This is a genomic window from Kitasatospora sp. GAS1066B, from assembly GCF_041262605.1.
Taxonomy (GTDB): domain Bacteria; phylum Actinomycetota; class Actinomycetes; order Streptomycetales; family Streptomycetaceae; genus Kitasatospora.
In genome coordinates this window covers 170,071-226,137 of sequence record NZ_JBGCCO010000010.1, presented here as the reverse complement: position 1 = coordinate 226,137, position 56,067 = coordinate 170,071, and the positions used below count along the sequence as shown (strand labels likewise).

Here is a 56,067-nt window from a genome sequence, read left to right as displayed (position 1 = left end):
AACAGGGCGGCGACGTGCTCGGCGATGTCCACCGCGCTGCGCGCCGGGTCCTCCCACTGCTGCTCGGAATCGCTCCACATCTGTGTACTCACCCTGGTCTCCAATTCTCGTACCGTGCTGACTGGTTGACGGATTTCGCCCCGAATGCCGACATTCCCCGCCTCCGGAGGTCGGCACCCGGGGAATGGGTGGTGCCACCGATCGACCTGCGTGGGACGCGCAGTGTCCGGCCAGCGGCGCTGCCGCGCCCGTTGTGGCCACTCATCTGGACCGAGCGCGGCGGCTCTTCGATTGGGGCCCGCCACCGCGTGCGGGTAGCCGGGCGGGGCGGGCTCGTGGGTGGCCACTGGGGGCGCGAGGGGGGACGCGCGCGCCGGGCCTCGGGTGGCCGGCGCGGTGAGTCTCGCTCTAGGCGGCCAGGCTGGGTCTGCCTCGGCCGTGCAGTATGCGGCGGCCGGCACGGAGGGCAGCGGCGAGGTTATGAGGGTGGGTGAGGGTGCCGGTTCCGTCCGGCTCGATCAGCCAGCGGCGCCCCTTCACCGGGCCCTTGCCCGGCGGCGGGCAGCGCAGGACGGGGGTGTGCTTGACGTTCTCGTTGCCGCGGAGGAACTGCGTCTCGTTCATGTCCCACAGGGCGGTGGAGGAGTAGGGGATCAGGAACTCCACGCACCGCAGGGCGTCGTTGAAGATGACGGGGCCGACCGGCCCGACCGCGTCTGCGACTTGCTGCAACTGGCCGAGGGCGGCGGTGCCGAGGCGGTGGTTGGTGACGCGCACCGCGTTGAATCGCACGCCCAGTCGGATGTCGACCAGCTCGTTGCGGGTCCAGCCGAGCAGCACCGCCTTGTGGTCGCGGTTGGCGCGGGCGAGCCAGTGGGCACCGAGGACGTACGGCGGGGGAGCGCCGCGCCTCACGAGCCTTTGTGTCGGGCTGCTCGCGCTCGCGGCTCTGGCCTGGGCCATCTTCCCCGCTCCTCCCATCCGTACGTCCCCGGCGCCGTCCCCCGTGAGGTGGGTGGCCGCACCGGTTCGGCCACCCACCCCGGCACCTGCGCCGCCCCGGTCAAGGAGCGCTGAGCGAGGCGCCTGGGTGCCCGCCGGACCCGCGTTCGCTGTCCATCTGGTTGCGAGACCGGCGGTCTGTGCTCGGGTCGCACGCCGTTGTGCGACCCGCTGGCACCTCACCCCCCTCCGTCAGCCCGATTTCACGGAAGGGGCCGGAGCGTTGCCGGAGGCGAAGGTGCCGGGGCCCGCCCCCACGGGATCGGGAAGGGCGGGGTGGTGCCCGGCGGCCCCCTGCCCGTAGCGCAGGGGTGCCGCCGGAGTCTTAGGCGGCTATCGACCTGGGGCCGATGGTGCCGACGACCGGGGCCGGGCGGGCGTGCCGGATGCGGCTGGCGAGCGCGGCGCTGTGAGGCGACGCGGCGGTGGGTGCCGAACCCGGTGCAGCCTTGGCCGTGCTGGCAGTCACGGTGGTCTCCTCCTTCTCGACCGGCTTAATGGAGGCGACCTCCATCTCGAACCAGCTGATCCGGGTGCCGGCCTTCCGGTCGCGCCTGCTTCCGTGATTCACCGCGAGCTTGGTGATGATGAGCAGCCCCCGGCCGCCGTCGTACCCGCCCCTTCTGCGCTGCGTCCGCGTCGCCGGAACCCTCGGGACGGCCGGGTCCGTCACCTCCACCCGCAGCCGCCCTTCCTCCGTCTGGTGCGCCCGGAAGCCGAGCTGCCCCTTCTTCTTGCCGCAGCCGTGGAGCCAGCCGTTGGTCAGCAGCTCGGAGGCCATCAGCGCCAGGTCCTCGGCCTCGCTGTCGGTGAGGCCGAGGGCGGCCTTAATCTGCGGCACGAACTTCCGCCGGATCTTCCCAACTACCTCGGGGGAAGCGGCAGTTACGAACTCAACCAGGGGCATGACAGTTCCTCCGGGGGCGTGCCGCTACGGACGGCATTGGGGGGTGTTTCCGGGGAAGCGGCCGTTGTGGTCGCGCTCGTCAGGGCCGGGCCGAGGGCATCCTGACCTGGTCATCTGACGATCAATCAAGATCACTTGAAGCTGGCAATGCTGGCGAACTGCCTTCGCAACTACCAACTCATTGCGTGCAGTTCGCTACGCACAGCATGGACCCTAGTGCAGATCTACGCAACCACTTCTACCAACTGTGCAAGCTTGCAGAGTCGCACGCAATGTCGAGTCATATGCCACTCGGAGCCGGTAGCGCGCACTCCCTGCGGGGAGGCACACTGTGCTGACGATCGACATAGGAGGGGCAAGGGGTGGCATTCCAGCAGACCGTGAGGCGCATCCAGCTGGGAGGGGAGCTGCGCCGCCTCCGCGAGGCGCTCAGCCTCTCGCCTGAAGACGTGGCCAAGGCGCTGCCGAACTGGAGCGTCTACAAGATCAGCCGAGCGGAAACCGCGAAGGGTGCCGTCAAGGTCGACGACGTTGCAGAACTCCTCGAATTCCTTAAGGTCAGCGCTGACCTCAAGGCCGGCCTCCTTGACGTCGCCAAGAACGCCGCCAAGCAGGGCTGGTGGGTCAGCTACGCCGGCGCCGTGAACGACCAGACCGTCAACCTGGCGTCCCTGGAAGCCGAGGCATCAGCGGTAAAGACCTACCAGCCGTCGTTCATCCCGGGGTTGTTCCAAACCCCCGACTACTCGCGCGCAATCTTCACCGAGCTGGGTGGGTTCTCGGAGGACGAAGCCGAGGCGAAAGTCGACGTACGGATGGCCCGCCAATCCGTCCTGACGCGACCGAAGCCGCCGGAGGTCTGGGCGGTGATCCACGAGGCGGCCCTGAGCGTCAAGGGTGGAGGTCCGGGGATCATGCGAGCCCAGCTGGAGCAGTTGATACAGGCCACCCGCCGCCCCAACGTCAATATCCAGATCATGCCTGCGGATTGCGCGCTGAATCCCGGAATGAACGGTGCATTGACCATCCTCGGTTTCCCCTACCGGCCCGCGCTTGACATCGCCCTGGTCACGGCCCAGAAGACCGAACTGTGGATCGAGGATCGGGAATCGGTAGAGGAGTTCCACGCGACTTTCCAAAAGATCACAGCCGAGGCCCTGCCTCTGGACAAGTCGCTCGCATTCATCACCGAAAAGAGAGACCAGATCAAGTGAGCAACTACTACCCGAATACTGCCGAACTCGGCGTCGCACTGCGGAAGTCGTCCTACAGCAACGAAAGCGCTGACTGCGTGGGGGCCGCCGGAATCGCCGGGGAGGTGATCGTCTCCGACCTCAAGAATCCGACCGGCCCGGCCCACCGGCACCAGCCCCAAGCATGGACGGCGTTTGCCCAGGCTGTTGGCTCCGGCACCCTGGCGCCCGTAGCGGTCTGACCTAGTTCCGGCACTTCCGTAGCGTGCCGGCCGGCCAGGCTCGGTGGCCCGTCTCCCTCCGTAGGGTGGGTGGGCCACCCCGATCCCAACCGCGCGCCTGCGGCCCTGACACCTCCGTAGGGTGTCAGGGCCGCAGGCGCGCGGTTGTCGATCGTACGCATCGGCTACGACATGGCGCTACGGATGACCTTGTACGTCTCGTCGTGTTAGCGCACCTAGAGCAGTGGTGAGACTGGTGTTTCTGGTGAGACGGTGTTCACCGGATCGGTCGCGCCGCGGTATGCCAGTTTCTGCGGTCTCGCCGTATCCTGAGGCGCGATCGAGGGCGTCCCTTCTGGTTGTGGCCCTGAGCTCTGCTGCACTCCGGCTCTCGTGAACACCTGCTCGGCGCGGTCCAGGGTGAGCCGCATGGCACCAAATCGCCCCACTGAGTATCCCGCCAGGTAGCCGTGCAGGTGTAGCTGCTCGACCGCTTGGACCCCGGCGTCAACGTCCGGTGTGTCGGCCGGCGGGACCAGAGCATGCAGCTCCTCCTGCCACTCCCATCCGACGTCGCGGAGGACAGTCCGAGCCTCCTCTTGCTCCCAGCCGCTCCGTGCCACCAGGCCGTGACTCGGGTCAAGGTCGAAGACGACGTGAGGGTGCGGCATCATCATTCGGGGCCTCCGGCGGTTGCTGTTAGGTCAACCGCGACAGCGGCAGGTTCGTCGCCCCACGCCGCGATCTGGAATCGTGCGGGGCGGTCCTCGTGCCGCCCGACACGGCACTCGTCGCCGGCTTTGCCCAGAGCCTTGGTCATCCGGGTCAGGAACCGGTCGTACTGCTCGTGCCAGACGACGGTGGAGCCGGGGTCTGCGTAGGCGTCGCCCCGGGCGAAGGCCAGGGCCGCGATCTCGTACCCCAGGCCCTCGTGCTTCTCCCAGCAGGGTGGGATGACGTCCTGTGGTTGCCAGGCGTACGTCTGGTTCAGCCAGCGGCACACCGAGTTCAGCCACGCGGGCATCGGCTTGGCCAGCTCAGCCGGGAGGGCTCCCAGGTCCCACGGTGGGGGGCCGTCGACCACGGACTCCTCCGCGCTCCGCTCCGCGATGTAGTCCAAGATCAGTGCGGGCGGCTCGGGGAAGGGCTTGAACAGCGAGAGCGGGTTCGTCATGCAGCAGCCCCCTGGACAGCCCAGGCGGCGGCGTGAGCCTTGGCCTGCTGCTTCCTCGACTTGGCCTGTCGAAGTCGCTCTTCCTCGTTCGCGGCCCGCAGTTCGCGGACGTGGCCCTCGATCTCCGGCCACGAGTCCCAGGTCCACATCCCGTCAAGGCGGGTGATCACTGGCGGGAGGTTGTCCGCGAGCACCAGGGCGTGGCCCTCGGGCAGCGACCTGATCTCGTCGCCGCGCAGGACAGGCTCCAGAGCCATGTGCGTTGCGGTCGAGTGGCTGCCGCGGTCCCCGCCGCTAGTGGTCTTCGTGGTGCGCTCCCGTTCGACCTGACCGCACAGGTCGGACATGTCCTTGAGGAAGGCGGGGTCCTTGGCTCCGCCGAAGACGATGACGTGGTTGGTGAAGCTCGCCAGCTCGTTCGCTGTGTCCTCGCCGAATCGGGCGCGGGCCGAAGCCCAGCCCTGGAGGCCGTAGATCACGGTGATGCCCCGGCCCCGGCCGTCAGCAACGCGCTGGCGCAGGGAGGGGATCGGTGCGATGTTCGGCGCCTCGTCCAGCGCGGCCAGGAGGGCTGGGTCGAGCCGCCCGGCCGGAGACGCGATGGCGTGAGCCTCAGCGATGTCGAGCAGGTCCTCCGTGATCGCCGTGGTCAGCGGAGCGACGCTGTTCACCTCCGAGTCCTTGCCGAGCAGGTAGATCGTGCCCTCCGAGTCAAGGAACTCGGTGAAGTCCGTCGGGTCTCCGTCCCCTTGCAGAGCACGCATCACCGACTCGTGCATGAGGGGTTCAAGGGCTGCATCGAGGGTCGAGGCGGTGTTGCCGACGGTGCGGCTGTCGCCCGAGGTGGCGGTCCGGAGCATGTCCGCCCACCCGGGGCCGGCGCCGGGGTGGGCGTTGAGGATGCCGACCGGCGCGGGGTCGGTCAGCTTGCGTGCCCACTTGAGCACCCAATCCAGGCTGGCTCCGTCGAGAGCTGCGGCGTGGAGGTACGCGGCGAGGATCTTGGCCGCTTGGCCCTTGTAGAAAGCGGCGCCCTCGCTGGACTGCGCAGCGCCCCCGGGAGTCCGGGAGCCGGCGACGAACGCTTTGGCCCTCATCATCGCGATCTCTGTCTCGGCGGCGCCCGTGATCGGCGTCCACCGGAACTTCGGGAGAGAGGGGGCGATGCTCTGCGGGTCGAAGACCATGACCGGTCGCCCGTCGCGGCGTCGTGCGTCGAGGGTGAGTTCGACCAGGTCCGGCTTGGTCGAGGTGGCGAGCACTGGGCCAGCCCACTTGCGGATGGTCGGGGCGAAGAAGCGCGTGGTCTTTCCGCTGCCCATGGGGCCGATGACTCGGCATGCCTTGTCGGCGCGGGACCACAGCTCGATGCCTTTCGGGCGTTGCGAGGTCCCCAGCGAGTAGCCGAAGTCGTGTGGATCAAGGTGCTGGTGGCGCATGACGTGCTCCGGAACAGGGGGAGGGGCGGGTCATGAGATGGCGGAACGCTTCTCCGCGAGGCTCACCGCCGCCGTGTGACTCGGGCGTTCCTCACCGCGGATGAGGGAGGGACGGATCTCGGTCGCCTTGAGGACCGCTGCGGCCGACAGCTGGCGCTTGAGCTGTCCCTTGTCGGCGAACCCGGCGTTTCGCCGGGCCCGGTTCGTCACCAGCCAGACAGTGGCCAGGGCTACCGCACACACGGTGGCTACGGCGTACAGGGCCAGCGACGTTCCGTTCGGCAGGAAGTCCACTACGCGGCCTGCCGGGCAGCACGGACGGCGAGGTAGCGCATGCGCCGGCCGCAGAGCCGGGACAGCGCGGTGTCGGGTCCGGCGCAGCGCGGTGGGGCGGTGTGGAACGCCTGGTGGAGGTCTTCCGCTGCCCGCCAGATGTGGGTGACGGCGGTGCGGACACGGCCACCGGCGGCTGAGTACTCGCCGTGGTCGAGGACTGTGGCGAGCGCCTTCGTGCGCCGGGCCAGTTCGAGCGCGTCGGCGTGCAACTGGTCGATCTCCTGCCGTACTGCGCGTTCGTCGGCGAGGGGCGTGGTCTCGACGGTGGGGCTGGTCATGGGGGAGGCGTGCTCCGAGTCTGTGCGGACCTGGTCGACGGCGGCGAGGTGCCGTTGGGCGTTCATGCGGCGTCCGGGTGGGTGCTGGTGAAGTCGGTCATCGAACCGGAGGAGAAGCAGAGGTGCTGCTCGGCTTCGACCAGGAGGTGTTGGACGGCTGGGTAGATGACCTCTCCGACCACCCACAGCGCGATCCCGCGGCGCAGGCGCGTGATGTGATCCGCTGTCCAGGACGGCAGGCCCAGCCGGGCCACCGTCGCTTCCGCCTCAGCCTTCTTCTGGCTGTAGATCACGATGGTGTCGGCCATCTTCAGCGCGGCTTGGGTCTCCGGGCTGTCGTCGATGTCGGACAGGTGGTGGACGAGCCCGACAAAGCTCAGCCCGTAACCGCGGGCGAACTTCAAGAACTTCTCCAGCAGCGCGGCGAGTTGGGGAACTCCAAGGATGTGCCACGCCTCTTCGCAGATGAGGATGCGCTTGCGCTGGGTGTAGCGGCGGCATCCCGACCCGGGGTTCGGCCCGAGCTCCCAGGCACCGGAGCCGGCGTCGACCACCACGCGTTGGTGCCGACTCGGCTCCGCCCCGCACTCGCACAGCGGTCGCAGCCAGACCTCTTCCAAAAACACGGCGACCACCGCGACGAGGATGGTCATGGCGACGCCGCCCGACGGGACTTTCGTCAGGTCGAAGACGATCATGTCGGCGTTGAGGTCCACACCGAGGCTGGTGGGTCCGTCGAGCATCCCGGTCAGGTCGCCGGTCGTGTCATCCTCGCTCCCGCACAGCCGGTCCAGGACGTAGGACGCTTCCAGGCCGTCACCGAGGAGTTCGTCCCGCGTCCGCTGCTTGGCCGAAGCGTCGGACTCCTCCGGCGCCCGGAGCGCTGCGGCAACGTCGGCCAGGACCGGGATTCGGTCCAGGTCACCGGCCCGCTGGTGGGCTCGCCGGATCGCGATGCGCAAGGCGGAGCCGGCGAACTCGTCCAGCGGCCTACCGAGGCCGAGTTCAACGATCGTCCGGACCAGCTCGACCTGCCGCTTGCCCGCGATGGCGGGGTCCATCGGGTTGATGCAGGAGGCGCCCGGCCCGCCGCCGGGGCTGAACTTCACCGGGGACTTGCCGGTCAGCGAGCGGCCGAGCGCGGCCCACTCGCCTTCCTCGCGCTCCTTCTGTTCCTTCGTGTCGAGGATGACCACTTGCCGTCCGAGGCGGATCTGCCGGGCGGCGTAGGTCTTGGCGAACGCGGACTTCCCCCGCCCCGTGTCGCCCATCACGATCATGTTCCCGCCGGGGAGGCCGTCGCCGAACGCGCTGAAAGGGCAGTAGATGAACGCCTTCCCGGAGTAGAGCTCACGGCCGATGATCGCGCCCGCGCTGCCCAGGGTCGGCGGTGCGACAGGCAGATACAGGGCCTGGCTGGTGGTCGTCTCCGTGTATAGCGGTCGGCGGACCGTCTCGTACATCGGGGAGAGGGGGGAGAAGTCGAGCAGGTCAGTCACTTGATGCCTCCGGCGAAGGGCAGGGTCGTGGCGAAGGCACGGGCGTGTTCGAGGTCGAGCCATTCGATCCGCAGGTGAGCGTTGCGGGCACGGGAAGCGGTCGTCCGCTTGGTGCGCTCCAGCTCTTCGGCGCTCCGGGCGGAGATCGTGATGTAGCCGACGACAGCGGCGCCGGCCGCACCCGAGGAGGCCAGGGCCATGCCGCGCGAGCCGGTGGCACTCGCGGCGATCTGGTCGCGAGGATCGATGTTCTTGCCGCGCTGGCGGTCCCGGTTCATCTCCGCCTGGTTGTTTGTGTCCTCCGCGAGCATCCGCTCCACGGCCTTGTCGTTCGGTTCGAGCTGCTGCGTGATGGAGATGGTGCGGATCACATCGGGCATCCCGATCAGCAGGGGCGAGAGGAAGTCCGGGCCGACTGGCGTGGTGGGCCAGGAGACCACGGCGGCCGTGGCGTGGAACCAGCTGGTGGTGGAGCCTGCGGCGCGGGTGGCCACGTGCGCTCCGTGGCGGACGTCGACGTTGCGGGGGAAGGCGTGGGCCTGCTGGATTTCGGTGTCCCAGATGGCGTGGTCAGGGTCGTACGAGTTGCGGATGAAGGCCGTCAGCCGGCCCTCGTCCAGAGGCGCCACCACGGACAGGTCGGCGTCCTCCGCGCGGGACCACAGCTCTTCCAGGTACGCGGCCATCGCAGCGGCCACCCCGTCGTCACCCGATCCGCGGGTGGAGCCCTCGGCGGCCAGGTCCCGGGTGAACTTCGCGTGGATGGTGATGTAGTACCGGTGCTCCTCGGCGCTGGTCGACACCGCGTTGGCCAGCACGTCGTACGAGTCCTTGAGCCACTGCGGGGCGTTGGCCGTCGCTGCCGACTCGTCGCGCTGCGAGACGAACCGCTGGTGGGCGTACGGGTCAGACTTCATCTGCCGGGCGAGGACCTGAACACGCTTCACCGGGTGCTCCTCAACGTTGCCGAAGGCATCCAGCAGCTCACCCCAGCGCTCCAGCGCGACAACCTGCTCAGCTACGTCCTTGCCACCGAGACCGGGTGAGGCGACCTCCAGCGCGGCCGTGACACAGCCGGCCTCCGGCTGGAGAACGACGACGGCCTTCTGCCCGCGGACCGTGACCGGAACCCACGTCATGCCCGCGATGCCCTCGGGCTCCGCCAGGGCGGCATCCGGCGGCGTGCCGTCGCGGCGCACGCCCTCCTCGATGGCAGGTGACACCCAGACGCCGCCTGTACGGGCAAGTGCCTTGCGGTGGTAGCGGTTGATCCGCCACCAGCGGTAGAGGGTCCGCCGCTGGGACGTGCCCTTCGGCCGGTACGGCGCGTACACGATGACCAGGGCGAGCAGGATCGGCAGGACGAGGCCCGTCGCCGCGAGGGCCGTCACCTTGTTGAAGAGGAGGCCGAGAAGGATGCCGGTTCCGGCACCGGCGCCGAGGACGACCTGTTCGCCGAGGTTGCGGCGGCCAACCAGCCCGGTGGGGCGGTGCTTTCCGAACTGATACGTACGAGTCGACATGTGTCACTGGTCCTTGCGGGGGGTCGGTCGACCGGATGTCTGGCCGCCTGTCGGCCGCGCCGGTGGCGTGGGTGTGACGGAGGGACCGGTCCCCGAGGTGGTGCTTGACGGGGGAGGTGAGGAAGGCGCCACGGGACGCGGCATCGGAGACGGTGCCGCCGCGGCGGGAGCCGGCGGCGAGATCGGCCGTGCGGTGCTGGGCGTCGAGCCGGTGGCGGCGGGACGGGCAGGCGCGGCGGTGCTGGGTGTCGAGCCGGTGGCGGCGGGACGGGCAGGCGCGGCGGTGCTGGGTGTCGAGCCGGTGGCGGCGGGACGAGCGGGCGCGGCGGTGCTGTTGGCCAAGGGCCGGTCCGGGGCTGAGCCGACGACTGGGTTGGAGGTCGTTCCCTCCGGGTTGGCCGTGGCCGGAGCGCCGGAAGTGGCGTGGTCGTTGGCCGAGGACCAGTCCGGGGCTGAGCCGACGACTGGGTTGGAGGTCGTTCCCTCCGGGTTGGCCGTGGCCGGAGCGTCCGGGGCTCCGGACTCCTGCTGACCCGGGGTCTGGGCCGAGCTGTCGTTATTCGCGGCGCCAGGTCCCTGCATTCCCGGCGAGCTGGTGGCCTTGTTCTTCGCCATGTCCAGGCCGGCCTTGGCCACGGCCGCCCCAACGGCGACCGGTCCGCCAGCAGCAGCGGTTCCGCCGCCCATCTTGGCTCCGGCCGCCTTGGCGCCTGCGGACTTCCCGCCGCCGACCACGGCGTCCTGCACCCGGGAGTTGATCGCCCGGTTGGCGTGTTGGCCGGGCCCGTCGATCGCGGCTGCCGGCCCCGAGGACTGGGCGGCCTTCCGATCGTGGTGGAGCTGGGCCATCTCGTCGCCGAAGGCGGGCACCCACCTGTAGAGCGTGGCGCTTGCGAAGACGGCAAGCAGGAGGATCAGCGCCCCAACCAGCGTCTTGGAGACCACGTCGGACATGCTGCCCGAGGTGTCGCTGAGGACCGCCCCGCCGAGGCCGAGCAGAGCGAAGAGCACTGGCTTGCTCAGGCCGATGGCGAAGATGCCGCCGAACCACTTCTTGCTCTTGCCCCACAGGTCACGGTCAACGAGCCCCGCGTTCACGAGCGGGCCGAGCGCGACGGCTACGTAGATTGCAGCGCTGCGGATCAGCAACTCGATCCACATCAGCAGCGCGCCGAGCATCATGATGAGGTTGACGACCAGTAGCTGCCCCACGCCCTCCGTGGGGTTCGACGCCATCGCCGTGAGGAGGTTCGCCAGGAACGGCTTGAAGTTCGATGTCGCGTAGGGCTCGAAGATGGCCGTGACTTCGTCGATGGCCTTCATCAGCAGCGCAAGCGCGCCTGGCGTCATCGCATTGACTACGAACTGGAGGAGCAGGAAGCCGACTGCCTCGGAGACCGCTGTGGTCACTGGTACCCCGCGGATAGCTCGCTTGGCGACGGCGATCAACCAGAGCGCGACGGTCAGCAGGCTGCTGGCCGCAAAGATGATCGCGTACTGCTGCAGGAAGCCGGCTGAGGTGAGGTCGAGCTTTGTCGTGTTCTGGATCAGATCCAGCATCTGCTGGAGGAACCAGATGTTGGCCTCGGTCAGCTTCTGGAGCAGGAACCCCAGCGGGTCCTTGACGAAGTCGATCGCGGCCTTCGTCTCGCAGACGAGCGGGATGTAGCAGAAGATGGAGTCCGCGTTCGCGGCCGGGATGAAGAAGAACCCGATGGCCATATTGACCATAGCGATCGTCTGGAGCCGGCGCCGCCAGCGGCTGGGAGCGCTCCGTTCGAGCCTCAGCAGGCCGGGGGCATCGTCACGCAGTCGCAGGCGCATTGCTGGCACCCCCCACGTCCGCGAAGCTGTCGGCGGAGTCCGCCTCCTGCATGACAGGCGGGGACGGCACGAGCGGCCCCGACGGCGTGACGGCCGTCGTCTTCCACGTGCCGTCGACCCAGGCCAGATCCACGGTCATCCGGAGGAAGGCGATCTGCGGGCGCTGGGTCTCGTCCTTGCCCGCGACCCCGCCGACCGACGCCGTCCACAGTTCGATGCTCGCGGCCTGGTCGGAGCAGGAGATGGTGCGGGCTGCCAGGGCCGCCGTCCGCGTGATCAGTTCGCTGCCGTCGGCCGTCTTGCCGTCCGTACCGACCCCTCGGTTGGCCGAGACCAGCCGGGCCGTCGAGTCCGCGTCCGAGGTGACCGAGGCCAGCACGCTCGGTGCAGCCGTTGCCGCCAGCATCCGGTGCCGCCAGTCGGCATCGGTGAAGAACCGCGGGTCGCCGTAGAGCATGACCGCACTGACAGCAGCAGCGCGGGCCCCCTGCTCGCTCCTCTCGTACGGTGCGGGGAAACCGCCCTGCCCGGTGGCGCCGGTCACGACGGGATCTCCCGCAGCGGCCGGCACGTAGTTGACGAAGTCGCCAGGGACGTTGGACGCCTGCCGCACGTCGATCGGGGCGAACAACCCCGAAGTGGTCGAACTGTCGCGGAGCTTCCAGTCGTTGGACTCCCAGACCAGAGTGACCGTCACCGACTGGTACCCAACGCTCGGCGTCGCGTGCCCGGCCGCGCTTCCGCGGACCGTCGTCGTCCACAACCGGACCATGGCCCCCCGGTCGTCGTATCCCAGGACCCGGGCGGACAGAACTCCGGTGCGGGCGATGGCCTGTTCGACGGAAAACGTGGGGTTGTCGCCCTGTAGCGCTCCGATGGCTTGAGCGGCGGACAGGTCGGCCTTCTTCTCCGCCGCGTCGGCGGTGCCCTGAGCAGCCATGGCCGACACGGCCCGGTCCCGGTCGTACGGGTTCGCGAGGAAGTCGGCGCTTCCGCTGACCACGGTGTAGTTCGCCGCTGCTGCCTTCGCGCCGTCCTGGGTGTGCGGGTAGCCCACCGGCACGCCGCTCACCGTCTGACCGCGCTCCGCGCTCGCCCGCAAGGTCGGTCGGGCGGCTGACGCGGCCGAGGCAGAGGGTGCGGAGGGGGAGCCAGTCGCGAGGCTGACGATCACCCCGGCGACGGTGACGGCTGCGGCCCCACCGGCGGCGACGCTCCAGAGCCTCGCGGACGGCCGAGGCGGTCCGGCCGCCGCAGAAGAATCGTTTCGCCTTACGGATCGGGAGGCCATGGGTCACACACCCATGCCGTACGTGATGCCGAAGATGGTGCCGAAGCTGGCGACGAGGAAGACGACGGTCAGGCCGCCGACCATCATGCCCTTGCCGCGCGAGCTTTCCATCGTGCTGTGGCCCTCGCCGAACCAGCCCTTGCTCTTGCCTACACCCGCGAGGAACGCCCCGGCGCCGATGACGAGAACAACAGCGGCAAGCACGCCGAGGATCACCTTGGCCGTACCGCCGAGCTTCGAGAACGGGCCCCAGTCCGGGGTCACCCCGGATACGATGTCAGCACCTCCAGCGAGCAAGGTGTGCAGGGAGGGGTCGGTCGCAGCAGACAGCAGAGTGTGCATTTCAGATCCTTAGTCCGTTAAGAGTTATTTGCGGTGATTTAGCTGATATGCCGCATTGCGACGATGGTGTTGATCGGGCCCGCAGAGCCGGTCCACTGGGCGAGCGGAGTGATCCGTACGACCGCTCCCGTGTGCGGCGCCTCGATGACCTGGCCGTCGCCGATGTACATAGCGACATGCCCAGGAGCCGCAGCGCTGCCGTCCGATCCTGGGGTGAACAGCAGGTCACCCGGGGCGAGTTGAGAGACGCTGGCCACGGCTGTGCCGGAATTGACCTGGTCGTAGGTCGTTCGGGGGAGGTTCACGCCGGCCGAGGCCCAGGCCATCTTGGTGAGTGAGGAGCAGTCGCAGCCGTCCGAACCCGCGTACGGCGAGACGCAGTTGCCGCCCCACTGGTACCAGGTCCCCAAGGCCGTCTTCGCTGCGGCCACCGCCCGAGCGGCGCCGTCACTGCCAGGGACGCCCGGCTGGATGGCGTCCGCCCACTTCGCGGCCAGGTCCCGGATGTTCTTCACGTAGTCCCGGGTCTCGGCGTACGGGGGAATGCCGCCAAACTTGATCACGGCACCACTGCCCGCGTTGTACGCCGCGAGCATGTTCTCCGTGGGATCCCCTGGCACGCCCTTGACTTCGTTGGCAAGGACGCAGTCGTACTTGGCTTGCGCCGCGACGGCGTCGGCCGGGTTGAAGACATCCTTGACTCCGTCGCCGTCCCCGTCCGCGCCGTACTGGGCCCAGGTGGATGGCATGAACTGCGCGATGCCTTCTGCTCCAACCGGCGACACGGCCTTGGGGTCGAAGCTGGACTCGGTGTAGAGCTGGGCCGCCAGGAGCGATGCCGTGACCTGCGGGCACTCGCCAGCGTGCTTATTGACGAGGTCGCGGACCCAGCCGGGAACGGGAGCGTCGGTGGCGATGCCACCGCCTGGGCCGGTCTCCTTGGCGGAGGCGGTGTCGGCCCCGCCGAACGTGGTCAGCAGTGTGATCCCCGAGACGGTCAGCGCCGCGACGAATCCCACGCCTGCTTGTGCGCCCTTGTTCATCGAGCCTCGTCACGCCCAGGGCAGCGCGGTGACGCGCCAGCCCTGGGAGGTCTGCCCCAGACGGAGGGCGAGCTGTTCGCTGCTGCGCTGTTCCGGCCCGGATTGCGGGGTGGTGGTGAGGGTGTAGTTCACGCGAATCAGAGCGGAGGTCTGCGTCGGGCCCGGAGCGCCGTCCGGAATTGCGGCAGAGGTGATCTCGACCGTCTGGACGGCCTGTTCGGCGCGCAGCTTGGCCCACGCGGCATCCTGGCTCGGCCGCTTCTGGCTCAGGATGTCCACCAGCTCACCGGCCGCGAACTTGGCTGCCCGGCCGCCAGCATCGGCGTAGGAGCCGTCCTTGCCGTCGCGAGCATCGTGCTCGACGTAGGCCGTGGTGAACGCCCGTGCTGTCACCTCGGCGTCCCCCGGCAGAGCTGTGCCCGGAGTCGCGGCCGGGCCTGCTGCGACAGCGGGAGCGTTCGACTCGGTGCTGTTCGCCGACACCGAGTGCGGCTGCGCGGTCGCGGCGCTGGAAGGGCTCGTCGGCGAGCTGGAGCAGCCGGCCGTGAGTACGGCCAGGGCCCCGACGCCGCCCATAGTGGCTGATATGCGTATGAAACGGATGGATCGAGGCATGCGGGAACCACAACCTTGGTGCGAAAGGGGATTTCGAGAGATCGGGGGTTGCGGCCCCAAAGAGAGGGGGCCGCAGCCCCCTTCGCGGAGGGAGAGAATTCCTCTGCGGTCTTTACCGGCGCTTCGCCAGAGAATTCGGGCCTTCGTTCGGCCCCGATGCCGAGCCCCATGTTCCCTCAGCTCATGGCATGGTTAAAAAGGGGCGGGCATGCGGATGACGCAATCACTCATATCAAGGCAATCATCCCCTTCTCGGAAAAGGTGAGCCCAGGCAAGAAGGCTCCATTTGGCCGGATCTGCCTTGTGGCGTTGGCCGTGCCCAAATCCTCGCAGAGGTCCGCGGACAACTCGAATCAGCAAAAAAGCCGGAACCTAATTCCTGGAATTAGGTTCCGGCTTCTTCCGCGAAAGGCTATTTCACGCGGTTTGGCGAAGGTGCTCGATCGCTACACCGAGCCAGGCGGCTGCGGGGCCGGTGATGAGCACCGGGGCGCACACGGCGTAGGAGAGTACGAGTTCGGCGGGGCCTGTCGTGACGGCCGTCAGGAGGGAGTGGTCGAACGGCAGCCAGTCCGGCGAACCGGACGGCCTGAGTCGCACTCCGGCGGAGGTCAAGACCAGCCGGGCCGGTGTGTGGTCGCGCCACTGCGGCTCGGCGGCAGCCTCCGCCTCTCGGCGCCGCCGGGCGTCGAGAGGGTTGGCTACCCACTGCTGGCCGAACGTCGGGTGGGTCTCGAAGTACCCGGTCGAGCGTCGGTGCTCGACCTCGGTCCCGTAGAACCGGGCGGCCGAACACCACACGTCCGCAAGGGCGACCTCACCCTCAGCCAGAGGGAAGTCCGCCATCGGGACCGGCGTCAACGGGCCGCCGTTCTGGAGGTGAAGCGCGAGCGCGGACGCTGCTTGCACGCCATCGGGACGGACGGCGTCCTCGGCCTGGTTCTGCCGGCGTCGCCACATGGTCTTTCCTTCCTGGTCAACAGGGTTGTGCGCGGTCGCTGCGGTGGGAGGCCGCAGCGACCGCGTGGCACCAATGAGATGAGATCACCAGATGGTGCTGGAGGCACCGGCGGGGGCTTCCGCGCGCCGGTCCTCTTCGTCCTTCAGCCGGGCCAGCAGGATGCCAAGGCGGTCATTGCTGATCGGCAGCCGAGCGCGGACCGCTTCCTGGATCGCGTCACGGCTGATCCGTCCCGCCTGGCGGGAAGCGGCCCGCGCGACCGGCAGCAGGTCGTGAAGCCACTCGTCGTCGGCCTCCCGATCCTGCGGGAGTTCGACGTCGTCCGGGACGGACGGCTCTTCGTCGTCCGCGTGGGTGCGGACCGCCTCCGGCGCCGGCGCCTCGGCCGCAGCCAGAGGCGGCAGCGCCTCCCGGTCCTGTGGGGCCCAGGCGCCGTTCGGGACGGGCAGCTCCTCGCCGTCCGTGCGGACGCGGACCGCCTCCGAGACCGGCGCTTCGGCCGCACCCGCAGACTGAGGTAGCGCCTCGCGGTCCGCAGGGGCGGTGGCGAGGTTGTCCACCTGGTCCTGCTCCTCGCCCGCAGGGCCCGCCGCTGCGGACGGGCGCACGCCTGAACCGTCCGGGGCAGGCTCGCTGTGCTGATAGCTGCCGCTTTTCCGCAGGTCAACGGTCGTACGAGTGGCGCTGACTGCCGGGGACGGTGGGGCTGCGACGCCGGTTGTCTCGGTCGTCGACGCGGCCTCCGCCGGGTGAGACTCCGGCGTTGTCGTGGTGCTGGCGGGTGGCGGAGCGTCTTGGCGGACCAGTCCGGGACCACCCTCCGTGCGGTCCGGGACGGACAATTCGGCGGTCCGCGCCATCAGGATGTACAGGTGCACGGAGCCCGCCAGCGCCAGCGGCGCGAGCATCGACAGCACCGCGACGACGGTGTCTGTGAGGTGCAGCGGGGACTGCGCGGACTGCGGACCGCGATTCAGCGTGATCGCGTGTAGGGCGTTCGCGCCCAGGCTCGCTGCGGTCGCCGAGAGGAAGAGGAACCAGGTGTACAGCCGCGCGAAGAACGGCCGGTGGCGAAGGAGGAGGATCGCCCGGACGCCGTACGCGATGAAGCCGTCGATGAACACGGGGAATAGGTAGCTCAGGCTCTCCCGTGCGTGGATCGCGATGGCGATCTGCCTGAGCGCGTCGTAAGAGAACGCGAAGCCGGCCGCGCCGAGCAGGGTGACCGCCGCGCGGTCCCAGCCGGTCATGCCTTGCAGGGAGACCGCGTTCCGCGGCTCTGCGTCCGTCTGCTCTATGTGTACGTGCGACATCAGAGGTTGCCTCCGTCGCGCGGGGCGATGAACGGCCAGGCCGGAGTCTGGGAGAGCAGCTGTCCGAGCTGTTCCAGGGATGCCACCTCGTGCAGGTGCTGGCTGGGGCAGCTGGTGCACGACACCCGCAGCGTGATGCGCTCGGTGCCGCCGTGGTCGGAGTAGTAGAGCTCCAACTGCTGGCCGCCGACGGTGTCGAGCGAGGCGAACGCCTGGAGGTGTTCCTCGAAGGACAGGAGGCCAATGGTCTCCCAGCCGAGCGAGGTTGCCTCGTCGCCGAGGAGCTGGCGTGCGTACCGCGCCGCCGCCTCGATGGACCTTGGGCCCCAGGCGCGGAAGGCGTCTTCCCGAGCGGCAGTGCGCCGCTTCTCGCCGACCGTGAGGTGTTCGGCCGCAGCGACCATGATCGGGTGGTTCATCGGGAGCCTTCCAGGAAGTAGCAGGTGGAGATTGTGTTGCTGTCGTTGGCGAGTCGAAGGAGGACGTCCGCGTGGCACGGCGCATCCAGAGGGCAGGTGCACATGAGGTCCCGGCCGCGAAGTGCATGGGCGAAGCGGTCGGCGTAGCAGTGACCTACCGGACCCCGCAGCATGGCTGCGAAGAGGTCCACCACCTCCGCCGCGTCCATCGGCGCTCCGACCAGCGATGGGCCGCGCTCCCCTGCCGTGAACGGGTTCGCGTACTTGCTGCGCGGCCCGACATACACACAGGCTGTGGACAGCCCGGCGGCGTCTGGGGCCGCTCCGCAGAGACGAACGGGCATCAGGCCGCCCTCCCGCCGCGCCGACGGTCAGCGCCGATCATCGGCACGAGGCTGGTCACCATCTCGGCAAGCCGACTTGCCACCCGGGCTCCGACGAAGTCGGTCAGGTCCGGCCCGTTCTCGTCCCGGGCGGGAAGGTTCGAGGTGATGACGGTCGGCAAGCAGTGGTTGTACCTGTAGTTGACGAGCCTGTACGTCACCTCTTCGACCCACTCCGAAGCCTTCGCGGTGCCGAGGTCGTCCAGCAGCAGGTACTGCACTTCGCTCAGCCGTCGCAGCTCACGCTCCGCCGCGCCCATGACCTGGGAGGGCCGCAGCCTGCCGTACATGTCGGCGCTGTTCACGGTGATCACCTCGAACCGGTCTGGGCCGCCGGCCGCGATCCGCCGCAGTGCGCCGAAAGCTTCGTGGGTCTTGCCAGTCCCGGTCTGGCCGGTGAGGAGCAGTGCACCGGCGGCGGCGTTGTCGATGAGCGCGCGATCGGCCCAGGCGGTGACCTCCGGAAGGGTCGCGTCGGCGTCGCGATACCGGGGCGGCGTCGCCGCGCTCCAGCGGCTCAGCGCGTACTCGGCGCGGGCGCGGTGGTGCCACTGCTGGTCGCCCGGGCTCTCCTCCGGCGAGGTGTCGCCGATGTCTCCCGGCACGACCTGTAGCCCTCTCGCGGCGAGAATTCGTTCCATGGCCCGCAGGGATGCGGCGCTGGCCACGCGCTCTGGCTGGGCCATGATCAGAATCCGTTCTGGTAGGCGCTGGGTTGGGCGGTGTTCTGGAACGGAACCCAGGTCCCGGGCTGCCGTCGCAGCGGGACGACGTTGGTCTGAGCCGTTGCTTCCGGGGCCTGCGCCGGGAGGTCCGCCCAGATGCGAAGCAGGTAGCGGGCGGACAGCGGCGGGCGGTCGGCGTTCCAGCGCCGGGCGACCATCTCGACCAGCCTGCCGTGGCCCCAGCGGGCCGCAAGAGCTGTTACCCGGTCCCATTCCGCTTCGGTCAGTCGCCAGCCGACGATCATTCCGGCACCCGTCATCGCTGTTACCAGCTCTTTGGCGCCTGCTGGGACGTCGACCGAGTTCTGTCCGGCCGGAGATTCTCGGAGATTTGAACCAGGAAAGCTAGCTTGCTTTTTGGTGGTGGTAATACTCCCGTAGGGAGTATTACCACCACGCGTATGCGATGACGAAACTTCCGACTCGCCATGCAGAGACTTCCACCTTGGGGCCGTCGGAGAGGTCTTCCGGGAAGATGCTTCCGGGAACCTTGTTCCGGGTTGCGGCATCTCCGGGGGCGAAGTAGGAAGTTCTGTGCTCGGAACGGCCGGAGTGCCGGCAGCCTGGTCAATGAGGAGGATCGAGTAACTGTTGGGGTTGGAGGCGCCCCCGCCGCGCTCGCGGCTGAGTTCGCCGAGCGACGCCAGATCTCCGAGGCACGTCGATATCGAGCGGACCGTGAGCCCGGTAAGCCGGGAGATCTCTTCCAGGGTCAGGGATGCACGACCCTTCTCGTCGGCCTCACGGGCGAGCGCGAGCAGGACGAGCCGTGATCCCCTGCACGACTTGGACTCTGACCACACCAGGTCCGTGGCTATTTCACTCATCAGAAGTTCCCGTCGAATATCGCTATGCGCCGTGCCGGTGCGAGGCCGAATGACTCATCGTCTTCCGGGATATACCCGTTCTGATGCGGTTCCGGGGTGAGATAGAGTTCCCCGGCCGGAAGGTAGAAGTCGTGGGCGACCCGCCAGTCGGCTTGGTCGCCGAAATAGCTTCGGATTAGGCGGACCGCTCCCTCCTCCGCTTGACGGTCGCGGACAAGGCGGTGGAAGTCCGGCTCGAAGAAGTAGGTGTCGGCCCGATGCTCCGGGTAAATCCGGACCAGAACCGCAGTGGGTGCTATTTTCCGAAGCGCCTGCCCGAGGCTCTTGTGCGTTGAGGCTGTGAGTTCGTCTTGAGACATGGTGAGGCTCCCGGACCGCAAGGGCTTCATTGCGGGGAAGAATCGTTTCCTCGCCACCGATTAGGCGGCATCGGTGCTGTGCATCGGCATCGGCGCGGCCTGCTCCGGCCGGTGCTTCTGGCGATGGGTGCGCGCGAGCTTCAACAGGTAGTCGTGCGTGACCCCGAGCCCCCTTGCGACAGCGCCAGGGTCCATCGACAGGTCCTCCGCGAACCGGGCAACCACCTCGTCCCGCTCAGCCTTGCTCAGCGTCGCGGTCGAACCCTGTAGCGCTCGCCGGACAGCGGACTCGTTCACGCGCTGCTGCCAACTCGTGCGCAGGGCCGAACGCTCCGAGGCCAGGAGGCCGCCTCGAATTCCGAACTCTTCGTTATCCCGCAAGGACTCGACCAGGCATCGGGCGGCTGTCGCCAGCGGGCACGATGCGCACAGATTCAGCGGCTTGACCAGAGCAAGGCGCAGGCGTTTCGCGGTCTCCACCGGGTCTTCCTGTGGTCCGTCCCCGGTAGGAAAGAAGATTTCGGTGTCCTGGCCATCGCATTTGGCGTCTTCGGCCCAGTGTTTCCCACTGGCCTTCCTGGATTCCCCGACAAGTGGGTTCCAGTCGCCCTGCAAAGCCGATTGGGCAAGGTGAGATACGGTGGGCCGCTGCTGGCTGTGGCCAGCTACTTGGGATGAGGTTCCCCCGGGCATGGCAAGCATGCGATACTCCATGGTTGCTAGGAGCGCGTGCAGCGGCCTCTCGCCAAAGATGTCCCGCTGCCCGCGTAGTAGTGAATCGGCGCCCTTCGGGTGCGCTGCCCCGGCGTCCAGGAGTTGGTAGCTCCAGGACGCCGGTCTCATTTCTGGCCGTCGTTACGGCATCGACCCCCCTCTCGCGCCCCACGTCTAGGCCGGGAGCAGAATCCACGGGGCGGTTCGGGGCGCACTTCCGCCCCCGTCCACACCCCGCCTGACCAGCAGAGACGGACTTTGGTGCGTCCTGCTGTTGGAAGTAACGTACACCAAAGTACGCGTGATGGGGAGACTAAAGTGCACCCGACTCCCCTAGGGGTGCCGGCGGCGCACTAGAGTGTGTACATCGCCGCATCTATGGAGCATCGCCTTGGGAGTCTTCAAGCACAGACTGAACCACCTCTTCGCGACCGTCCCGAGCCCAGCCGGGAGGAAGTTCACGAACCAGGAGGTGGCCGACCTCACTGCGGCCTGGGCTGCCGAGTCTGGAGACGAGGGCGGGAGCATCAGCGCCAGCTTGATCCAGAAGCTCCGCGCCGGCACGAAGGACAACCCGACCACCTCGACCGTCAAGGCGCTAGCGGCGGTCTTCAAGGTGCGAGCGAGCTACTTCATTGACGACGAGGAGCCCGCCGCCGCCCCGGCTGAGAGCGATTCGCCGGTGGGCCGGCAGGACTTGGAGCGACTTATCAAGGACAAGGCCGTTCAGAATCTCGCCCTGCGGGCTGACGGCCTGTCTCCGGAGACCCTGTCGACCCTCGCAGGATTCATCGAGCGGGCCCGCTCCCTGGAAGGTCTCGACAACAATAAGGAATCCGATGGTTAAGTCTTTGACTATCGCCAGGCCATCTGATCTGTAGTCAGATCACGTTTCGATCACATGGTTCATTACCGTAAGTGATGAACCATCGTCCGGGCGTTGATCCAGCCCGTAGCTGCGCGAGTCGAACATAACGCTCCGCAGTCTCCCGGTTCGGAAGTTGCGCGGGTCACATTTGACGCATCTGCCGTTCACCTAAGCTCTTGGCTTGAATCCGGGGGAGCGGAAGGAAAGTTCAGAACGGGAAAAGGATCATGCGTAACTGGCGCAGACAGGGCGGCCAGGGTAGCGGAGCAAGCGGCGATTTCTCTGCTATCGCAGCCACCCTAGATATACCGGTCCCGTTCACCATCGAGAAGCTGTGCCAAAGCATAGCTTCGAGGCGTGGGCGACCTATTCACATCCACGCGATAGAGCACAAGGGCGCGTCCAACAAGCTGCCGTGCGGCGCCTGGATCGCCCTGGAGAATGCCGACCACATCTTCGTGGAAAACGCGACGAGCCCGCTGCATCGCTCCCACATCATCCTTCACGAGCTGTGCCACATGCTGCTCGGGCACTCGTGCCTGCCTACGGAAGAACACGAGGTGCCGGTCGAGTCCTCCGACCGGCGACGCAGTCTTGCAGAAGTCCTCTCCGTCGAGGAGTGGGCCGGCTTCCCGATCAATCGCATCGTCAGTCTTCTCGGTCGCACGAGCTACACGCACGCCGACGAAAAGGATGCCGAAGGACTCGCAGGCGTGCTTGCCCGGCGGATTCGCCAGTCAGAAGAGGCAGCCAAGCGCCCAACCGACCCTCTGTCGAGCCACCTCTTGAACGCCCTGACCGAGTAGACGACCATGATCGTAATCAATCTGAGCGTCTGCGCAGCCCTGTGGGCCATCACGGTCTGGCGGGCGCCGGGAGCCTGGCGGAACAAGGAAAAGCGTCCCTTGTGGGCGGCCTTCTTCGTGCTCGGCTTGGAGATGTGCTTCTCCTCAGATCCGGCCGCCCGGTGGCTGGACACGACTATCGGGGTCAACAGCCTCTCCGCGCTGTTCAAGCACGCTGCGGCAGTCAGCGCTGCGGCATTCGTCCTACACTTCCTGGCTGCTGCAATGGCCAGCTCCCGGCCGGCTGCTGCAACCGGGGTGCGACTGATGCGCGTTGGGGTCGTGGTCCCTGTGGTGACGCTGGCGGTGATGATCACGTTGTTCGTGATGGCCGAGCGTCCGCACGAGGCCGTTGACCTGCTGACCGCCTACCCAGACGACCCCTTGGTGCTGGCGTACGTCCTGGTCTGGACCACGTACTTCGGGTGGGCCATGCTGACCGCCTCGCGGCTCTCGTGGCAGTGGTCTCGAAGGCCAGGTCCGGCGCTCCTCCGCCGGGGTCTTGGCCTGATCTGCCTCGGTACGAGTATCGGCATCCTCTACACGGTGCACCGCGCCTCGATGCTGTTCTTTGCCCGGTTCGACGTGCACCCGGTGCCAGCGGCAGCGGACGCTGCGCTGAACGGTCTCCTGGCCCTCGTGCCGCTGCTGCTGATCTGCGCCGGGAGCACCATGCCGACCTACCCCAAGGTGCGGACTGCCGTCCTTCAGCACCGCGATCTGACCAAGCTCTACCGACTGTGGGACCACCTCAGCGAGGCTGCCCCTCAGATCCGATACGGCCGCAAGCGGCACAGGGTGCACGACGCCCTCGACGTCCGTGACGCCCGCGGCCGTCTGTACCGGCGCACCATCGAGATCCGCGACGCCATCCTCATCCTGAACGGCAGTGCGCCGATGTCCGTTCGGCTTCGGGCAGCGGACCACGTCGAGGACGCTGGACTCGTAGGCCCTGCGGCCACCACCGCTGCTGACGCCTGCTGGCTGCGGGCTTCCCGCGAGGCCCACACCGCCGGACTCGCCCGCGCAGGAAGCCCGGAGGCACCTGCCCAGGCCGGCAGCGACCTCGACACCGAGGCCCGCCTCCTCCTAGACCTGTCCGACGCCTACTTCTCAGACCTCGCTGTGACCTTCGCCCGACAGCACGTCGAGCGGCTTAGCACCGCCCGTTCCGCCCCATCAGGAGCTACACCGTGACCTTCTCACCGCCCGCACCGCCCGCCTTCTCGGACTGCACCCCGGCCCAGAAGACCGCCAAGATCATCACGGATGTCCTCGCTCCTGCCAACCTGGTCATCGTCCTCTTGCTGCTCGTCGGCTGGCACAGCACCCACTCCTGGGCAGGCGTCGGCTGGGGACTCCTGGCCGCGCTCTTCTGCGGCGTGATCCCCATCAGCATCGTGCTGCTTGGCGTCAAGCGCGGAGAACTCACCGACAAGCACATCCGGGTTCGGCGCCAGCGGGTCATCCCGATGGCCCTCAGCCTCATCTCGGTAGTCGTCGGCATCACCCTGCTCTACGTCCTGAACGCCCCGTCCGACGTCTCTGCACTCGTGGTCGCCATGCTCGTCGGACTCGTCTCCTCGCTGCTGGTCACCATCCGCTGGCAGATCTCGATCCACAACTCCGTGGCGGGCGGGACCGTCATGATCCTTCTGCTGGTCTTCGGCCCCTGGGCGCTTCCCGCCGTACTCGGCGCCATCGCCATCGGCTGGTCCCGGATCATCCTCAAGGCCCACACGATCGCGCAGATCCTTGCTGGCACGGCTCTGGGCGGCACTGCTGCCCTGACGTTCGTCCTTCTTCGATAGCGAGGGCCCACGGGTCTGCGCTCACCGGCTGAGGGCCTCGTGACCGCCGTCTCCGGCCGCACCCTCGGGGCCTATCTCCGGGGCCGTCGTGGTGAGGACTCCATGCGGCTCATTGCGGACGCACTTGCTTGATCCGGACCAGCCACGGACCAAGGCTGGTGTCGGATCAGGTTTCAGCAGGTCAGGCCATGTTTACGCGACGGCCTGTAAATCTGTCGCGCAAGCTACGCAGGTTCGAACCCTGCACCAGCCACAGGATAGAGAGACGGCCCCCGATCTGCGGAAACGCAGGTCGGGGGTTGTTTCGTTGTGCTTCCGCCGCGCGAGCGCTGGGTGGTGAGGAATCGGCGTCTGTCTCACGCTGCATCACCCGACCCAGAAGCAGGCACCGGCTGGGTGGCTGAGGGAGCGTCGGGTCACGGGCGTCGCAGTCTGGGGGCAGGTCGGGAAGCTTCTGCGATCCGTGCTGCCCTGGCGCGCGGGCTGGTCAGGTTAGCCCGCACTCCCTTGAACGGCAGGGGTGCCTGAACCAGTCGATATCCCGTTCGATTGCCCGCGCTGCGTGACTACGCTGTGGCTCTACGACAGTGGGGGAAGGGGTGGGTGTCATGACGGCGTGGGTGCTGGTGTGCGACCCGGCGAGGTTCCGGATCGATGATCTTCGGGCGGAGGGTGGTGAGTTGGACTCATGGACGGTCCAGCGCAACCTGACGGAGATGCGGACGGGTGATCCGTTCGCACTGTGGGTGAGTGGTCCAGGCGGGGGTGTCGTTGCGGTTGGTGAGCTCACGGGAGAGCCGTCTTGGGTCGATGGCGCGGGGGCGGACGATCAGTACTGGGATGAGCCGCCAGGGGCGCGGGATGTGGTGCCGCTGACGGTCGAGACGTGGCTGGAGTCTCCGATCTCGCGCGAGTGGTTCAGGGACAATGGCGCCTTTGTCGGAGCTGAGATCCTGTCCCAGTCTTTGGAGGGGAGCCCGCACCGCCTGACCGATGAGCAGTGGGAGGTACTGGCCGCCGAAGCTCAGCGGGTGGTGGCTACGAGGCCGGGGAGTGCGCTGTCGGTGGATGAGGACTGGCCCCTCGAACCCGGGGAAGAGATACGCCGAGTTGAGCTCCATGACCGCTACGGGGGTAGCCGGCAGGGAGGCATCAGTCCGTCGGTGCGGTCCAAGAACGTCCTGTTCTTCACTGACGCCAGCACCGGTGAGCAGCACGGCTACGACGACCTCTGGGAGTCCGACGACCACTTCCGGTATACCGGTGAGGGGCAGAACGGCGATCAGGTCTTCACCAAGGGCAATAAGGCCATCCGGGATCACCTTGAGGACGGTCGGCACCTTCGACTCTTCATCGGCAGTCGCGGCACGGTTCGCTATGCAGGTGAGTGGATCCTTGACCCCAGTGAGCCGCACTCGTGGGGGCGAGCCAAATCCACGAACGGCGGACCCGAGCGGAAGGTTATCCACTTCCACCTGATCCGAGTGGGAGCCGCGGTAACCGCTCCGGGTGTGCCCGTGGGTTGTGACTATCGGGTCGAGGACGAGACCACGGTGCCGGCGCCAGCTAAGCCGAGCGCCCCGGACCCCGAGCTGATGGGGCAGAACCTCAGCACGCACCGGCACCTTCAGAACGCGCTTGCCAGGCAGGTGCGAGCACGGGGCATGAAGCCGTTGTCGCCGACGCCCGCCGACCCTGCCTTTGATATCGCGTGGCACGACGGGGACACGTTGACGGTGACTGAGGTGAAGTCCTTGCGGCCCGAGAACGAATCGCATCAACTGCGGACTGGGATAGGGCAGTTGCTGGACTATATGGATCAGCTCAGTGCGCGGGCACCGCAGGTGCGCGGAGTGTTGTGGCTGGAGCGGACGCCGTTGGAGGAGCGCTGGTTGGGTATCTGCGAACGGGCCGGGGTGACGCTCGCGTGGCCGGGAGCAGACGCCGACGTCTGGGGGTAGCAAGCGCGCAGCCGTCAGAGGGCCGTTGGGATGGGCGATAGGGGCGTCAGGGAAGCGTCAGGGCCCTGGAGCCGCGCGTGACGGTCCCGTTTGCTGGGGTGAGGTGACCCAGAGGGAGAAGGGGTGGGCGTGGTGGAGCGGCGGCGGGTCGTGGTGGGGGTGAGCGGGTCGCTGGGGAGTCTGGCGGCGTTGCACCGGGGGGTGGGGGAGGCTCGGCGGAGCGGGGCGGAGGTGCTCGCGGTGCTGGTCTGGATGCCGCCGGGTGGGGAGTACAGCTTCCGCCGCGCGCCCTGCCCGCCGCTGATGTCGGCCTTCCGGGAGGCCGCCGTGGAGCGACTGACGACGGCGCTGACGGAGGCGTTCCCGGCCGGGTTGGCGGACGTGCCGCTGCGCGCGGTCGCGGTGCGCGGGGAGCCGGGGGCGGCGCTGGTCGCGGCGGCGGACGGGCCGGATGACGTGTTGATCGTGGGTGCGGGGGAGCGGCGCTGGTGGCGACGGCTGGGTCCGTCGGTGAGCGGCTACTGCGTGCGGCGGGCCGAGTGCCCGGTGCTGGCGGTGCCCCGGCCGCTGCTGCAGCGTGAACTCGCGGTGATCCAGCGGCGCAACGCCTACCACCTGCCGCTGGAGCCCGTCGGCTGAGCCGGCTCAGCCGACCTGCACCGTGACGGTGTAGCTCTGCTGGCCGGGTGCGCACGGCTTGGCCTCGCCGCAGGAGGTGCGGGTGGCGGTCAGTTGGGCGCTGCCGGCCGTGCGGGCCTGAAAGGTGGTCAGCACGGTGCCGCAGCCGCCGCCCGGGTGGCAACTGGCGGGGGCCGGCGCGGTGGTGGCGCCGGTGGGCGCGAGCACCTGAGGCGCCGAACTGGTGAGCGGGGACCAGAAGGTGCTGTGCAGGGTGACCTGGACGGTGGCACCGACGGCGGCGTGGACGGTGCTGTGGTCGGCGTTGTCGTCGAGGCTGAGGACGACGGGGGTGCTGGCGGGGGTGCTGACGTGCTGGGTGCTACTGCCACAGGCCGTCAGGGCAAGGGGGAGGGCGAGGGCGAGCCCGATGAGCAGGTGGCGAGGGTGCGCAAGGTGAGCCATGTCGGTTCCTCCGTAAGACGGCTGCTTCGGACAGGGATCGGACGCACGAGGGGACGGTTCGGATCCCGCCACACACGAAAAGACCGGGGCGGGCCAGCTGGCCCGCCCCGGTCGTGGTGCTGGAAGACGCTGGAAGGTGCTACATCAGCCGACGTTCAGCGCAGCGTCGTCGAGGACGAAGCTGGTCTGGCCGTTGCCGCTCTCGCTGCCGGTGAACTTCAGCGTGACGCTCTGACCGGCGTAGGCCGACAGGTCGACGGTGTGCTGGGTGTAGCCGTTGGCCGCGTTCAGGTTCGAGAAGGTCTGCAGCGAGGTGCTGCCGGCCTGCAGGACCAGGGTGTCGTCAGCGGTCGAGTTGGTGTTGGCGGTGTCCACGTGCAGCCAGTAGGTGAAGGTGGCCTTGCAGCCGGCCGGGATCTTCACGGTCTGCGACACGGTGTCGGTGTGGACGCTGCCGTAGCCGTCCAGCCAGGCGTCGTAGCTGCCCGAGTGCGAGGGCTCGCTGCTCATGTCGCTGTTGATCACGCCGGAGGTCGCGGTCCACGGGGCCGCGCTGCCGGTCTCGAAGCCGCCGTTGCCGATCAGCTGCGCCGGGGTGCAGCTGCTGGAGGTGGTCACGGTGAAGCCGAAGGTCGCGGTGCCGGTGGCGCCGGTGGTGTCCTTGGCGGTGACGGTCACCGAGGAGGTGCCGGCGGCGGTCGGGGTGCCGGTGATCAGGCCCGAGGTGCTGATCGACAGGCCGGCCGGCAGGCCGGTGGCCGAGTAGGTCAGGCTCTGGCCCGAGGCGCTGTCAGTCGCCTTGACCTGCAGCGAGACGGCGGTGCCGACGGTGCCGCTCTGCGCGCCGGGGCTGGTCACCGTGACGGTGTTGCCGCCGGTCGAGCCGCCGCCGTTCACGATCGGGTGCGAGATGGAGCAGGCGTTGGTGTCGTTGGACCAGCTGGCCTGCTCGGCGAAGGTGCCGGTGGCGAAGCTGACCATGGCGGCGCCGCCGGCGGTGCCGGGCTTCAGCCAGGCGCACTCGTCGGAGTTCTCCTGGCCGTTGTAGGTGGCGTCACCGGTGTGGTTGGTCCAGCCGCCGGCCGGGTTCTGGTCCGACATCATCTCGTGCCACTCGTGGCCGAGGGTCATCGTGTAACCGTCGAGGGTGCCGGGCGAGTTGACGAAGCCCACGCCGCAGTTGGCGCCCTGGTCGATGTTGTACGGCTGGTTGCTGAACGCGATGTCGCCGTAGGGCGAGGACGCCGCGCCACCGGTCAGGGTGGTGTCGCCGTTCCAGTCGTGCCAGGCGCAGTACCCGGTGTTCGGGTCCTGGTAGTTGTCCGGGTCGGTGCCGTGCGGCGACAGCACGATGTAGTACGCGTCGCGGTTCGCGGCGGCCGTGGTGTTGCCGAAGTGGCCGGCGGCCTTGATGGCCTCCTGGGCCAGCTGGTTGCCGGTCGCGGCGCTCGGCGAGGCGGCCGAGTTGTCGTAGTAGACACCGGAGAGCACGCCACCGGCCTGGTACGGGATGAAGTTGGCGTTCGAGGGGCAGCTGGTGGCGCCGGAGGCCACGTTCGGGCCGTCGCACCACTGCGTCAGGTCGGCCGACCACAGCTCGTTGTTGGTGCCGATGCCCTTGAACATCTGCTGGGTGGCGCCCGCGGCGCCGGCCGAGTCGCCGGAGAACTTCGCGTTCCCGTTGCTGTCGGTGGTCTGAGAACCCCACTGCGAGCCGTAGAACACCAAGTAGACCTTGGAGTGGCCGCTCTGGACGCCGATGCCGTCCACGCCGCCGCCGTACGACAGCGTCTCCGCGCCGGTCGCGGCCGCCGAAGCCTGGTTCGCGATGGTGGCCCGGCGCTTGGCCTCGTACTGCTGGATGCCCGGGAGCTTGCTGGCGTTGATCGAGGAGCTGAACGGGTTGAACTCGTTCTTGATGGCGGAGCCGGCCAGGGCAGCGTTGTGGTGGGCCTGGCCCGAGACGGCCGGGACGGCGCCGTTGGCCGCGTTGCTGCTGGCCATGGCCGGGGCGGCCGCGGCGGTCAGACCGGCGGTGGCCAGGGCCAGTGAAGCGAGACCGGCGAGGGCGCTGTACCGCGCGGACCGGGTGGTGGGGGAAAGACCCATGTGGAGGGTTGCCTCTCTCATGCCGATCGGCTCACCGCCTCTTGGGCGGCTGGGCGATCTGTTGCGTGGACAGGAGCCGACGGCATTCCTCGGCCACGCACCGGCTCGGGGCGGCCGACCGGAATGCGGCGGCGGTCGCCGGAATTCGACACGAATTCCGCTCGAGCGCTGCCGGAAATGCCGGAAAAGCCGAAAAAGAACTGCCACCGATCTGGTACGGACCAAGGGAACTGATGGAGAGTCACCTTGTGGGGGGTGGTCCGCCGTCTGCCGGGCTGAAGCCAACCAGAGCTGATGAACGCGGGTCAACGGATTCGGTGGGGCAGTTCGTTCAATTAGATATTCCACTGAATACAGTGAATAGAAAGACGGCAGGTGGGCGCTGGTTTACGCGGGTAGCCGCTTGATCAAACTGTGACCCCTGACACTGAGTCAGCGCGGGCCCGACATCGAGTCAGGGGACGTCAACGGAGTGTCAGAATCACTGAAAGTACCGTTAGGAACGCGTATAGAACACGGATGGTTCGCCGCCGCTCCGGGGACGATGCGTAACGCAGCCGAGCACACAGGAGCCAGCCGATGTCCGTCACTCCAGACGCCGTTCAGGCCGAACCCCCGCATACCGGGGCGGTCGAGCCGGGCGCCCACGACGCCGATGCCCACGACGCCGACGCCCACGACGCCGATGCCCACGACGCCGACATCCACGAGGCCGCCGACCGCGCCCACGACCGGGACAAGCTGACCGCCCTCGGCGGTCTGGCCGCGCTCTCGCTGGACGCGATGGCCTCGGTCGCGTACGGGCCCGAGTCGATCGTCCTGGTGCTCGCCGCGGCCGGCAGCTACGGCCTCGGTTTCACGCTGCCGGTCACCGCCGCCATCGCGCTGCTGCTCGCGGTGCTCACCGCCTCCTACCGTCAGGTGATCGCGGCCTTCCCGGACGGCGGCGGCTCGTACGCGGTGGCCAAGACCCACCTGGGCCGGCGCACCGCGCTGACCGCCGCGGCCTCGCTGGTGATCGACTACATCCTCAACGTCGCCGTATCGGTCACCGCCGGCGTGGCCGCGCTCACCTCCGCCTTCCCTTCGCTCTACCCGGACCGGGTCTGGCTCTGCCTGGGCGTGCTGGTCCTGGTCACGGCGGTGAACCTGCGCGGCATCGCCGAGTCGGCCCGCTGGTTCATGCTGCCGACCGCGGTCTTCGTGCTCTCGATCATGGCGATCATCCTGATCGGCCTGTTCCGCTCGACCCCGGCCAGCACCGCGGCCGCCGCCGGGCACGCCTCCGCGCTGGCCGCCAACGCGACCTCGGTGGGCGCGCTGCTGCTGCTCAAGGCCTTCGCCTCCGGCTGCTCGGCGCTGACCGGCGTCGAGGCGGTGGCCAACGCGGTGCCCTCGTTCCGGGCTCCCCGGGTCAAGCGGGCCCAGCACACCGAGGTGGCCCTCGGCGCCGTGCTCGGCGTGATGCTGATCGGTCTGGCCGTGCTGATCGGCCGCTTCCACCTGCAGCCGGTGGCGGGTGTCACCGTGCTGGCCCAGCTGGCCGACGCCTCGCTCGGCCACGGATTCGGCTTCTACGTGGTCCAGTTCGCCACCGTGATCCTGCTGGCGCTGGCCGCCAACACCTCGTTCGGCGGCCTGCCGGTGCTGATGCGCCTGCTGGCCCGGGACAACCACCTGCCGCACGTCTTCGCGCTGCGTGCCGACCACCAGGTGCACCGGCACGGCGTGCTCTTCCTGGCCGTGGTCTCGGCCGGCCTGCTGGTGGCCTCCGGCGGGGACGTGAACAGCCTGGTGCCGCTCTTCTCGATCGGCGTCTTCGTCGGCTTCACCATCTGCCAGATCGGCATGGTCAAGCACTGGTGGCTGTGCCGCTGTCCCGGGTGGCGCGGCAAGGCGGCGCTGAACGGCTTCGGCGCGCTGCTGACCGGCGTCGCCACCCTGGTGGTCACCGGGACCAAGTTCACCGAGGGCGCCTGGGGCATCGTGGTCGCGCTGCCGCTGCTGGTGCTGCTCTTCGAGCTGGTGCACCGGGCGTACGCGCGGATCGGCGAGCGGCTGGAGCTGGGCCGGATCCCGGGGCCGCTGACCCCGCAGCGCTCGCTGGTCGTGGTACCCGTCCACTCGCTCACCCGGATGACCCGGGAAGCGCTCTCCGCCGCCCTCTCGCTCGGCGACGAGGTGCTCGCGGTGACCGTGGTGCCCACGGAGCCGGACGCCGAGGACCGGCAGTCGGCCGAGGCGCTGCGCCGGGACTGGGAGCTGTGGCAGCCGGGCGTGCCGCTGGTCGAGGTGCGGGACGCGCACCGGCGGCTCGGCCGGCCGCTGGTCGGCTTCGTCAACGGGCTGGCCGAGCAGCCGCGCGCCGAGGACGGCGGATTCGACCGGATCACGGTGCTGATCGCCGAGGTCGAACCGGTGCACTTCTGGCAGCGGGCGCTGCAGAACCAGCGCGGGGTGCTGATGGACCGGGCGCTGCGCCGCGGCACCGACGCGGTGGTCTGCCGGCTGCGGCTGCGGATGTAGCGCGAGGGTCGGCGAGGCAGCGAAGCCGGGACGGGTCGGGAGACCGCCGGCCCCGCGAGTCGCCCGTGGCCGATACGCAGCGGACGCATACGCTCACGCTGTGTTCAACCTGCCCCAGGCGCTCAAACGCCTCGTGATCGGTAAGGCCATGCGCAGCGAGGAGCTGGGCGAGACCCTGCTGCCCAAGCGGGTGGCACTGCCGATCTTCGCGTCCGACCCGCTCTCCTCGGTGGCCTACGCGACCGAGGAGATCCTGCTGGTGCTCACGGTCGGCGGCACCGCCTTCCTCTACCTGACGCCGTGGATCGCGGCCGCCGTGGTGGCCCTGATGGCGGTCGTGGTGCTCTCCTACCGGCAGGTGGTGCACGCCTACCCGGGCGGCGGCGGCTCGTACGAGGTGGTGACGCAGAACCTCGGCGACCGGTTGGGCCTGGTGGTGGCCGCCTCGCTGATGGTCGACTACGTGATGACCGTGGCGGTCTCGGTCGCCTCGGGGGTGGACAACATCATCTCGGCGTTCCCGGCGATCGGCGACCTCCGGGTCCCGATGGCCTGCGGGTTCGTCGCGCTGCTGGCCGCGGTGAACCTGCGCGGGGTCCGCGAGTCGGGCAAGGCCTTCGCGGCGCCGACGTACCTGTTCATCTTCGGCATCATGCTGATGGTGATCACCGGCCTCCTCAAGACGGCCTTCGGTCACAAGCCGGTGGCCTCCAGTGCCCAGTACGCGATCCTGCCGACCGACCACAACGGCACGCTGGCCGGCATCGCGCTGATCATGCTGGGCCTCAAGGCCTTCGCCTCCGGCTGCACCGCGCTGACCGGCGTCGAGGCGATCTCCAACGGCGTGCCGGCCTTCCGAAAGCCCAAGTCGAAGAACGCCGCCACCACGCTGGCCGCCATGGGCATCACGGCCGTGGTGATGTTCGTCGGCATCACCGCCCTGGCGCTGATCACCAAGGTGCACAAGACCAACGACACCTGCCAGCTGGTCGGCTACCCGGGCGACTGCCACACGGCGTCCCAGCCGACCGTCATCGCGCAGCTGGCCGCCGCGATCTTCGGCGGCGACCACAGCTTCCTCTTCTACTTCATCCAGGCCGTCACCGCCCTGGTGCTGATCCTGGCCGCCAACACCGCCTTCAACGGGTTCCCGCTGCTCGCCTCGATCCTGGCCCAACACAGCTACCTGCCGCGGCAGTTCCACACCCGCGGCGACCGGCTCGCGTTCTCCAACGGCATCATCGCGCTGGCCGTGGTGAACATCCTGCTGCTGTGGGGCTACAAGGCGAACGTCTCCAACCTGATCCACCTGTACATCCTGGGCGTGTTCACCTCCTTCACGCTCTCCCAGATCGGCATGGTCCGGCACTGGAACGAGGTGCTCGGCAACGAGAGCGACCCCGCGGTGCGGGCCCGCGCCCGGCGCTCCCGGGTGATCAACGCGTTCGGCGCCTGCACCACGGCCCTGGTCTTCGTGATCGTCATGGCCACCAAGTTCCTGGAGGGCGCCTGGCTCGCGGTGCTCGCCGCGATCGTGCTCTTCACGATGATGCGCGGCATCCGCAGGCACTACGACGCGGTCGCCGAGGAGTTGACGGTGGACGATCCGCACGCGGAGGCGGTGCGCCCGTCCAAGGTGCGCGGCATCGTGCTGGTCTCCAAGCTGCACAAGGCGACGCTGCGGGCACTGGGGTACGCCGAGGCGTTCCGCCCGGACTCGCTGGAGGCGCTCAGCGTCGCGGTGGAGAAGGACGACGTCGAGGAACTCAGGCGGCAGTGGAACGAGTTCGACATCCGGGTGCCGCTCAAGGTGCTGGACTCGCCCTACCGCGAGATCACCAAGCCGGTGGTGGCCTACGTCCGCTCGGTGCGCCGCACCAGCCCCCGGGACGCCGTCGCGGTCTTCATCCCGGAGTACGTGGTCGGCCACTGGTGGGAGCACCTGCTGCACAACCAGTCCGCGCTCTGGCTGAAGAGCCGGCTGCTCTTCACACCCGGCGTGATGGTGATCAGCGTGCCCTGGCAGCTCTCCTCGGCACCGCGCGCCGATCACCCGGCCCGCCGGGGCCCCGGCTCGATGCGCCGCGGTGAGCCGGGTGGCGGCCAGCAGGAGAAGCGCGAGCGGATCGAGGCACCGGAGAACGTGTGACCCGAGAACGTGTGACCGGGGACGTCTGACCGGGGACGTCTGACCTGACCGATCATCACGAACGAGTGACGGGAGCCCGGGCGGATCATCCGCCCGGGCCCCGCGCCGTTGCCGCCGTGTTATCGCCCCGTGACCGGCCCTCGATACGGCGTATGGAGGCCGTCAACAGGGCGATGGTCGCCGTATGGAGGCCGTCAAGAACGGCCGGTACGGCTCGAACACACGATTTGCTACTCCAGCCGGTCTGCCGCCGGTGTCGTGTGGAGCCGTTCGGCCGCCCACGGCCAGGTTCCTGAAGCAACTGGTGGAGCTCATGCTCGATCTCGTCTTCGTCGGCATCACGGTCGCCGTGTTCGCCGTCCTTGCTCTGATCGCGCGGGGGGTGGAGAAGCTGTGAGTGTCGAGAATCTCGCAGGTCTCATCGTCGCTGTCGTCCTCGTCGGCTACCTCGTCGTGGCGTTGATCTACCCGGAGAAGTTCTGACATGAGCTCCACTCTCGCGGGCTGGCTGCAGGCCCTCGCCCTGGTGGGCGCGCTCGCACTCTGCTACCGGCCGCTCGGCGACTACATCGCCAAGCTGCTCACTACGACCAAGCACCTCGCGGCCGAGCGCGGCCTCTACAAGGTCATCGGGGTCGACGGCGACGCCGACCAGCGCTGGCCCTCCTACCTCCGCTCGCTGCTGGCCTTCTCGGCCGTCAGCGTCCTCTTCCTCTACCTGCTCCAGCGGGTCCAGAGCCACCTGATGCTCAGCCTCGGGTTCAAGGCCGTCAACCCGCACGGCGCCTGGAACACCGCGATCTCGTTCGTGACCAACACGAACTGGCAGGACTACAGCGGCGAAGCGACCATGGGCCACGTCGTCCAGATGGTCGGCCTCACGGTGCAGAACTTCCTGTCCGCCGCCGTCGGCATCGCGGTCGTCGCCACCCTGATCCGCGGCTTCACGCGCAGCAAGACCGACCGGGTCGGCAACTTCTGGGTGGACATCACCCGGATCAGCTTCCGCCTGCTGCTGCCGGTCTCGATCGTGCTGGCCCTGGTCCTGGTGGCCAACGGCGCGATCCAGAACTTCCACGGCTTCCACGAGCTCAGCACCCTCACCGGCGACAGCCAGTCGATCCCCGGTGGTCCGGTGGCCTCGCAGGAGGTCATCAAGGAGCTGGGCACCAACGGTGGTGGCTTCTTCAACGCCAACTCGGCGCACCCGTTCGAGAACCCGACCGGTTTCACCAACTGGCTGGAGATCTTCCTGCTGCTGGTGATCTCGTTCTCGCTGCCCCGCACCTTCGGCAAGATGGTCGGCGACAACCGCCAGGGCTACGCGATCGTCTCGGTCATGGCCTCGTTCTGGGTGGCCTCGGCCGCGCTGATGACCTTCTTCGAGACCCACCCGGCGGGTGTGGCGCTCAAGGCGGCCGGCGGCGCGATGGAGGGCAAGGAGGTCCGGTTCGGCCTCTGGGGCACCAGCCTCTTCGCCACCTCCACCACGCTGACCTCCACCGGTGCGGTCAACGGCATGCACGACTCGCTCACCCCCGGCGGTGGCGGTGTCGCGATGTTCGACATGATGCTCGGCGAGATCGCGCCCGGCGGTACCGGTTCGGGCCTCTACGGCATGCTGATCCTGGCCATCGTGGCGGTCTTCGTCGCCGGCCTGATGGTCGGCCGCACCCCCGAGTACCTGGGCAAGAAGCTCGGCGGCCGGGAGATGAAGTTCGCCTCCCTCTACATCCTGACCACCCCGCTGATCGTCCTGATCGGCACCGGCGTCGCGATGGCGCTGGGCGGTGAACGGGCCAACATGCTCAACACCGGGGCGCACGGGTTCTCCGAAGTGCTCTACGCCTTCACCTCAGCGGCGAACAACAACGGTTCCGCCTTCGCGGGCATCACCGTGACCTCGCCCTGGTGGGACACCGCGCTCGGCCTCGCGATGGTCTTCGGCCGCTTCCTGCCGATCGTCTTCGTGCTGGCGCTGGCGGGCTCGCTCGCCCAGCAGCAGCCGGTCCCCGCCACCAAGGGCACCCTGCCCACTCACAAGCCGCTTTTCGTGGGGCTGCTGTCGGGCGTCGTCCTGATCGTGGTCGGCCTCACCTACTTCCCGGCCCTGGCTCTCGGGCCGATCGCGGAAGGTCTGCACTGATGTCGTCCACCCTTACTCCCGTCCCCGTCGAGCAGACGGAGACCGCCCAGCAGCCGCACCGCGTTCAGTCCGGCCTGCTCGATCCCAAGCTGATCGTCGCCGCCCTCCCGGACGCGTGCAAGAAGCTCGACCCGCGGGTCATGATCAAGAACCCGGTCATGTTCGTGGTCGAGGTCGGTTCGGTGGTCACCACCATCGACGCGATCGCCAAGCCGTCGGTCTTCGCCTGGGCGATCACCGTCTGGCTCTGGCTCACGGTGATCTTCGCCAACCTGGCCGAGGCCGTCGCCGAGGGCCGTGGCAAGGCGCAGGCCGACACGCTGCGCCGCACCAAGACCGAGACCATGGCCCGGCGCCTGGTCGACTGGCCCGCCTCGCAGAACGAGGAGGAGGTGGCCGGCACCGAGCTGCGGCTCGGCGACCACGTGGTGATCGAGGCCGGCCAGATCATCCCCGGCGACGGCGACGTCGTCGAGGGTGTGGCCAGCGTCGACGAGTCGGCGATCACCGGTGAGTCCGCGCCGGTGATCCGCGAGTCCGGTGGTGACCGCAGCGCGGTCACCGGTGGCACCAAGGTGCTCTCCGACCGGATCGTGGTGAAGATCGCCTCCGAGCCCGGCAAGTCCTTCATCGACCGGATGATCGCCCTGGTCGAGGGCGCCTCGCGGCAGAAGACGCCGAACGAGATCGCGCTCAACATCCTGCTGGCCTCGCTGACCATCGTCTTCCTGGTCACCGTCGCCGCGCTGCAGCCGATGGCCGCCTTCGCCGGCGCCCCGCAGACCCTGATCGTCCTGGTCTCGCTGGTCGTCGCGCTGATCCCGACCACGATCGGCGCGCTGCTCTCCGCGATCGGCATCGCCGGTATGGACCGCCTGGTGCAGCGCAACGTGCTCGCCATGTCGGGCCGCGCGGTCGAGGCCGCCGGTGACGTCAACACCCTGCTGCTGGACAAGACCGGCACCATCACCCTGGGCAACCGCCAGGCCGCCGAGTTCCTGCCCGCCCAGGGCGTGGACACCGGCGAGCTCGCCGACGCCGCGCAGCTGTCCAGCCTGGCCGACGAGACCCCCGAGGGCCGCTCGATCGTGGTGCTCGCCAAGACCGAGTACGGCCTGCGGGCCCGCGCTCAGGGCGAGTTGGAGCACGCCACCTGGGTCCCGTTCACCGCCCAGACCCGGATGTCCGGTGTCGACCTCGACGAGGCCGACGGCGTGCACCAGGTCCGCAAGGGTGCGGCCGGCTCGATCATCCGCTGGGTCACCGAGAACGGCGGCACGGTCGGCGCCGACGTCGCCGAGCTGGTCGACGGCATCTCCGCCGCGGGTGGCACCCCGCTGGTGGTCGCCAGCAAGATCGGCAACGCGCCTGCCCGCGCCCTCGGGGTCATCTACCTCAAGGACGTGGTCAAGGAGGGCATGAAGGAGCGCTTCGACGAGCTCCGCCGGATGGGCATCAAGACCATCATGATCACGGGTGACAACCCGCTGACCGCCAAGGCGATCGCGGAGGAGGCGGGCGTGGACGACTTCCTCGCCGAGGCCACCCCCGAGGACAAGATGGCGCTGATCAAGAAGGAGCAGGAGGGTGGCAAGCTGGTCGCGATGACCGGTGACGGCACCAACGACGCTCCGGCCCTCGCGCAGGCCGACGTGGGTGTGGCGATGAACACGGGCACCATGGCGGCCAAGGAGGCCGGCAACATGGTGGACCTGGACTCCAACCCCACCAAGCTGATCGAGATCGTCGAGATCGGCAAGCAGTTGCTGATCACCCGTGGTGCGCTGACCACCTTCTCGATCGCCAACGACGTCGCGAAGTACTTCGCGATCATCCCGGCGATGTTCGCCAGCGTGTACCCGGGCCTGGGCCACCTCAACATCATGGCCCTACACAGCCCGAAGTCCGCGATCACCTCGGCGATCATCTTCAACGCCCTGGTCATCATCGGCCTCATCCCGCTCGCCCTGCGCGGCGTGAAGTACCGTCCTTCCGACGCCAGCTCGCTGCTCCGCCGGAACATCGGGATCTACGGCATCGGCGGTCTGATCGTCCCGTTCATCGGGATCAAGCTGATCGACCTGATCGTCCAGTTCATCCCCGGCCTGCGCTGAGAAACGGAGGAAAAGCTCTCATGTCCAAGCCACTGCCCACCTCCGTCCGTACCCACTTCACCGCCCTGCGGTTCCTGCTGGTGATGACGGTGATCCTCGGGATCGCCTACCCGCTGCTGGTCACCGGGATCAGCCAGGTCGCCTTCAGCCAGAAGGCCAACGGCTCGATCATCAAGTCGGCCGACGGCAAGGAGATCGGTTCCAGCCTGATCGGCCAGAACTTCAACCTGCCGAAGAAGAACCCGAACGACCCCAACGAGCAGGCCCAGCCGGACCCGAAGTTCTTCCAGCCGCGGCCCTCCGCGGCGGGCAGCACCGGGTACGACCCGACCTCCTCGTCCGGCACCAACCTCGGCCCGAACAGCGACGTGCTGCTGAAGAGCGTCAACGCCGCCCGCGCCTCGGTCGCCGCCTTCGACGGCGTCGACCCGGCCACCGTGCCGGCCGACGCGGTCACCTCCTCAGGCTCGGGCCTGGACCCGAACATCTCGGTGGCCTACGCCAACGAGCAGGTCAACCGGGTCGCCAAGGCCCGCAACCTGACGGTGGACCAGGTCAACGCGCTGGTCGCCAAGTACACCGAGAGCCGCTCGCTCGGCTTCCTCGGTGACCCGGGCGTCAACGTCCTGGAGCTCAACAACGCACTGAACGAGTTGAAGTGACGTACCGTCAGACCGAGTGAAACCGGACCGGCCCGTGCGGGGGAGAGCCCCGCACGGGCCGGTCCGGCCTGTCTCTGCCCACCTTTCGCGAAGAGAGAAGAAGCCCCCCATGGCTCGCGATCTCGCCTCCGCCGCCCCGCCCCGGCGCGGCCGGCTGCGGGTGTACCTCGGCTCGGCCCCCGGCGTCGGCAAGACCTACCGGATGCTGGACGAGGCCCGGCGCAGACAAGAGCGCGGCGCCGACGTCGTGGTGGGCTACATCGAGTGCCACGGGCGCAAGCACACCGAGTCGATGCTGGCGGGCCTGGACGTCATCCCCCGGCTGCACCGCACCTACCGGGGCACCGAGTTCACCGAGATGGACGTCGAGGCGGTGCTGGCGCGCCGCCCGTCCGTGGTCCTGGTGGACGAGCTGGCGCACACCAACATCCCCGGTGGCAAGAACGCCAAGCGCTGGCAGGACGTCGACGACCTGCTGGCGGCCGGCCTGGACGTGATCACCACGGTGAACATCCAGCACCTGGAGAGCCTCAACGACGTCGTCCAGAAGATCACCGGCACCCCCCAGCGGGAGACCGTCCCGGACGAGGTGGTGCGCCGGGCCGACCAGATCGAGCTCGTCGACATGGCGCCGCAGGCCCTGCGCCGCCGGATGGCCCATGGCAACGTCTACAAGGCCGAGAAGGTGGACGCCGCGCTCACCAACTACTTCCGCGTCGGCAATCTGACGGCGCTTCGGGAACTCGCCCTGCTCTGGGTGGCCGGCCGGGTCGACGAGGGACTGCGCGACTACCGGGCCGAGCACAACATCGACCGGGTCTGGGAGACCCGCGAGCGGGTGGTCGTCGCGCTCACCGGCGGCCCGGAGGGCGAGACGCTGATCCGGCGCGCCGCCCGGATCGCCGACCGCACCGCCGCGGGCCAGGTGCTGGCCGTGCACGTCACCCGCAGCGACGGCCTGGCCGGTGCCTCACCCGGCGCGCTGGCCAACCAGCGCCGCCTGGTGGAGACCCTCGGCGGCAGCTACCACGTGGTGGTCGGCGACGACATCCCCACCGCGCTGCTCGGCTTCGCCCGCGCCAACGACGCCACCCAGCTGGTGCTCGGCACCAGCCGGCGCGGCCGGATCAACCGCTTCCTGACCGGCCCGGGCATCGGCGAGACCACCGTCGACGCGTCCGAGGACATCGACGTCCACATGGTCACCCACGAGTTCACCGGGCGCGGCCGGCTGCCCAAGCTCGGGCGGCGGCACTCCAAGCGGCGCACCGTGGCCGGCTTCACCTCGGGCCTGGTGCTGCCGTTCGCACTCACCGGCATGCTCTCCCAGCTGCACCACACCCTCAACCTGACCACCGACGCGCTGCTCTTCCAGCTCGGCGTGGTGGCGGTGGCGCTGCTCGGCGGCTCGGCCTCGGCGCTGGTCGCCTCGCTGATCGCCTCGCTGCTGCTGAACTACTACTTCATCCCGCCGGTGCACACCTTCACCATCGGCGAGCCCAACAACGTGATCGCGCTGGTGGTCTTCGCGATGGTCGCGCTCACCGTCTCCACCGTGGTCGACCGGGCCACCCGGCTGACCGGACGGGCGGCCAGAGCGACCGCCGAGGCCGAGACGCTCTCCGCGCTGGCCGGCACCGTGCTGCGCAGCCAGGACGCCGGCCAGGGCGGCGGCTCGGCCATACCGACCCTGCTGGAGCACTCCCGCAACACCTTCGGCCTGGACTCGGTCGCGCTGCTCTCCCGGGCGAACGGCGAGGTGATCGCCCGCAGCGACTCCGCCGGGGACAGCGCCGTCGATTCCGAGAGCACCGAGGTGCCGGTCGGCTCGGACGCGCTGCTGATCATGACCGGGCGCCGGCTGCCGGCCGACCAACTGCGCCTGCTCACCGCCTTCTCGGCGCACGTGGCCGCCGCGCTGGAGCGCGACCGGCTGGCCGCGGTCGCGGCCGAGGTCGAGCCGATCAAGGCCGCCGACAAGATGCGCACCGCGCTGCTCGCCGCCGTCAGCCACGACCTGCGCACCCCGCTGGCCGCGGCGCTGGCCTCGGTCGGCTCGCTGCGCAGCCCCGACGTCGAGTTCTCGCCCGAGGACCAGGCGGAACTGCTGGCCACCGCCGACGAGTCGCTGGTGCGGCTGAACCGCCTGGTCGACAACCTGCTCGACATGAGCCGCCTGCAGGCCGGCGCCCTCACCCTGCACCTCGGTCCGGTGCACGTCGACGAGGTGCTGCCCCGGGCGCTGGACTCGCTGGCCGACCCGGACGCCCCGGTGCAGCCGCTCGACCTGGAGCTGGTGCCCGCCGTGCTGGCCGACGCGCCGCTGCTGGAGCGGGTGCTGGCCAACGTGATCACCAACGCGCTGCGCTACAACGCGCCCGGCGCGCCGGTGCTGGTCAGTGCCAGCGCCCACCGCGACCAGGTGCAGATCCGGATCGCCGACCGCGGCCCGGGCATCCCGGCCGCCGACCGGGACCGGGTCTTCCTGCCCTTCCAGCGGCTGGGCGACACCGACAACACCACCGGCGTGGGCCTGGGCCTGGCGCTCTCCCGCGGCCTGGCCGAGGCCATGGGCGGCACCTTGGAGGTCGAGGACACCCCCGGGGGCGGCACCACCATGCTGCTCACCCTGCCGACCGCGGCCGAGGAGGACGAGTCGCCGTGAGCAACATCCTGATCGTCGACGACGAGCCGCAGCTGCTGCGCGCGCTGCGGATCAACCTGCGGGCCCGCCAGTACCAGGTGACCACAGCTGCCACCGCGAGCGCCGCACTGGAGGCCGCCGAGCAGAGCCGGCCCGACGCGGTACTGCTCGACCTCGGCCTGCCGGACCTGGACGGGGTCGAGGTGATCCACCGGCTGCGCGGGCGCGGCCCGGTGCCGATCATCGTGCTCTCCGGCCGCAGCGGTGCGGACGACAAGATCCAGGCGCTGGACGCCGGCGCCGACGACTACGTCACCAAGCCGTTCCTGATGGACGAGCTGTTCGCCCGGCTGCGCGCCGTGCTGCGCCGCCCGGTGGCCAGCACGGCCGTCGACCTGGCGGTGCTGGGGGACTGGGCGATCGACCTGACGGCCGGCACCGTCCACCGGGCCGACGGCAGCGCGCGGCCGCTTCGGCTGACCCCGACCGAGTGGAAGATCCTCACCATGCTGCTGGCCAACCCGGGCCGGCTGCTGCCCGGGCGGCAGATCCTGCGCGCGGTCTGGGGACCGGGTCACGAGGAGCGCGGCAACTACCTGCGGGTCTACTTCGCCGGCCTGCGCCGCAAGCTGGAGCGCGACCCGGCCAGGCCCCGGCACCTGATCACCGAGCCGGGGATCGGCTACCGCTACGAGCCGTAGCGAGGTGGCCTGACACACCGGGTGCTAATGATCCGTCAAGACGGGCACCCCGGGTGCCAAGGGTGCGTCAGTACGGAGCAGAATCGTCAGGCCCAGGAGCTAGCGTCAGCCGTGCGGAAACGGTTCCGCTCCGCTCCGACGGGGGAGCCCGGCCTGACGCCGGGACAGGAGCTGGACCGCGCCGGACGCCGGCGGCCCCTCACGGGGACCGCCGGCCGGTGGCGGCCAGGTAACGGGGAGGGACGCGCGGCCATGGCAGCGGGAGTAAGACCACCGGTTGCACCGGGGGAGAGCTCGTCCGAGCGGACGGGTTCGGTGGCCACCGACGGGACTTCCGTGCCGCGCGATCCCCGTACCGCCGGCGCGCCGGGCGCCGCGGCGTCGGCCGCGCGGCCGCGGCCCACCGGGCTCGCCCGGCTCCGCAGCCGGGCCTACTGGACCACCCCGCGCCGGGTCCGCGCGCTGACCGCGGCCGCGCTGGCCGCCGTGCTGCTCTTCGCCGGCGTGGCCTACACCGTGCTCAGCGGCGGCCGGGACAGCGTGGACACGATCGGCCACCACACCGCCCCGCAGGCCGAACGGGCCTCGGACCTGTACTTCGCGCTCAGCGACCTGGACGCCCAGGCGGCCAACCTGCTGCTGGTCGGTGCCGACGAGCCCGACTTCGCCAAGCGCAAGGCCGTCCACGACACCTACGACCAGCGCCGGGCCCAGGCCGACGCCGACCTGGAGCAGGCCGCCGAGGCGCTCTCCGGCGACCCGGTGGGCCGCAAGGCCGTCCAGGACGAGCTGGACGCGCTCGGCCAGTACGAGGCCCTGGTGGCCCGCTCCGACCTCCAGGAGTCCAACGCCAAGTCGCTGCCCGGCAAGCCGTCGTCCGACGCGCTCAGCTCCTACCAGCAGGCCACCGACCTGCTGCGCAGCCGGCTGCTGCCGGACGCCGACCAGGTGGCCAGCTCCAACGCGGCCAAGGTGGACGGCACTTACACCACGCAGTCCGCCGCGCTCGACTCCGGCTGGTGGTGGCTGCTGGTCACCGGCCTGCTCGCGCTGGGCGTCCTGGCCGCGCTGCAGCGCACCCTGACGGTCCGTTACCGGCGGCTGATCAGCCCGCCGCTGGTCGCGGCCCTGCTGCTGACCGCGATCGGCCTGGGCTACGGCCTCTCGCTGGTCTCCGGCACCAAGGACCGGCTGCACAACGCCAAGGCCAACGCCTACGACTCGGTGATCGCGCTGAGCCGGGCCAAGGCGATCGCCTACGACAGCAACGCCGACGAGAGCCGCTGGCTGAGCGACCCGAGCCGGGGCGACGGCTACCAGCAGTCCTTCCTCGACAAGAGCCGGCAGATCGCCAAGCTGGACGGCAGCACGCTCGCCGCCTACGACACCGCGCTGGACACGGCGATCGCCGCCCACCAGAGCTCGCCGGCCGACGTGACGTTCGGCGGCTACCTCGGCGACGAGGAGCGCAACATCACCTTCCCCGGTGAGCAGCAGGCCGCCGACCAGGTGCTGGCCGACTTCCGGACCTACCAGCAGGACGACCGCAAGATCCGCCAGTTCGTCCAGCAGGGCCACCTCGCGGACGCCATCGCGTTCGACACCGGCACCGCGACCGGGCAGTCGGACGGGGACTTCAGCCAGCTGAGCGACGCCTTCGACAAGGTGGTGGCGATCAACCAGCAGGCCTTCGACTCCTCGATCCAGCAGAGCGACTCCGCGCTCGGCACCGGCGCCGCCGTGGCCGCCGCGCTGCTGCTGGCGGGCGCCCTGGCGCTGACCGTGCTGGCGGTCCGGCCCCGGCTGCGCGAGTACCGCTGATCAGCCCAGGGCCGCACGGACTCTGCCCGGTCAGGCCCTCACGGGTGCCCGCCCTGCCGCGGCAGGGCGAGCGCCACGGTGTCCGCGAACTCCCGCACCGCGCTGGTGCGGGAGACCACCCGGCCGGCGTGCACCACCAGCCGGCTGTGGCCGCCGGACAGCGCACCCGCCAGGCTGTCCCCGCGCACCGCGAGCAGCTCGGCCGGGAACCCGGCGTCCACCCGGACCGACGGCAGTCCCATCAGCAGCCTGGCCTGCCCGCTGATCGCCTCGTAGGCCTCGGTCACGCTCAACGCGCCGCCGGCCGCCAGCAGGTAGGCGGCCTCCAGCGGATCGGCCCGGCCGACCGGGTTGACCGCGTCCCGCAGCGCGCCGCTGCCCGCCGCCAGCGGGATCTGTCGACCGGTCAGCTCCCGGACCACCGCCGGGCTCAGGCCGTACGGCGGCCCCTCCACCGCGCCGCAGGCGCCGCTCTGCGGCAGGCAGACCACCCGCAGCCCGGCCGCCCGCAGCCCCGCCGCGCCGTCCGGCGCCAGCCGGTCGCACGGGCCCACCGCTACCCGGGGGCGCAGCGGTGCCAGCAGCGCGGTGATCCGGGCCAGCCGGGCCGGGTCGGCGCCGCGCAGGTGCAGGTCGACGGGGCAGTCGAAGTCGGTCGCCGCGGCCACCACGGCCTGCACGTAGCCGACCGGATCGGGGTCCAGCTCGGGGCAGCCGCCCACCGCGTCCGCGCCCATCCGCAGCGCCTCGCGCAGCTGCGCCCGCCCGTCCGCGCCCGCCGTCCCGGTGAGCAGCCGGGGCACCGCCACCGCCTGCAGGCCCGCCAGCCCGCGCAGCGCCTGGCGCGCCGTGAGGACGGCCTCCAGCCGGCCGAGCCCGGGCGGACCACCGATCCGCACATGGGTGCGCTGGGCGGTGGCGCCGTAGCCGAGCGAGGTGAGCGCGGCCTCGGTGACCCGGCGGATCAGCTCCCCGGGCGCCTCCGTACCCGGGCCGCGCGGGTCGGGCGGGCGACCGGTGAAGGCGGTGTCGTGGTGCGCGTGCGGCTCGGCGGGGGCCGGCAGCAGCAGATAGCCCGTCAGATCGATCCGGGCGCCCTCGGCGACGGCCGGTTCGGAGCCGCTGACCGCGCCGGCCGGCAGCGCCGACTGCGGCAGCGGGCCCAGGCTCCCGGCGGTGCCGACGGCCTGGATCCGGTCGCCGCTGATCCGCACGTCGACCACCCGGCCGTCGACCAGCCGGGCGCCGCTGAGCAGCAGCACCGGGCCGTGGTCGAGCGGGTTGCAGCCGCCGTCCGGGCTCATCGGTCGGCTCCTCCCAGTCCGGAAGATCACTGGCGGTCGAGCCTATGGTCAGCGCGCGCCCGGGGCGGGGAGGCTCGCGGCACGGCCGACCAGTCGCCGAGCAGCCGATCGCCGAACGGCAGGCCTCAGCTCGCCAGTCCGTGCGAGCCGCCGACCTGCGATCTTGCGCTCGGCATACGGATTTCACCTCTGGCCCCGAACCGTGTAATCTCTTCCTCGTTCAACCGGTTCGCCCCTATAGCTCAGTCGGTAGAGCGTCTCCATGGTAAGGAGAAGGTCTGCGGTTCGATTCCGCATGGGGGCTCTGGTGAACAGGATTCCGCTAGTTGGATTCTGATCACCAAAGCGGTGTAGCTCAGTTGGTAGAGCAAGCGGCTCATAATCGCTGTGTCACCGGTTCAAGTCCGGTCACCGCTACCCCGCGTAGTCGGTCGGGAGATCGCACTCCCGATCGGCTACTCTTGTTGTGTCATCACCCCATTGTTGTCCAAGGAAGGCACTCCCGTGGCTGCCACCGACGTCCGCCCGAAGATCACGCTGGCCTGCGTGGAGTGCAAGGAGCGGAACTACATCACCAAGAAGAACCGGCGTAACGACCCGGACCGCCTGGAGATGAAGAAGCACTGCCCCCGCTGCAACTCGCACACCGCTCACCGCGAGACCCGCTGACCCCGTAGGGCGTCGCCGGGCCTGGCTGTGACAGGTCCTTAGGCCTCAGGCCGCATCCCTTCGGGGGTGCGGCCTGAAGTCGTTTTCGCACACGCCGACTTGAGGAGTAGTCCATGGCGCTCGACCCCTCCTTCATCGGGCGGTCGTACCCGCCCACCGAGCCGTACGAGGTGGGCCGGGAGAAGATCCGGGAGTTCGCCGTCGCGATCGGCGACGCCAACCCGGTGTACACCGACCCGGAGGCGGCCAAGGCGCTCGGGCACCCGGACGTGATCGCTCCGCTGACCTTCCCGTTCGTGCTCAGCTACGCGGCCGCCGCGCAGGTGGTGGCCGATCCGGAGCTGGGGCTGGACTTCAGCCGGGTGGTGCACGGGGACCAGAAGTTCGAGTACACCCGCCCGCTGCGGGCCGGTGACCGGGTCCGGGTGGCGATCAGCATCGCCAACATCAAGTCGCTGGCCGGCAACGACGTGCTCACGGTGAAGGGCGAGATCGCCGACGAGAGCGGTGAGCACGTGGTGACGTCCATCATGACCCTGGTCGCCCGGGCGGCCGACGACGCGGCAGGGGAGTAGCACGATGGCTGTGAACTTCGACGAGGTCGAGGTCGGGACCGAGCTGCCCGCCCAGTCCTTCCCGGTGACCCGCGCCACGCTGGTGCGCTACGCCGGCGCCTCGGGGGACTTCAACCCGATCCACTGGAACGAGCGGTTCGCCCACCAGGTCGGCCTGCCCGACGTCATCGCGCACGGCATGTTCACCATGGCCGAGGCGCTGCGGGTGGTCACCGACTGGACCGGGGACCCCGGCGCGGTGGTGGAGTACGGCGTGCGGTTCACCAAGCCCGTGGTGGTGCCCGACGACGACCGCGGCGCCGTGATCGAGGTCACCGGCACGGTGGCCAAGCTGCTGGAGGACCGCCGGGTGCGGGTGGACCTGCTGGCCACCAGTGCCGGTCAGAAGGTGCTCGGGATGTCCCGCGCCGTGGTCCAGCTGGCGTGAGCGAGCCGGGGGCGGACCGGGCATCCACTACCGTGGAGCGCGTGCACGTGACCGAGAACGCCCCCCTCGCCCCGCTGACCACGCTGCGGCTCGGCGGCCCGGCCCGCCGTCTGGTGACCGCGCGCACCGACGCCGAGGTGGTCGCCGCCGTCCAGGCCGCCGACGCGGCGGGCGAGCCGCTGCTGGTGCTCGGCGGCGGCAGCAACCTGGTGATCGGCGACGCCGGCTTCCCCGGCACCGTGCTGAGGATCGCCACCACCGGTTTCGAGCTGACCGGCACCGAGCTGGAGTTGGCGGCCGGCGAGGTCTGGTCCGAGGCGGTGGCCCGCACCGTCGAGGCCGGCCTGGCGGGCATCGAGTTCCTGGCCGGCATCCCCGGCTCGGCCGGCGCCACGCCGGTGCAGAACGTCGGCGCGTACGGCCAGGAGGTCGCGCAGACCATCACCGAGGTGGTCGCCTACGACCGGCAGGCCCGTGAGACGGTCACCCTGCCCGCCGCCGACTGCGCCTTCTCCTACCGGCACAGCCGCTTCAAGGCCGATCCCGAGCGCTACGTGGTGCTCCGGGTCAGGTTCGCCCTGGAGGAGGCCGGCGGTGACTCCAGCCCGGTCCGGTACGCCGAGGTGGCCAGGACCCTGGGCGTCGAGGCCGGGCAGCGGGTGCCGCTGAGCACCGCGTACCGGACGGTGCTGGGGCTGCGGGCCGGCAAGGGCATGGTGCTGGACCCGGCGGACCACGACACCTGGTCGGCCGGCTCCTTCTTCACCAATCCGGTGCTGACGCCCGAGCAGTACCGGGCCTTCCAGGACCGGCTGGCCGAGCGGTCGATGACGGCCCCGGCCTACCCGGCGCCGGACGGCCACACCAAGACCTCCGCCGCCTGGCTGATCGACAAGGCCGGCTTCACCAAGGGCTACGGCAGCGGTCCGGCCACCCTCTCCACCAAGCACACCCTGGCCCTGACCAACCGGGGCCGGGCCACCACCGAGGACCTGCTCGTGCTGGCCCGTGAGGTCCGGGACGGCGTGCACGCGGTCTTCGGGGTGCGGCTGGTCAACGAGCCGGTGATGGTGGGCGTCCGGCTCTGAGGCGCGCGGCGGTCAGCGGCGCGCTCGGCGGGTCGCCGCCCACAGCACCAGCCCGAGGAGTATCAGCACCACCACCAAGGTCAGGCCCAGCCCGGCCCCGTGGGTGCTGCGGTAGTAGTAGCTGTGGTGGACCACGACCACGTGGTGCACCACCACGTGGTGCGTCGTCGTACTGGTGTGCGTGATGTGGCTCGTCGTGTGATGAGAACTCATGGGGCGTCAGCTTTCCATGCGCGCCACGGGCTTGGTCAGCCAGGTGTCGATCTCCGCGAGCAGCTCCTTGCGCACCCCCTCCGGCGCGCGCGAGCCGCGGACCGACTGGCGGGCCAGTTCGGCCAGTTCGGGGTCGGAGAAACCGTGCACCGTCCGGGCCAGCTCGTACTGGGCGGCCAGCCGGGAGCCGAACAGCAACGGATCGTCGGCGCCGAGCGCGAGCGGCACCCCGGCGTCGAAGAGCGCGCGCAGCGGCACGGCGCCGGCCCGCTCGTAGACCCCGAGCGCGACGTTGGAGGCCGGGCAGACCTCGCAGGTGATCTGACGGTCCGCCAGCCGCTGCAGCAGCCGCGGGTCCTCGGCGGCCCGCACCCCGTGGCCGATCCGGCCGGCGCCCAGGTCGTCCAGGCAGTCGCGCACCGACTCGGGCCCGGCGAGCTCACCGCCGTGCGGGGCGGCCAGCAGGCCGGCCTTGCGGACGATCGCGAAGGCCCGGTCGAAGTCCCTGGCCAGCCCGCGCCGCTCGTCGTTGGAGAGCCCGAAGCCGACCACGCCGTCCTCCGCGTAGCGGACCGCGAGCCGGGCCAGCGTGCGGGCGTCCATCGGCGACTTCATCCGGTTCGCGGCGACCAGCACCCGGATCCCCACCCCGGTGGCCGCCGAGGCCTCCCGCACGGCGTCCAGGATCAGCTCCAGCGCGGGGATCAGCCCGCCGAGCCGCGGTGCGTAGGAGGTCGGGTCGACCTGGATCTCCAGCCAGCGCGAGCCGTCCGCCACCTCGTCCTCGGCGGTCTCCCGGACCAGCCGCCGGATGTCCTGCTCGTCGCGCAGCACCGAGCGGGCGGTGTCGTAGAGACGCTGGAACCGGAACCAGCCACGCTCGTCGGTGGCCCGCAACTTGGGCGGCGCGGCGGAACTGAGTGCCTCCGGCAGCCGGACCCGGTGCTTCTCGGCCAGCTCCAGCAGCGTGGTCGGGCGCATCGAACCGGTGAAGTGCAGGTGCAGATGGGCCTTCGGCAGCGCCCGGACATCTCGCTGTTCCACTGCGTGCTGTTCCATTGGCGAATCCTGCCGCATCGACCTCGGATACGGGAACCGCCCCTGGCACATCCCTCGAAGGAGTGACAGGGGCGGTGCGCCGCAAGCTGATCAGTCCTGCGCCTCGCCCAGCAGCTTCTGCATCCGGCTCACGCCCTCGGCCAGGTCGGCATCGCCCAGCGCGTAGGAGAGCCGCAGGTAGCCGGGGGTGCCGAAGGCCTCGCCGGGGACCACCGCGACCTCGGCCTCGTCCAGGATCAGCGCGGCCAGCTCGGCGGAGGTCTGCGGGCGCTTGCCGCGGATCTCCTTGCCCAGCAGGCCCTTGACCGACGGGTAGACGTAGAAGGCGCCGAGCGGCTCGGGGCAGATCAGACCGTCGATCTCGTTGAGCATCCGCACGATGGTCTGCCGGCGCCGGTCGAAGGCGACCTTCATCTCCTCGACGGCCGTCAGGTCACCGCTGACCGCGGCCAGCGCGGCCCGCTGGGCGACGTTGCTGACGTTCGAGGTGGCGTGCGACTGCAGGTTGGCGGCGGCGGCCACCACGTCCTTGGGGCCGATCATCCAGCCGACCCGCCAGCCGGTCATCGCGTAGGTCTTGGCCACCCCGTTGACCACGATGCACTTGTCGGCCAGCTGCGGCAGCAGCGCGGGCAGCGAGGTGAAGGTGGCGTCGCCGTAGACCAGGTGCTGGTAGATCTCGTCGGTCAGCACCCACAGGCCGTGCTCCAGCGCCCAGCGGCCGATCGCCTCCGCCTCGGCCTCGGTGTAGACCGAGCCGGTCGGGTTGGACGGCGAGACGAAGAGCACCACCTTGGTGTTCTCGGTGCGGGCCGCCTCCAGCTGGGCCACCGAGACCTTGTAGTCGGTGGTCTCGTCGGCCACCACCTCGACCGGCACCCCGCCGGCCAGCTGGATCGACTCGGGGTAGGTGGTCCAGTACGGAGCGGGGACGATCACCTCGTCACCCGGGTCCAGGATCGCGGCGAAGGCCTCGTAGATGGCCTGCTTGCCGCCGTTGGTCACCAGCACCTGGGAGGCGTCGACCTGGTAGCCGGAGTCCCGCAGGGTCTTCGCCGCGATCGCCGCCTTGAGCTCGGGCAGGCCGCCGGCGGGGGTGTACCGGTGGTTCTTCGGGTCCCGGCAGGCCTCGACGGCGGCCTCGACGATGTAGCCGGGGGTGGGGAAGTCGGGTTCCCCGGCCCCGAAGCCGATCACCGGGCGGCCGGCCGCCTTCAGGGCCTTGGCCTTGGCATCGACCGCGAGGGTGGCGGACTCGGCGATGGCGCCGATCCGGGCGGAGACCCGGCGGTCGGCGGGGCGGACGTTGGCGGGGGTGAAGTCGCTCATACCTGCATCGTCGCAGAAGCGGCCGGGCCGGTGGTGCGGCGTTTCACGATCCGTACGGGTCGGGTCCGCATGGTGAAGAGGTTCGACCAAACGCCGCCGAACCCGTACACTCACTGATCGACGGCAGCGCCCGCCACCACACGGATCCGAAGCGTTCACCACGTGGGCTCCGGGATGGGGTAGGTTAAGCGTCGACTCCGGCACCGCGAGGCGCCGAAGGGCACTAGCTCAATTGGTAGAGCACCGGTCTCCAAAACCGGCGGTTGGGGGTTCAAGTCCCTCGTGCCCTGCTGCCAGATCCTCGTCCAGCCCGTTCGCTCCACAAGAGCGAGCGGGCTTGATGCGGAGAGGGCGCCAATGTTTTTTGCTGTACATTTGTTCGATTTTGCCAGCACTGCGCCGGATCGCCCGTGCTTCCATGGCACGTCAGTGACCTTCGGCAGGACCCGGATTCAGGTGAGGACGAGTGACGGAGACCACGGGCTCCACCGCAACGCCTGAGAGCGGCAACCCCGAGGGTGCCGAGGACACGGCGCCGATCGAGGATGCCGTAGAGGGCGCCGCGACCGAGGACGGCAAGACGCTCTCGCGCCGCGACCGCAAGCGCGCCAACCGCGCGGCGGGCGGCGACGGCAAGAGCGGCGGCAAGCGTGCCAGGCAGGGCGTCTTCGCCCGGATCGGCCTGTACTACCGGCAGATCATCGCCGAGCTGCGCAAGGTCGTCTGGCCGACCAAGAGCGAGCTGATGAACTACACCAGCGTCGTGGTGGTCTTCGTGGCCGTCATGATCGGTCTGGTCGCGACCCTCGACTGGGGCTTCGCCAAGGCCAGCTTCTGGATCTTCGGCTGATCCAGCCCCCACAGCTTCACCCCCGACCCGGGTCGGCCCCTCACGAGCACCAACGGGGGACCGCCCGGGTCGAGCTGTCGCCGCCGCGCGGACGAGCCCGCTACCGTTGAGTCGGTACTGTTGGGACTTCGAGTCACCGCCGCTCCGCGCCCGCGCATCGGGCCGGCGACCGGTGTGGCCCGGAGCCGTACCATCTCCACCCCTCCAGGAAAGAAGCAGCCACCGTGTCTGAGTCCCCTCTGTACGACGCCGACGAGCCCGTCCGCGAGGCGGATGTCGCCGCCGAGCTGGATGCGGCTGAGGCTGCCGACGCCGAGGCCGCCACCGTCGAGGCCGACGCTGTCGAGGCCGCTGAGGACGGGGACTTCTCCGAGGACGCCGAGCAGATCGTCGACGCCGTGGATGGCGACGAGGACGAGGTCGAGGCGGCGGAGGCCGAGACCGGCCTGCCCGCCGAGGAGGCCGCGCTGCACGAGGTGGGCGACGCCGAGGCGGCCGCCGACGAGGCGTTCACCGAGGTCGCCGTCGAGGAGGAGCCGGCCGAGGAGGTCGACCCGGTCGCCAAGTTCCGCGAGGAGCTGCGCACCCTGCCCGGCGAGTGGTACGTGATCCACACCTACGCCGGCTACGAGAACCGGGTGAAGCAGAACCTGGAGCAGCGCGCCGTCTCGCTGAACGTCGAGGAGTACATCTTCCAGGCCGAGGTGCCGCAGGAAGAGGTCGTCCAGATCAAGAACGGCGACCGCAAGACGATCCGGCAGAACAAGCTCCCCGGCTACGTGCTGGTCCGCCTCGACCTGACCGCCGAGTCCTGGGGCGTGGTGCGCAACACCCCGGGTGTCACCGGCTTCGTCGGCAACGCCTACGACCCGTACCCGCTGACCCTGGACGAGGTCGTCAAGATGCTCGCCCCCGACGTCGAGCGTGCGGCGGCCAAGGAGGCCGGCCGGCCCTCGCAGGTCCGCCCGGCCGAGATCCAGGTGCTCGACTTCGAGGTCGGCGACTCGGTCACCGTCACCGACGGTCCGTTCGCCACCCTGCAGGCGACCATCAACGAGATCAACCCCGACTCGAAGAAGGTCAAGGGCCTGGTCGAGATCTTCGGTCGCGAGACCCCGGTCGAGCTGTCGTTCGACCAGATCCAGAAGAACTGACCGCAGAGCCTTCTCGGGGGCGGGGCCCAGGCCCCGCCCCCGAACCCGTTTTGGCCGGGCGACGTATCCGCGTTAGCCTGGTCCGCTGTGTGTACGCATACCCGGGTGTCGCCCCGGAGCCGTGCACACGTCCATCGAAGGAAGGACCCGGAGAGACATGCCTCCCAAGAAGAAGAAGGTCACGGGGCTTATCAAGCTCCAGATCAACGCCGGTGCGGCCAACCCGGCCCCGCCGGTCGGCCCCGCGCTGGGTCAGCACGGCGTCAACATCATGGAGTTCTGCAAGGCCTACAACGCCGCGACCGAGTCGCAGCGTGGCATGGTCGTGCCGGTGGAGATCACGGTCTACGACGACCGCAGCTTCACCTTCATCACCAAGACTCCGCCGGCCGCGCGCCTCATCCTGAAGGCCGCGGGCGTGGAGAAGGGCTCCGGCGAGCCGCACAAGACCAAGGTCGCCAAGCTGACCTCGGCCCAGGTGCGCGAGATCGCCACCACCAAGCTCCCCGACCTGAACGCCAACGACCTGGACGCCGCCGCGAAGATCATCGCGGGTACCGCCCGGTCCATGGGCATCACGGTCGAGGGCTGAACCCCTTCTTTCGTCGTTCAGTGGTAGGGCCAGCGCGGCCCGTACACCACGACTCCACAACTCAGGAGCAGCAGTGAAGCGCAGCAAGGCTCTCAAGGCCGCGGACCTCAAGGTCGACAGCGACCGCCTGTACGCCCCGCTCGAGGCCATCCGCCTCGCCCGGGAGACCTCCACCAGCAAGTTCGACGCGACCGTCGAGGTTGCCATGCGTCTGGGTGTCGACCCGCGCAAGGCCGACCAGATGGTCCGCAGCACCGTCAACCTGCCGCACGGTACCGGTAAGACCGCCCGGGTCCTGGTCTTCGCGACCGGTGACCGTGCCGCGGCTGCGGAGGCTGCGGGCGCCGACATCGTCGGCTCCGACGAGCTGATCGACGAGGTCGCCAAGGGTCGCCTGGACTTCGACGCCGTCGTCGCCACCCCGGACCTGATGGGCAAGGTCGGCCGCCTGGGCCGCGTGCTCGGTCCGCGTGGTCTGATGCCGAACCCGAAGACCGGCACCGTCACCCCGGACGTGGCGAAGGCTGTCACCGACATCAAGGGTGGCAAGATCGAGTTCCGCGTGGACAAGCACTCGAACCTGCACTTCATCATCGGGAAGGCCTCCTTCACCGACGAGCAGCTGGTCGAGAACTACGCCGCGGCGCTGGACGAGGTCCTGCGGGCCAAGCCGTCCGCCGCCAAGGGTCGCTACATCAAGAAGACCGCGATCTCCACCACGATCGGCCCCGGCATCCAGGTCGACCCGAACCGCACCCGGAACCTCCTCGTCGAGGAAGACCCGGCGTCGGTCTGACGCCGAGCGAGCTTGCGAGTGAGGTGGCAGGACCAGCCCATTCGCACAGCGTCGGTCTGATCCACCTGATGTGATCCATCTGGTCGGACCGATCTGGTCTGACGCACCGTCAGGGCCCGTGCTCCACAGGGAGCACGGGCCCTGACCCGTTCTCGCCCCGGGAACCGAAACCCCCTCTCACCCTGTCCTCATGGTCGGTTAGAGTCCGCAGGTCATCAGAGAGACGTACAAAAGGGGGAATCACCGTGCGCATCGTGCGGATCGCGGCGGCGTTGACCGGGTCGGCCCTGCTGATCGGGTCGCTGGCGGCCTGCGGGAGCAGCGCCAAGTCGAGCACCGGCGCCACCGGCGGGAACGCGGGTGCGCCCGCCCTGCCGGACCTCGGGCCGAAGGCTGAGCTGGTCGCGGCGGCCGCCGTGATGCAGAAGGCCGGCAGCGCCGACGTCGCCCTCACCTCCGCCGGCGGCTCCTCGGGCAGCGGCAGTGGCGTCTACGCCTGGAGCGGCAAGCCGGCCCTGGACCTGTCCGAGCAGCAGTCCGGCAAGACGATCAAGTTCCGGGCGGTGGACGGCAGCTCCTACCTCGGCGTGGACGACACCCAGGCCGCCACCGTCGGTGGCAAGCACTGGCTCGACCTCACCACGTCGTCCGGCGCCGCCGGCATGGGCGATCCGTTCACCGCGCTGGCCGTGCTGATGAACCCGGCCGCCGAGCTCACCGTCGCCGCGCAGAACGGCACGCTCAGCAAGGTCGGCTCGGAGCAGGTGGCGGGCACCGGCACCACGCACTACCGCAGCTCGATGCCGGCCCAGAGCCTGGTCGACCAGCTGCCCAACCTCACCGACGCGCAGCGCAAGGCCGCCCTGCAGGTGGCCACCTCCGGCGGCGCCACGGTGATCACCGACTTCTGGGTGGACGGCAAGCACCAGCTGGTCCAGATGCAGGAGCAGACCTCCGACGGCTCCTCACCGAGCAGTGGCGCCGGCGGCTCCAGCGCCAGCACCGTCAAGTACTCCAACCTCGGCGTGAAGGTCAGCGTCAGCCCGCCGGCCGCGAGCGACCAGGCCGCCCCGGCCGACGCCCTCAAGCTGCTCAGCAGCCTCGGCTGAATCCCGGCGAGGGGACTCGCATGACCTGACCCCCAGGGGAGCGGTCAACGAACACATGGCACTCTGAGCTGATCGGACCGGAGCAGGAGGCGGGCGTGGCGGGAGCGCACAGGACAGCGGGCGCGGCGGTGGTCGCCGTCGCGCTGGCCGCTGCCCTGGCGGCCTGTGGCGGGGGCGGTGGCCGGCCGGTGGTCGGCGCCACGCCCTCCCCGTCCGTCACCGCCTCCGCCTCGCCCTCCAAGCCGGCCGACCGCTCCCCGCAGGGCGTCCTGCTCTCCGCCGAGCAGGTGCTGCAGACCGCCCGCCGGGCCAAGCTCAGTTACCGCTTCGACAACCCGGACGGCACCAGCGACAGCGCCGACGGGGTGCTCTACTGGGCGCCGCGGACGATCATGCAGCTGACCAAGACCACCCCGGGCGCCACCGATCAGCTGATCGTCATGGACACCATCAGCTACCAGGGGGGCGACGCGGCCACTGCGGCCCGGCTGGGTGGCAAGCACTGGCAGAAGAGCGCCGAGGTGTTGGGCCCCGACGGCCGCCCCGAGACGCCGTTCGCCGCGCTGGTCGACCAGCTCAACCCGCTGCAGGCGGTCACCGCCGCGGCGAACGCCGGCGACCTGCAGAAGGTGGGGGAGGAGAAGGTGGGCGACCAGACCGCGGAGCACTACACCGCCACCGTCACGGTCGCCGGCTACGCGGCCGCCCAGCTCAACCTGCTGACCGCCGACCGCCGCACCCAGCTGGCGGCGACGCTCAGCCAGGGCGGGGTGGGCGCGCTGAGCCTGGATCTCTGGCTCAACGACAAGGACCAGCTGGTCCAGCTCCAGCGTTCCGGTGCCGGCAGCAAGGGCGAGCTGGTGCAGGTGGTGCAGTACAGCGACTTCGGCAGCAGCCAGCTGGCCGTCACCGCGCCGGCCGAGGGCGACACCCAGGACCTCGGCAGCTCCTGAGCCCGCGCACCGGATTTGGTGTCCGTACGCCTCAACCCGTACGCTGGGCTCTGCCAAAGACCGCTGGTTGTCGTGCCGTGTCCGTGAGGAGACGCTCGACCGAAGGATCTGCGCTTCGTCG

The 56,067-nt window shown here is 69.5% G+C and carries 56 protein-coding genes and 3 tRNA genes (1 of these 59 only partly in view); 31 read left to right on the top strand and 28 right to left on the bottom strand.

Annotated features, from left to right (window positions below):
• The 3 genes from ABH937_RS14135 to ABH937_RS14125 form a co-directional block, all read right to left on the bottom strand.
• Window positions 1-92 carry the 5' end (the start) of an SUMF1/EgtB/PvdO family nonheme iron enzyme gene (locus tag ABH937_RS14135; RefSeq protein WP_280663997.1) on the bottom strand. 1,741 nt of this gene lie to the left of the window's left edge, so the window shows 92 of its 1,833 coding nt (coding positions 1-92); the start codon lies at window positions 90-92; its stop codon lies beyond the left edge, outside the window.
• Between the two features lie 316 nt (window positions 93-408).
• Entirely contained in the window at window positions 409-963 is a 555-nt protein-coding gene (locus tag ABH937_RS14130; RefSeq protein ID WP_370218331.1) for a hypothetical protein, read from the bottom strand.
• Window positions 964-1,327: 364 nt separating this feature from the next.
• Window positions 1,328-1,909 (bottom strand): ATP-binding protein, encoded by a 582-nt coding sequence (locus ABH937_RS14125; RefSeq protein WP_280663999.1) that lies wholly within the window; start codon window positions 1,907-1,909, stop codon window positions 1,328-1,330.
• A gap of 362 nt (window positions 1,910-2,271) precedes the next feature.
• On the opposite strand from ABH937_RS14125, the gene ABH937_RS14120 reads away from it, so the two are divergent.
• Both ABH937_RS14120 and ABH937_RS14115 read left to right on the top strand, forming a co-directional pair.
• Entirely contained in the window at window positions 2,272-3,123 is an 852-nt protein-coding gene (locus tag ABH937_RS14120; RefSeq protein WP_280664000.1) for a helix-turn-helix transcriptional regulator, read from the top strand.
• Window positions 3,120-3,344, top strand: a complete 225-nt coding sequence (locus ABH937_RS14115; protein WP_280664001.1) for a DUF397 domain-containing protein — start codon at window positions 3,120-3,122, stop codon at window positions 3,342-3,344. Before ABH937_RS14120 ends, ABH937_RS14115 begins: the two co-directional genes overlap by 4 nt.
• 652 nt (window positions 3,345-3,996) lie before the next feature.
• On the opposite strand, the gene ABH937_RS14110 is transcribed toward ABH937_RS14115, so the two are convergent.
• The 19 genes from ABH937_RS14110 to ABH937_RS14020 all read right to left on the bottom strand — a co-directional run bounded on the left by ABH937_RS14110 (window position 3,997) and on the right by ABH937_RS14020 (window position 20,388).
• Window positions 3,997-4,497: a hypothetical protein gene (locus tag ABH937_RS14110; RefSeq protein ID WP_280664002.1), complete on the bottom strand. Its 501-nt coding sequence runs from the start codon at window positions 4,495-4,497 to the stop codon at window positions 3,997-3,999.
• Window positions 4,494-5,936: a type IV secretory system conjugative DNA transfer family protein gene (locus ABH937_RS14105; protein WP_280664003.1), complete on the bottom strand. Its 1,443-nt coding sequence runs from the start codon at window positions 5,934-5,936 to the stop codon at window positions 4,494-4,496. The genes ABH937_RS14110 and ABH937_RS14105 overlap by 4 nt, the downstream gene beginning before the upstream one ends.
• 30 nt (window positions 5,937-5,966) lie before the next feature.
• Window positions 5,967-6,230 carry a hypothetical protein gene (locus tag ABH937_RS14100; RefSeq protein WP_280664004.1) on the bottom strand — a complete coding sequence of 88 codons (264 nt, stop codon included), beginning with the start codon at window positions 6,228-6,230 and terminating at the stop codon, window positions 5,967-5,969.
• Complete coding sequence (locus ABH937_RS14095) at window positions 6,230-6,616, bottom strand: DUF6238 family protein (RefSeq protein ID WP_280664005.1); 387 nt, start codon at window positions 6,614-6,616, stop codon at window positions 6,230-6,232. The genes ABH937_RS14100 and ABH937_RS14095 overlap by 1 nt, the downstream gene beginning before the upstream one ends.
• Complete coding sequence (locus tag ABH937_RS14090; protein ID WP_280664006.1) at window positions 6,613-8,049, bottom strand: ATP/GTP-binding protein; 1,437 nt, start codon at window positions 8,047-8,049, stop codon at window positions 6,613-6,615. Before ABH937_RS14090 ends, ABH937_RS14095 begins: the two co-directional genes overlap by 4 nt.
• A complete protein-coding gene (locus ABH937_RS14085; RefSeq protein WP_280664007.1) occupies window positions 8,046-9,572 on the bottom strand; it encodes an SCO6880 family protein in 1,527 nt (508 codons plus the stop codon). The genes ABH937_RS14090 and ABH937_RS14085 overlap by 4 nt, the downstream gene beginning before the upstream one ends.
• Window positions 9,573-9,575: 3 nt before the next feature.
• Complete coding sequence (locus tag ABH937_RS14080; protein ID WP_370218330.1) at window positions 9,576-11,303, bottom strand: hypothetical protein; 1,728 nt, start codon at window positions 11,301-11,303, stop codon at window positions 9,576-9,578.
• Window positions 11,304-11,376: 73 nt separating this feature from the next.
• A complete protein-coding gene (locus tag ABH937_RS14075; protein ID WP_280664009.1) occupies window positions 11,377-12,468 on the bottom strand; it encodes a hypothetical protein in 1,092 nt (363 codons plus the stop codon).
• Window positions 12,469-12,690: 222 nt separating this feature from the next.
• A complete protein-coding gene (locus ABH937_RS14070; protein WP_280664010.1) occupies window positions 12,691-13,029 on the bottom strand; it encodes a hypothetical protein in 339 nt (112 codons plus the stop codon).
• A 38-nt stretch (window positions 13,030-13,067) separates the two neighbouring features.
• Entirely contained in the window at window positions 13,068-14,072 is a 1,005-nt protein-coding gene (locus tag ABH937_RS14065; RefSeq protein WP_280664011.1) for a bifunctional lytic transglycosylase/C40 family peptidase, read from the bottom strand.
• A 9-nt stretch (window positions 14,073-14,081) separates the two neighbouring features.
• Window positions 14,082-14,465, bottom strand: coding sequence for a hypothetical protein (locus ABH937_RS14060; RefSeq protein WP_370218329.1), 384 nt, complete (start codon window positions 14,463-14,465; stop codon window positions 14,082-14,084).
• Between the two features lie 639 nt (window positions 14,466-15,104).
• Window positions 15,105-15,647: a hypothetical protein gene (locus ABH937_RS14055; RefSeq protein WP_280664013.1), complete on the bottom strand. Its 543-nt coding sequence runs from the start codon at window positions 15,645-15,647 to the stop codon at window positions 15,105-15,107.
• A gap of 84 nt (window positions 15,648-15,731) precedes the next feature.
• Complete coding sequence (locus tag ABH937_RS14050) at window positions 15,732-16,898, bottom strand: DUF2637 domain-containing protein (protein WP_280664014.1); 1,167 nt, start codon at window positions 16,896-16,898, stop codon at window positions 15,732-15,734.
• A 62-nt stretch (window positions 16,899-16,960) separates the two neighbouring features.
• On the bottom strand, window positions 16,961-17,380 hold the full coding sequence (locus ABH937_RS14045; RefSeq protein ID WP_280664015.1) for a DUF6195 family protein: 420 nt from the start codon (window positions 17,378-17,380) through the stop codon (window positions 16,961-16,963).
• Window positions 17,377-17,724: a DUF4326 domain-containing protein gene (locus tag ABH937_RS14040; RefSeq protein WP_280664016.1), complete on the bottom strand. Its 348-nt coding sequence runs from the start codon at window positions 17,722-17,724 to the stop codon at window positions 17,377-17,379. Before ABH937_RS14040 ends, ABH937_RS14045 begins: the two co-directional genes overlap by 4 nt.
• Window positions 17,724-18,449: an ATP-binding protein gene (locus ABH937_RS14035; RefSeq protein ID WP_280664017.1), complete on the bottom strand. Its 726-nt coding sequence runs from the start codon at window positions 18,447-18,449 to the stop codon at window positions 17,724-17,726. The genes ABH937_RS14040 and ABH937_RS14035 overlap by 1 nt, the downstream gene beginning before the upstream one ends.
• A 2-nt stretch (window positions 18,450-18,451) precedes the next feature.
• Window positions 18,452-18,748 (bottom strand): hypothetical protein, encoded by a 297-nt coding sequence (locus ABH937_RS14030; protein ID WP_280664018.1) that lies wholly within the window; start codon window positions 18,746-18,748, stop codon window positions 18,452-18,454.
• Window positions 18,749-19,314: 566 nt separating this feature from the next.
• Window positions 19,315-19,674, bottom strand: a complete 360-nt coding sequence (locus ABH937_RS14025) for a hypothetical protein (RefSeq protein ID WP_280664019.1) — start codon at window positions 19,672-19,674, stop codon at window positions 19,315-19,317.
• Between the two features lie 60 nt (window positions 19,675-19,734).
• On the bottom strand, window positions 19,735-20,388 hold the full coding sequence (locus tag ABH937_RS14020) for a WhiB family transcriptional regulator (RefSeq protein ID WP_370218328.1): 654 nt from the start codon (window positions 20,386-20,388) through the stop codon (window positions 19,735-19,737).
• Window positions 20,389-20,779: 391 nt separating this feature from the next.
• Here ABH937_RS14020 and ABH937_RS14015 point away from each other — a divergent pair, with 391 nt between their 5' ends.
• The 6 genes from ABH937_RS14015 (at window position 20,780) to ABH937_RS13990 (ending at window position 26,512) form a co-directional block, all read left to right on the top strand.
• Window positions 20,780-21,235, top strand: coding sequence for a transcriptional regulator (locus ABH937_RS14015; RefSeq protein ID WP_280664021.1), 456 nt, complete (start codon window positions 20,780-20,782; stop codon window positions 21,233-21,235).
• Window positions 21,236-21,483: 248 nt separating this feature from the next.
• Window positions 21,484-22,062 (top strand): hypothetical protein, encoded by a 579-nt coding sequence (locus ABH937_RS14010; RefSeq protein WP_280664022.1) that lies wholly within the window; start codon window positions 21,484-21,486, stop codon window positions 22,060-22,062.
• 6 nt (window positions 22,063-22,068) lie between these two features.
• Window positions 22,069-23,298: an MAB_1171c family putative transporter gene (locus ABH937_RS14005; RefSeq protein WP_280664023.1), complete on the top strand. Its 1,230-nt coding sequence runs from the start codon at window positions 22,069-22,071 to the stop codon at window positions 23,296-23,298.
• The gene (locus ABH937_RS14000) at window positions 23,295-23,912 is read left to right on the top strand and encodes a hypothetical protein (RefSeq protein WP_280664024.1); all 618 of its coding nucleotides are present in this window, start codon (window positions 23,295-23,297) and stop codon (window positions 23,910-23,912) included. Before ABH937_RS14005 ends, ABH937_RS14000 begins: the two co-directional genes overlap by 4 nt.
• A 608-nt stretch (window positions 23,913-24,520) precedes the next feature.
• Window positions 24,521-25,873: an EVE domain-containing protein gene (locus tag ABH937_RS13995; RefSeq protein WP_370218327.1), complete on the top strand. Its 1,353-nt coding sequence runs from the start codon at window positions 24,521-24,523 to the stop codon at window positions 25,871-25,873.
• A 123-nt stretch (window positions 25,874-25,996) separates the two neighbouring features.
• Complete coding sequence (locus ABH937_RS13990) at window positions 25,997-26,512, top strand: universal stress protein (protein WP_280693278.1); 516 nt, start codon at window positions 25,997-25,999, stop codon at window positions 26,510-26,512.
• A gap of 6 nt (window positions 26,513-26,518) precedes the next feature.
• Here the strand turns inward: ABH937_RS13990 and ABH937_RS13985 are convergent, their stop codons facing one another.
• The gene (locus ABH937_RS13985) at window positions 26,519-26,956 is read right to left on the bottom strand and encodes a hypothetical protein (protein WP_280693277.1); all 438 of its coding nucleotides are present in this window, start codon (window positions 26,954-26,956) and stop codon (window positions 26,519-26,521) included.
• Window positions 26,957-27,100: 144 nt separating this feature from the next.
• Complete coding sequence (locus ABH937_RS13980; protein ID WP_370218326.1) at window positions 27,101-29,086, bottom strand: putative Ig domain-containing protein; 1,986 nt, start codon at window positions 29,084-29,086, stop codon at window positions 27,101-27,103.
• Between the two features lie 558 nt (window positions 29,087-29,644).
• On the opposite strand from ABH937_RS13980, the gene ABH937_RS13975 reads away from it, so the two are divergent.
• The 10 genes from ABH937_RS13975 (at window position 29,645) to ABH937_RS13930 (ending at window position 43,828) form a co-directional block, all read left to right on the top strand.
• On the top strand, window positions 29,645-31,591 hold the full coding sequence (locus ABH937_RS13975) for an APC family permease (protein WP_370218325.1): 1,947 nt from the start codon (window positions 29,645-29,647) through the stop codon (window positions 31,589-31,591).
• A 148-nt stretch (window positions 31,592-31,739) separates the two neighbouring features.
• A complete protein-coding gene (locus ABH937_RS13970; protein WP_280693350.1) occupies window positions 31,740-33,740 on the top strand; it encodes an APC family permease in 2,001 nt (666 codons plus the stop codon).
• 184 nt (window positions 33,741-33,924) lie between these two features.
• Window positions 33,925-34,137: a hypothetical protein gene (locus tag ABH937_RS13965; protein ID WP_280693274.1), complete on the top strand. Its 213-nt coding sequence runs from the start codon at window positions 33,925-33,927 to the stop codon at window positions 34,135-34,137.
• Entirely contained in the window at window positions 34,134-34,223 is a 90-nt protein-coding gene (gene kdpF / locus ABH937_RS13960; protein WP_184937114.1) for a K(+)-transporting ATPase subunit F, read from the top strand. Before ABH937_RS13965 ends, kdpF begins: the two co-directional genes overlap by 4 nt.
• Before the next feature lies 1 nt (window position 34,224).
• A complete protein-coding gene (kdpA, locus tag ABH937_RS13955; RefSeq protein ID WP_280693273.1) occupies window positions 34,225-35,886 on the top strand; it encodes a potassium-transporting ATPase subunit KdpA in 1,662 nt (553 codons plus the stop codon).
• A complete protein-coding gene (kdpB, locus tag ABH937_RS13950) occupies window positions 35,886-38,000 on the top strand; it encodes a potassium-transporting ATPase subunit KdpB (protein ID WP_370218324.1) in 2,115 nt (704 codons plus the stop codon). The genes kdpA and kdpB overlap by 1 nt, the downstream gene beginning before the upstream one ends.
• Before the next feature lie 20 nt (window positions 38,001-38,020).
• Window positions 38,021-38,662, top strand: coding sequence for a K(+)-transporting ATPase subunit C (gene kdpC / locus ABH937_RS13945; protein ID WP_370218323.1), 642 nt, complete (start codon window positions 38,021-38,023; stop codon window positions 38,660-38,662).
• A 109-nt stretch (window positions 38,663-38,771) separates the two neighbouring features.
• Entirely contained in the window at window positions 38,772-41,327 is a 2,556-nt protein-coding gene (locus ABH937_RS13940) for a sensor histidine kinase KdpD (protein WP_280693270.1), read from the top strand.
• Window positions 41,324-42,007, top strand: coding sequence for a response regulator (locus ABH937_RS13935; RefSeq protein WP_280693269.1), 684 nt, complete (start codon window positions 41,324-41,326; stop codon window positions 42,005-42,007). Before ABH937_RS13940 ends, ABH937_RS13935 begins: the two co-directional genes overlap by 4 nt.
• A 315-nt stretch (window positions 42,008-42,322) precedes the next feature.
• Window positions 42,323-43,828 carry a hypothetical protein gene (locus ABH937_RS13930; protein WP_280693268.1) on the top strand — a complete coding sequence of 502 codons (1,506 nt, stop codon included), beginning with the start codon at window positions 42,323-42,325 and terminating at the stop codon, window positions 43,826-43,828.
• Window positions 43,829-43,866: 38 nt separating this feature from the next.
• Here ABH937_RS13930 and ABH937_RS13925 read toward each other — a convergent pair whose 3' ends face one another.
• Window positions 43,867-45,132: a hydrolase gene (locus tag ABH937_RS13925; RefSeq protein WP_280693267.1), complete on the bottom strand. Its 1,266-nt coding sequence runs from the start codon at window positions 45,130-45,132 to the stop codon at window positions 43,867-43,869.
• A 231-nt stretch (window positions 45,133-45,363) separates the two neighbouring features.
• Here ABH937_RS13925 and ABH937_RS13920 point away from each other — a divergent pair.
• The 6 genes from ABH937_RS13920 (at window position 45,364) to ABH937_RS13895 (ending at window position 47,891) form a co-directional block, all read left to right on the top strand.
• Window positions 45,364-45,436: transfer RNA gene (locus ABH937_RS13920), tRNA-Thr, on the top strand.
• Window positions 45,437-45,476: 40 nt separating this feature from the next.
• A tRNA-Met gene (locus ABH937_RS13915) sits at window positions 45,477-45,549 on the top strand.
• Window positions 45,550-45,636: 87 nt separating this feature from the next.
• Window positions 45,637-45,801 (top strand): 50S ribosomal protein L33, encoded by a 165-nt coding sequence (gene rpmG / locus ABH937_RS13910; protein WP_006604855.1) that lies wholly within the window; start codon window positions 45,637-45,639, stop codon window positions 45,799-45,801.
• A gap of 113 nt (window positions 45,802-45,914) precedes the next feature.
• Entirely contained in the window at window positions 45,915-46,376 is a 462-nt protein-coding gene (locus ABH937_RS13905) for a MaoC family dehydratase N-terminal domain-containing protein (protein ID WP_280693266.1), read from the top strand.
• A gap of 4 nt (window positions 46,377-46,380) precedes the next feature.
• Window positions 46,381-46,803, top strand: coding sequence for a MaoC family dehydratase (locus tag ABH937_RS13900; protein WP_280693265.1), 423 nt, complete (start codon window positions 46,381-46,383; stop codon window positions 46,801-46,803).
• Between the two features lie 41 nt (window positions 46,804-46,844).
• A complete protein-coding gene (locus ABH937_RS13895; RefSeq protein WP_370218321.1) occupies window positions 46,845-47,891 on the top strand; it encodes a UDP-N-acetylmuramate dehydrogenase in 1,047 nt (348 codons plus the stop codon).
• 12 nt (window positions 47,892-47,903) lie between these two features.
• On the opposite strand, the gene ABH937_RS13890 is transcribed toward ABH937_RS13895, so the two are convergent.
• The 3 genes from ABH937_RS13890 to ABH937_RS13880 all read right to left on the bottom strand — a co-directional run bounded on the left by ABH937_RS13890 (window position 47,904) and on the right by ABH937_RS13880 (window position 50,492).
• On the bottom strand, window positions 47,904-48,104 hold the full coding sequence (locus ABH937_RS13890; protein WP_280693263.1) for a hypothetical protein: 201 nt from the start codon (window positions 48,102-48,104) through the stop codon (window positions 47,904-47,906).
• Window positions 48,105-48,110: 6 nt separating this feature from the next.
• Window positions 48,111-49,181: an adenosine deaminase gene (locus ABH937_RS13885; protein ID WP_280693262.1), complete on the bottom strand. Its 1,071-nt coding sequence runs from the start codon at window positions 49,179-49,181 to the stop codon at window positions 48,111-48,113.
• 72 nt (window positions 49,182-49,253) lie between these two features.
• Window positions 49,254-50,492 (bottom strand): pyridoxal phosphate-dependent aminotransferase, encoded by a 1,239-nt coding sequence (locus tag ABH937_RS13880; protein ID WP_280693261.1) that lies wholly within the window; start codon window positions 50,490-50,492, stop codon window positions 49,254-49,256.
• 217 nt (window positions 50,493-50,709) lie between these two features.
• Here ABH937_RS13880 and ABH937_RS13875 point away from each other — a divergent pair.
• From ABH937_RS13875 to ABH937_RS13845, 7 genes are all read left to right on the top strand, one after another.
• A tRNA-Trp gene (locus tag ABH937_RS13875) sits at window positions 50,710-50,782 on the top strand.
• A 248-nt stretch (window positions 50,783-51,030) separates the two neighbouring features.
• Window positions 51,031-51,342 carry a preprotein translocase subunit SecE gene (gene secE / locus ABH937_RS13870; protein WP_370146733.1) on the top strand — a complete coding sequence of 104 codons (312 nt, stop codon included), beginning with the start codon at window positions 51,031-51,033 and terminating at the stop codon, window positions 51,340-51,342.
• Window positions 51,343-51,566: 224 nt separating this feature from the next.
• Entirely contained in the window at window positions 51,567-52,496 is a 930-nt protein-coding gene (gene nusG / locus ABH937_RS13865) for a transcription termination/antitermination protein NusG (protein WP_370218320.1), read from the top strand.
• A 157-nt stretch (window positions 52,497-52,653) separates the two neighbouring features.
• Window positions 52,654-53,088 (top strand): 50S ribosomal protein L11, encoded by a 435-nt coding sequence (gene rplK / locus ABH937_RS13860; RefSeq protein WP_280693259.1) that lies wholly within the window; start codon window positions 52,654-52,656, stop codon window positions 53,086-53,088.
• Between the two features lie 73 nt (window positions 53,089-53,161).
• Entirely contained in the window at window positions 53,162-53,884 is a 723-nt protein-coding gene (gene rplA, locus ABH937_RS13855) for a 50S ribosomal protein L1 (protein WP_280693258.1), read from the top strand.
• 245 nt (window positions 53,885-54,129) lie between these two features.
• Window positions 54,130-54,993, top strand: a complete 864-nt coding sequence (locus ABH937_RS13850; protein WP_370218319.1) for a hypothetical protein — start codon at window positions 54,130-54,132, stop codon at window positions 54,991-54,993.
• Window positions 54,994-55,088: 95 nt separating this feature from the next.
• On the top strand, window positions 55,089-55,946 hold the full coding sequence (locus ABH937_RS13845) for a hypothetical protein (protein WP_370218317.1): 858 nt from the start codon (window positions 55,089-55,091) through the stop codon (window positions 55,944-55,946).
• The last annotated feature ends 121 nt before the right edge of the window (window positions 55,947-56,067 follow it).

Excerpts from the sequence above, each read along its gene's own strand:
- ABH937_RS14030 (WP_280664018.1), bottom strand. The coding sequence starts at position 18,748 with ATGACGGGTGCCGGAATGATCGTCGGCTGGCGACTGACCGAAGCGGAA.
- ABH937_RS14055 (WP_280664013.1), bottom strand. The coding sequence starts at position 15,647 with ATGTGGCGACGCCGGCAGAACCAGGCCGAGGACGCCGTCCGTCCCGAT.
- ABH937_RS14130 (WP_370218331.1), bottom strand. The coding sequence starts at position 963 with ATGGCCCAGGCCAGAGCCGCGAGCGCGAGCAGCCCGACACAAAGGCTC.
- kdpC (WP_370218323.1), top strand. The coding sequence starts at position 38,021 with ATGTCCAAGCCACTGCCCACCTCCGTCCGTACCCACTTCACCGCCCTG.
- ABH937_RS14125 (WP_280663999.1), bottom strand. The coding sequence starts at position 1,909 with ATGCCCCTGGTTGAGTTCGTAACTGCCGCTTCCCCCGAGGTAGTTGGG.
- ABH937_RS13940 (WP_280693270.1), top strand. The coding sequence starts at position 38,772 with ATGGCTCGCGATCTCGCCTCCGCCGCCCCGCCCCGGCGCGGCCGGCTG.
- ABH937_RS14035 (WP_280664017.1), bottom strand. The coding sequence starts at position 18,449 with ATGGCCCAGCCAGAGCGCGTGGCCAGCGCCGCATCCCTGCGGGCCATG.
- ABH937_RS14040 (WP_280664016.1), bottom strand. The coding sequence starts at position 17,724 with ATGCCCGTTCGTCTCTGCGGAGCGGCCCCAGACGCCGCCGGGCTGTCC.
- ABH937_RS14005 (WP_280664023.1), top strand. The coding sequence starts at position 22,069 with ATGATCGTAATCAATCTGAGCGTCTGCGCAGCCCTGTGGGCCATCACG.
- ABH937_RS13925 (WP_280693267.1), bottom strand. The coding sequence starts at position 45,132 with ATGAGCCCGGACGGCGGCTGCAACCCGCTCGACCACGGCCCGGTGCTG.
- ABH937_RS14050 (WP_280664014.1), bottom strand. The coding sequence starts at position 16,898 with ATGACCGGCTGGGACCGCGCGGCGGTCACCCTGCTCGGCGCGGCCGGC.
- ABH937_RS14070 (WP_280664010.1), bottom strand. The coding sequence starts at position 13,029 with ATGCACACTCTGCTGTCTGCTGCGACCGACCCCTCCCTGCACACCTTG.
- ABH937_RS13900 (WP_280693265.1), top strand. The coding sequence starts at position 46,381 with ATGGCTGTGAACTTCGACGAGGTCGAGGTCGGGACCGAGCTGCCCGCC.
- ABH937_RS14010 (WP_280664022.1), top strand. The coding sequence starts at position 21,484 with ATGCGTAACTGGCGCAGACAGGGCGGCCAGGGTAGCGGAGCAAGCGGC.
- kdpB (WP_370218324.1), top strand. The coding sequence starts at position 35,886 with ATGTCGTCCACCCTTACTCCCGTCCCCGTCGAGCAGACGGAGACCGCC.
- ABH937_RS13985 (WP_280693277.1), bottom strand. The coding sequence starts at position 26,956 with ATGGCTCACCTTGCGCACCCTCGCCACCTGCTCATCGGGCTCGCCCTC.
- ABH937_RS14085 (WP_280664007.1), bottom strand. The coding sequence starts at position 9,572 with ATGTCGACTCGTACGTATCAGTTCGGAAAGCACCGCCCCACCGGGCTG.
- ABH937_RS13880 (WP_280693261.1), bottom strand. The coding sequence starts at position 50,492 with ATGAGCGACTTCACCCCCGCCAACGTCCGCCCCGCCGACCGCCGGGTC.
- ABH937_RS13905 (WP_280693266.1), top strand. The coding sequence starts at position 45,915 with ATGGCGCTCGACCCCTCCTTCATCGGGCGGTCGTACCCGCCCACCGAG.
- ABH937_RS14025 (WP_280664019.1), bottom strand. The coding sequence starts at position 19,674 with ATGTCTCAAGACGAACTCACAGCCTCAACGCACAAGAGCCTCGGGCAG.
- kdpA (WP_280693273.1), top strand. The coding sequence starts at position 34,225 with ATGAGCTCCACTCTCGCGGGCTGGCTGCAGGCCCTCGCCCTGGTGGGC.
- ABH937_RS13885 (WP_280693262.1), bottom strand. The coding sequence starts at position 49,181 with ATGCGGCAGGATTCGCCAATGGAACAGCACGCAGTGGAACAGCGAGAT.
- ABH937_RS13995 (WP_370218327.1), top strand. The coding sequence starts at position 24,521 with ATGACGGCGTGGGTGCTGGTGTGCGACCCGGCGAGGTTCCGGATCGAT.
- ABH937_RS14095 (WP_280664005.1), bottom strand. The coding sequence starts at position 6,616 with ATGAACGCCCAACGGCACCTCGCCGCCGTCGACCAGGTCCGCACAGAC.
- ABH937_RS14020 (WP_370218328.1), bottom strand. The coding sequence starts at position 20,388 with ATGGAGTATCGCATGCTTGCCATGCCCGGGGGAACCTCATCCCAAGTA.
- ABH937_RS14110 (WP_280664002.1), bottom strand. The coding sequence starts at position 4,497 with ATGACGAACCCGCTCTCGCTGTTCAAGCCCTTCCCCGAGCCGCCCGCA.
- rplK (WP_280693259.1), top strand. The coding sequence starts at position 52,654 with ATGCCTCCCAAGAAGAAGAAGGTCACGGGGCTTATCAAGCTCCAGATC.
- ABH937_RS14080 (WP_370218330.1), bottom strand. The coding sequence starts at position 11,303 with ATGGTCAATATGGCCATCGGGTTCTTCTTCATCCCGGCCGCGAACGCG.
- ABH937_RS13965 (WP_280693274.1), top strand. The coding sequence starts at position 33,925 with ATGGAGGCCGTCAAGAACGGCCGGTACGGCTCGAACACACGATTTGCT.
- ABH937_RS14045 (WP_280664015.1), bottom strand. The coding sequence starts at position 17,380 with ATGAACCACCCGATCATGGTCGCTGCGGCCGAACACCTCACGGTCGGC.
- ABH937_RS13970 (WP_280693350.1), top strand. The coding sequence starts at position 31,740 with ATGCGCAGCGAGGAGCTGGGCGAGACCCTGCTGCCCAAGCGGGTGGCA.
- ABH937_RS13890 (WP_280693263.1), bottom strand. The coding sequence starts at position 48,104 with ATGAGTTCTCATCACACGACGAGCCACATCACGCACACCAGTACGACG.
- ABH937_RS14065 (WP_280664011.1), bottom strand. The coding sequence starts at position 14,072 with ATGAACAAGGGCGCACAAGCAGGCGTGGGATTCGTCGCGGCGCTGACC.
- ABH937_RS13975 (WP_370218325.1), top strand. The coding sequence starts at position 29,645 with ATGTCCGTCACTCCAGACGCCGTTCAGGCCGAACCCCCGCATACCGGG.
- ABH937_RS13980 (WP_370218326.1), bottom strand. The coding sequence starts at position 29,086 with ATGAGAGAGGCAACCCTCCACATGGGTCTTTCCCCCACCACCCGGTCC.
- ABH937_RS14105 (WP_280664003.1), bottom strand. The coding sequence starts at position 5,936 with ATGCGCCACCAGCACCTTGATCCACACGACTTCGGCTACTCGCTGGGG.